The organism is Kitasatospora sp. NPDC056184 (genome assembly GCF_042268405.1).
Classification (GTDB): Bacteria; Actinomycetota; Actinomycetes; order Streptomycetales; family Streptomycetaceae; genus Kitasatospora.
The window spans coordinates 1,290,539-1,347,022 of the sequence record NZ_JBHJUI010000001.1; the positions used below are offsets into that span (position 1 = coordinate 1,290,539).

49 protein-coding genes and 2 pseudogenes (2 of these 51 only partly in view) are annotated in these 56,484 nt (G+C 74.6%); 28 read left to right on the plus strand and 23 right to left on the minus strand.

Features of this window, described 5'->3' with window-relative positions; all coding sequences use genetic code 11:
- Positions 1–1,306 carry the 3' portion of an MFS transporter gene (locus ACFC0B_RS04860; RefSeq protein WP_376082159.1) on the plus strand. Its footprint begins 305 nt before the window's first position, so the window shows 1,306 of its 1,611 coding nt (coding positions 306–1,611); its start codon lies beyond the left edge, outside the window; the stop codon is at positions 1,304–1,306.
- A gap of 53 nt (positions 1,307–1,359) precedes the next feature.
- Here the strand turns inward: ACFC0B_RS04860 and ACFC0B_RS04865 are convergent, their stop codons facing one another.
- Positions 1,360–2,583, minus strand: a complete 1,224-nt coding sequence (locus ACFC0B_RS04865) for a benzoate/H(+) symporter BenE family transporter (RefSeq protein WP_376082161.1) — start codon at positions 2,581–2,583, stop codon at positions 1,360–1,362.
- Positions 2,584–2,651: 68 nt separating this feature from the next.
- Entirely contained in the window at positions 2,652–3,470 is an 819-nt protein-coding gene (locus tag ACFC0B_RS04870) for a methyltransferase domain-containing protein (RefSeq protein WP_376082164.1), read from the minus strand.
- 265 nt (positions 3,471–3,735) lie between these two features.
- Between ACFC0B_RS04870 and ACFC0B_RS04875 the strand changes: the two genes are divergently transcribed.
- Together ACFC0B_RS04875 and ACFC0B_RS04880 are read left to right on the plus strand one after the other, a co-directional pair.
- Complete coding sequence (locus ACFC0B_RS04875; RefSeq protein WP_376082166.1) at positions 3,736–4,722, plus strand: polysaccharide deacetylase family protein; 987 nt, start codon at positions 3,736–3,738, stop codon at positions 4,720–4,722.
- A 132-nt stretch (positions 4,723–4,854) separates the two neighbouring features.
- Entirely contained in the window at positions 4,855–5,271 is a 417-nt protein-coding gene (locus tag ACFC0B_RS04880) for a hypothetical protein (protein ID WP_376082169.1), read from the plus strand.
- 58 nt (positions 5,272–5,329) lie between these two features.
- Here the strand turns inward: ACFC0B_RS04880 and ACFC0B_RS04885 are convergent, their stop codons facing one another.
- Positions 5,330–6,130, minus strand: a complete 801-nt coding sequence (locus tag ACFC0B_RS04885; RefSeq protein WP_376082172.1) for an aminoglycoside adenylyltransferase domain-containing protein — start codon at positions 6,128–6,130, stop codon at positions 5,330–5,332.
- Between the two features lie 171 nt (positions 6,131–6,301).
- Between ACFC0B_RS04885 and ACFC0B_RS04890 the strand changes: the two genes are divergently transcribed.
- Positions 6,302–6,904 (plus strand): hypothetical protein, encoded by a 603-nt coding sequence (locus tag ACFC0B_RS04890; RefSeq protein WP_376082174.1) that lies wholly within the window; start codon positions 6,302–6,304, stop codon positions 6,902–6,904.
- A 121-nt stretch (positions 6,905–7,025) separates the two neighbouring features.
- Positions 7,026–8,351 carry an ALF repeat-containing protein gene (locus tag ACFC0B_RS04895; protein WP_376082177.1) on the plus strand — a complete coding sequence of 442 codons (1,326 nt, stop codon included), beginning with the start codon at positions 7,026–7,028 and terminating at the stop codon, positions 8,349–8,351.
- Positions 8,352–8,519: 168 nt separating this feature from the next.
- Here ACFC0B_RS04895 and ACFC0B_RS04900 read toward each other — a convergent pair whose 3' ends face one another.
- A complete protein-coding gene (locus tag ACFC0B_RS04900; RefSeq protein ID WP_376082178.1) occupies positions 8,520–8,933 on the minus strand; it encodes a MarR family winged helix-turn-helix transcriptional regulator in 414 nt (137 codons plus the stop codon).
- A gap of 53 nt (positions 8,934–8,986) precedes the next feature.
- Here ACFC0B_RS04900 and ACFC0B_RS04905 point away from each other — a divergent pair, with 53 nt between their 5' ends.
- A complete protein-coding gene (locus ACFC0B_RS04905) occupies positions 8,987–9,793 on the plus strand; it encodes an SAM-dependent methyltransferase (protein ID WP_376082180.1) in 807 nt (268 codons plus the stop codon).
- A 19-nt stretch (positions 9,794–9,812) separates the two neighbouring features.
- Here the strand turns inward: ACFC0B_RS04905 and ACFC0B_RS04910 are convergent, their stop codons facing one another.
- The 3 genes from ACFC0B_RS04910 to ACFC0B_RS04920 all read right to left on the minus strand — a co-directional run bounded on the left by ACFC0B_RS04910 (position 9,813) and on the right by ACFC0B_RS04920 (position 12,473).
- Complete coding sequence (locus ACFC0B_RS04910) at positions 9,813–10,874, minus strand: methyltransferase (protein ID WP_376082182.1); 1,062 nt, start codon at positions 10,872–10,874, stop codon at positions 9,813–9,815.
- Positions 10,875–11,077: 203 nt separating this feature from the next.
- Positions 11,078–11,284 (minus strand): hypothetical protein, encoded by a 207-nt coding sequence (locus ACFC0B_RS04915; RefSeq protein WP_376082185.1) that lies wholly within the window; start codon positions 11,282–11,284, stop codon positions 11,078–11,080.
- A 370-nt stretch (positions 11,285–11,654) separates the two neighbouring features.
- Positions 11,655–12,473, minus strand: coding sequence for a hypothetical protein (locus tag ACFC0B_RS04920; protein ID WP_376082187.1), 819 nt, complete (start codon positions 12,471–12,473; stop codon positions 11,655–11,657).
- A gap of 235 nt (positions 12,474–12,708) precedes the next feature.
- Between ACFC0B_RS04920 and ACFC0B_RS04925 the strand changes: the two genes are divergently transcribed.
- Together ACFC0B_RS04925 and ACFC0B_RS04930 are read left to right on the plus strand one after the other, a co-directional pair.
- Positions 12,709–13,452: a DUF4232 domain-containing protein gene (locus ACFC0B_RS04925; RefSeq protein WP_376082190.1), complete on the plus strand. Its 744-nt coding sequence runs from the start codon at positions 12,709–12,711 to the stop codon at positions 13,450–13,452.
- 107 nt (positions 13,453–13,559) lie between these two features.
- Entirely contained in the window at positions 13,560–14,774 is a 1,215-nt protein-coding gene (locus ACFC0B_RS04930; RefSeq protein WP_376082192.1) for a helix-turn-helix domain-containing protein, read from the plus strand.
- 49 nt (positions 14,775–14,823) lie between these two features.
- Here ACFC0B_RS04930 and ACFC0B_RS04935 read toward each other — a convergent pair whose 3' ends face one another.
- Entirely contained in the window at positions 14,824–15,201 is a 378-nt protein-coding gene (locus tag ACFC0B_RS04935) for a hypothetical protein (RefSeq protein WP_376082195.1), read from the minus strand.
- A 189-nt stretch (positions 15,202–15,390) separates the two neighbouring features.
- Here ACFC0B_RS04935 and ACFC0B_RS04940 point away from each other — a divergent pair, with 189 nt between their 5' ends.
- Positions 15,391–16,602: an MFS transporter gene (locus ACFC0B_RS04940; RefSeq protein WP_376082198.1), complete on the plus strand. Its 1,212-nt coding sequence runs from the start codon at positions 15,391–15,393 to the stop codon at positions 16,600–16,602.
- 20 nt (positions 16,603–16,622) lie between these two features.
- On the opposite strand, the gene ACFC0B_RS04945 is transcribed toward ACFC0B_RS04940, so the two are convergent.
- Positions 16,623–17,537 (minus strand): LysR family transcriptional regulator, encoded by a 915-nt coding sequence (locus tag ACFC0B_RS04945; RefSeq protein ID WP_376082200.1) that lies wholly within the window; start codon positions 17,535–17,537, stop codon positions 16,623–16,625.
- 66 nt (positions 17,538–17,603) lie between these two features.
- A complete protein-coding gene (locus tag ACFC0B_RS04950) occupies positions 17,604–18,236 on the minus strand; it encodes an HD domain-containing protein (RefSeq protein WP_376082204.1) in 633 nt (210 codons plus the stop codon).
- Between the two features lie 71 nt (positions 18,237–18,307).
- Here ACFC0B_RS04950 and ACFC0B_RS04955 point away from each other — a divergent pair, with 71 nt between their 5' ends.
- Both ACFC0B_RS04955 and ACFC0B_RS04960 read left to right on the plus strand, forming a co-directional pair.
- Positions 18,308–19,249, plus strand: a complete 942-nt coding sequence (locus ACFC0B_RS04955) for a GlxA family transcriptional regulator (protein ID WP_376082207.1) — start codon at positions 18,308–18,310, stop codon at positions 19,247–19,249.
- 134 nt (positions 19,250–19,383) lie between these two features.
- On the plus strand, positions 19,384–19,992 hold the full coding sequence (locus ACFC0B_RS04960; RefSeq protein ID WP_376082210.1) for an RICIN domain-containing protein: 609 nt from the start codon (positions 19,384–19,386) through the stop codon (positions 19,990–19,992).
- Between the two features lie 90 nt (positions 19,993–20,082).
- On the opposite strand, the pseudogene ACFC0B_RS04965 reads toward ACFC0B_RS04960, so the two are convergent.
- Both ACFC0B_RS04965 and ACFC0B_RS04970 read right to left on the minus strand, forming a co-directional pair.
- Positions 20,083–20,208, minus strand: a pseudogene (locus ACFC0B_RS04965) (carbohydrate-binding protein); the annotation flags it as partial.
- Between the two features lie 12 nt (positions 20,209–20,220).
- A pseudogene (locus ACFC0B_RS04970) lies at positions 20,221–22,086 on the minus strand (M4 family metallopeptidase); the annotation flags it as partial.
- 403 nt (positions 22,087–22,489) lie between these two features.
- Between ACFC0B_RS04970 and ACFC0B_RS04975 the strand changes: the two are divergent.
- The 3 genes from ACFC0B_RS04975 (at position 22,490) to ACFC0B_RS04985 (ending at position 31,117) form a co-directional block, all read left to right on the plus strand.
- Positions 22,490–28,741 (plus strand): DNRLRE domain-containing protein, encoded by a 6,252-nt coding sequence (locus ACFC0B_RS04975; RefSeq protein WP_376082213.1) that lies wholly within the window; start codon positions 22,490–22,492, stop codon positions 28,739–28,741.
- A complete protein-coding gene (locus tag ACFC0B_RS04980) occupies positions 28,738–28,977 on the plus strand; it encodes a hypothetical protein (RefSeq protein WP_376082215.1) in 240 nt (79 codons plus the stop codon). Before ACFC0B_RS04975 ends, ACFC0B_RS04980 begins: the two co-directional genes overlap by 4 nt.
- A 283-nt stretch (positions 28,978–29,260) precedes the next feature.
- Entirely contained in the window at positions 29,261–31,117 is a 1,857-nt protein-coding gene (locus ACFC0B_RS04985; RefSeq protein WP_376082218.1) for a hypothetical protein, read from the plus strand.
- Positions 31,118–31,351: 234 nt separating this feature from the next.
- Here the strand turns inward: ACFC0B_RS04985 and ACFC0B_RS04990 are convergent, their stop codons facing one another.
- Positions 31,352–34,579, minus strand: a complete 3,228-nt coding sequence (locus ACFC0B_RS04990; RefSeq protein WP_376082221.1) for a discoidin domain-containing protein — start codon at positions 34,577–34,579, stop codon at positions 31,352–31,354.
- Between the two features lie 432 nt (positions 34,580–35,011).
- Between ACFC0B_RS04990 and ACFC0B_RS04995 the strand changes: the two genes are divergently transcribed.
- Together ACFC0B_RS04995 and ACFC0B_RS05000 are read left to right on the plus strand one after the other, a co-directional pair.
- Positions 35,012–36,172, plus strand: coding sequence for a hypothetical protein (locus ACFC0B_RS04995; protein WP_376082224.1), 1,161 nt, complete (start codon positions 35,012–35,014; stop codon positions 36,170–36,172).
- 136 nt (positions 36,173–36,308) lie between these two features.
- Positions 36,309–37,718, plus strand: coding sequence for a PP2C family protein-serine/threonine phosphatase (locus ACFC0B_RS05000; protein ID WP_376082227.1), 1,410 nt, complete (start codon positions 36,309–36,311; stop codon positions 37,716–37,718).
- On the opposite strand, the gene ACFC0B_RS05005 is transcribed toward ACFC0B_RS05000, so the two are convergent.
- Together ACFC0B_RS05005 and ACFC0B_RS05010 are read right to left on the minus strand one after the other, a co-directional pair.
- Entirely contained in the window at positions 37,702–38,271 is a 570-nt protein-coding gene (locus ACFC0B_RS05005; RefSeq protein ID WP_376082230.1) for a hypothetical protein, read from the minus strand. The two genes, ACFC0B_RS05000 and ACFC0B_RS05005, sit on opposite strands and share 17 nt — an antisense overlap.
- A 55-nt stretch (positions 38,272–38,326) precedes the next feature.
- Positions 38,327–38,605, minus strand: a complete 279-nt coding sequence (locus ACFC0B_RS05010) for a response regulator transcription factor (protein ID WP_376082233.1) — start codon at positions 38,603–38,605, stop codon at positions 38,327–38,329.
- Between ACFC0B_RS05010 and ACFC0B_RS05015 the strand changes: the two genes are divergently transcribed.
- The gene (locus tag ACFC0B_RS05015) at positions 38,574–38,885 is read left to right on the plus strand and encodes a hypothetical protein (RefSeq protein WP_376082235.1); all 312 of its coding nucleotides are present in this window, start codon (positions 38,574–38,576) and stop codon (positions 38,883–38,885) included. The genes ACFC0B_RS05010 and ACFC0B_RS05015 overlap by 32 nt on opposite strands.
- 8 nt (positions 38,886–38,893) lie before the next feature.
- On the opposite strand, the gene ACFC0B_RS05020 is transcribed toward ACFC0B_RS05015, so the two are convergent.
- Positions 38,894–39,895 carry a helix-turn-helix domain-containing protein gene (locus tag ACFC0B_RS05020; protein ID WP_376082237.1) on the minus strand — a complete coding sequence of 334 codons (1,002 nt, stop codon included), beginning with the start codon at positions 39,893–39,895 and terminating at the stop codon, positions 38,894–38,896.
- A 123-nt stretch (positions 39,896–40,018) separates the two neighbouring features.
- Between ACFC0B_RS05020 and ACFC0B_RS05025 the strand changes: the two genes are divergently transcribed.
- A complete protein-coding gene (locus ACFC0B_RS05025) occupies positions 40,019–41,227 on the plus strand; it encodes an MFS transporter (protein ID WP_376082240.1) in 1,209 nt (402 codons plus the stop codon).
- A gap of 286 nt (positions 41,228–41,513) precedes the next feature.
- Positions 41,514–41,828, plus strand: coding sequence for a hypothetical protein (locus tag ACFC0B_RS05030; RefSeq protein ID WP_376082243.1), 315 nt, complete (start codon positions 41,514–41,516; stop codon positions 41,826–41,828).
- Positions 41,829–41,926: 98 nt separating this feature from the next.
- On the opposite strand, the gene ACFC0B_RS05035 is transcribed toward ACFC0B_RS05030, so the two are convergent.
- Together ACFC0B_RS05035 and ACFC0B_RS05040 are read right to left on the minus strand one after the other, a co-directional pair.
- On the minus strand, positions 41,927–42,865 hold the full coding sequence (locus ACFC0B_RS05035; protein ID WP_376082245.1) for a nitrilase family protein: 939 nt from the start codon (positions 42,863–42,865) through the stop codon (positions 41,927–41,929).
- Positions 42,866–42,924: 59 nt separating this feature from the next.
- Positions 42,925–44,472, minus strand: coding sequence for a TolB family protein (locus tag ACFC0B_RS05040; RefSeq protein WP_376082248.1), 1,548 nt, complete (start codon positions 44,470–44,472; stop codon positions 42,925–42,927).
- A 472-nt stretch (positions 44,473–44,944) separates the two neighbouring features.
- On the opposite strand from ACFC0B_RS05040, the gene ACFC0B_RS05045 reads away from it, so the two are divergent.
- Positions 44,945–45,181, plus strand: a complete 237-nt coding sequence (locus ACFC0B_RS05045) for a WhiB family transcriptional regulator (protein WP_376082251.1) — start codon at positions 44,945–44,947, stop codon at positions 45,179–45,181.
- Between the two features lie 124 nt (positions 45,182–45,305).
- Entirely contained in the window at positions 45,306–45,881 is a 576-nt protein-coding gene (locus ACFC0B_RS05050; RefSeq protein ID WP_376082253.1) for a hypothetical protein, read from the plus strand.
- Positions 45,882–46,069: 188 nt separating this feature from the next.
- Here ACFC0B_RS05050 and ACFC0B_RS05055 read toward each other — a convergent pair whose 3' ends face one another.
- The 3 genes from ACFC0B_RS05055 to ACFC0B_RS05065 form a co-directional block, all read right to left on the minus strand.
- Positions 46,070–46,459 carry a hypothetical protein gene (locus tag ACFC0B_RS05055; RefSeq protein WP_376082256.1) on the minus strand — a complete coding sequence of 130 codons (390 nt, stop codon included), beginning with the start codon at positions 46,457–46,459 and terminating at the stop codon, positions 46,070–46,072.
- Positions 46,460–46,521: 62 nt separating this feature from the next.
- Positions 46,522–47,205, minus strand: a complete 684-nt coding sequence (locus ACFC0B_RS05060; RefSeq protein ID WP_376082259.1) for a hypothetical protein — start codon at positions 47,203–47,205, stop codon at positions 46,522–46,524.
- Positions 47,206–47,507: 302 nt separating this feature from the next.
- Positions 47,508–49,343, minus strand: a complete 1,836-nt coding sequence (locus ACFC0B_RS05065; protein ID WP_376082261.1) for an LGFP repeat-containing protein — start codon at positions 49,341–49,343, stop codon at positions 47,508–47,510.
- 380 nt (positions 49,344–49,723) lie between these two features.
- Between ACFC0B_RS05065 and ACFC0B_RS05070 the strand changes: the two genes are divergently transcribed.
- A complete protein-coding gene (locus tag ACFC0B_RS05070) occupies positions 49,724–50,206 on the plus strand; it encodes a nitroreductase family deazaflavin-dependent oxidoreductase (protein ID WP_376082263.1) in 483 nt (160 codons plus the stop codon).
- A 147-nt stretch (positions 50,207–50,353) separates the two neighbouring features.
- On the opposite strand, the gene ACFC0B_RS05075 is transcribed toward ACFC0B_RS05070, so the two are convergent.
- Positions 50,354–51,838, minus strand: a complete 1,485-nt coding sequence (locus ACFC0B_RS05075) for a purine-cytosine permease family protein (protein WP_376082266.1) — start codon at positions 51,836–51,838, stop codon at positions 50,354–50,356.
- 544 nt (positions 51,839–52,382) lie between these two features.
- On the opposite strand from ACFC0B_RS05075, the gene ACFC0B_RS05080 reads away from it, so the two are divergent.
- From ACFC0B_RS05080 to thpR, 5 genes are all read left to right on the plus strand, one after another.
- Positions 52,383–53,024: a sigma factor-like helix-turn-helix DNA-binding protein gene (locus ACFC0B_RS05080; RefSeq protein ID WP_376082269.1), complete on the plus strand. Its 642-nt coding sequence runs from the start codon at positions 52,383–52,385 to the stop codon at positions 53,022–53,024.
- A 5-nt stretch (positions 53,025–53,029) separates the two neighbouring features.
- Positions 53,030–53,785, plus strand: coding sequence for a hypothetical protein (locus tag ACFC0B_RS05085; RefSeq protein ID WP_376082271.1), 756 nt, complete (start codon positions 53,030–53,032; stop codon positions 53,783–53,785).
- 247 nt (positions 53,786–54,032) lie between these two features.
- Entirely contained in the window at positions 54,033–54,572 is a 540-nt protein-coding gene (locus tag ACFC0B_RS05090; protein ID WP_376082274.1) for a SigE family RNA polymerase sigma factor, read from the plus strand.
- Positions 54,572–55,282: a hypothetical protein gene (locus ACFC0B_RS05095; protein ID WP_376082277.1), complete on the plus strand. Its 711-nt coding sequence runs from the start codon at positions 54,572–54,574 to the stop codon at positions 55,280–55,282. Before ACFC0B_RS05090 ends, ACFC0B_RS05095 begins: the two co-directional genes overlap by 1 nt.
- Before the next feature lie 118 nt (positions 55,283–55,400).
- Positions 55,401–56,027: an RNA 2',3'-cyclic phosphodiesterase gene (gene thpR, locus ACFC0B_RS05100; protein ID WP_376082279.1), complete on the plus strand. Its 627-nt coding sequence runs from the start codon at positions 55,401–55,403 to the stop codon at positions 56,025–56,027.
- On the opposite strand, the gene ACFC0B_RS05105 is transcribed toward thpR, so the two are convergent.
- Positions 56,012–56,326 (minus strand): cupin domain-containing protein, encoded by a 315-nt coding sequence (locus ACFC0B_RS05105; protein WP_376082412.1) that lies wholly within the window; start codon positions 56,324–56,326, stop codon positions 56,012–56,014. The two genes, thpR and ACFC0B_RS05105, sit on opposite strands and share 16 nt — an antisense overlap.
- Positions 56,327–56,478: 152 nt before the next feature.
- Between ACFC0B_RS05105 and ACFC0B_RS05110 the strand changes: the two genes are divergently transcribed.
- Positions 56,479–56,484, plus strand: partial view of a GlxA family transcriptional regulator gene (locus ACFC0B_RS05110; protein WP_376082282.1) — the 5' portion only. 945 nt of this gene lie beyond the right edge of the window; only the first 6 of its 951 coding nucleotides appear in the window; the start codon lies at positions 56,479–56,481; its stop codon lies beyond the right edge, outside the window.

The following is a 56,484-nucleotide window of genomic DNA, read 5'->3' on the forward strand; positions in this document are numbered from 1 at the left end:
CATCGAGGGACTGGGCGCCGCCCTGGTCCTGCCCGCGCTGGCGGCCCTGGTGGCCGGCACCTACCAGGGCCGGGACCGCGCCGTGGCCTACGGCGTCGTCGGCGGCCTGGCGGGCGCGGGCATCGCGGTGGGCCCGCTGCTCGGCGGCTGGGTCACCACCTACCTCACCTGGCGGCTGGTGTTCGCCGGCGAGGTGGTGCTGGTCGTCGTGATCCTCCTCCTGATGCGCTGGGTGCCGCCGCAGCCGCCGCCGGAGCGGCGGCCCCGGCTGGACGTGGCGGGCGCCGTGCTGTCGGCCGCGGGCCTCGCCGTGGTGGTGCTGGCGGTGCTGCAGAGCGGCAGCTGGGGCTGGGTCCAGCCGCGCAACCCGCCGTTCACCGTCCTCGGCTTCGCCCCGACGCTGTTCGCCGTGGCGCTCGGGGGCGCGCTGATCTACGCGTTCTGCCTGCACGAGCGCCGCCGGGAGGAGAAGGGCCTGGACCCCCTGGTCTCGCTCGCCCTGTTCGACAACCGGACGCTGCGCGCGGGCCTGGAGACCCTCTTCAACCAGAACACCGTCCTGCTGGGCCTCTTCTTCGTCATCCCGCTCTACCTCCAGGTCGTGCAGGGCCTGGACGCCTTCGAGACCGGCCTGCGGCTGCTGCCGGTGTCCGTCACCATGCTCGCGGCCTCGATGTCCGGCTCGCTGCTGCTGCGCCTCGCCTCGCCCCGCACCATCGTCCGGGCCGGGCTGCTGGTCCTGGTCGCCGCCACCCTGTGGCTGATCGCCGTCATCGGGCCCGAGCTGCGCGGCGGCTCGTTCGCCGGGGCGATGGCGCTGCTCGGCGTCGGTATGGGGATGCTCGCCTCCCAGCTGGGCAACACGGTGCAGTCCAGCGTGCGGCAGGAGGAGCGCAGCGAGGCGGGCGGGCTGCAGTACACGGCGCAGAACCTCGGCTCCTCGCTCGGGACGGCGCTGATCGGCGCGATCCTGATCGGGGCCCTCGCGACGTCCGTGACCAGCCAGATCGAGAGCGACCCGCGGGTCTCGGCGGCCGTCGCCGAGCAGGCCGGGGTCCGGGTGGAGGCCGGGCTGTCCTTCGTGCCCGCCGACCAGGTGGCCGCGGCGCTGGCGGAGCAGCCCGGGGTGCCGCCGGAGGAGGCCGCGGCCGTGGTGGAGAGCTACCAGGACGCGCAGATCAACGGGCTCAAGGCCGCGGTCCTCGCGTGCACGGGCATCACGGCGGCCGCCGTCCTGTTCACCCGCCGGCTCCCCTCCCGGCACCCGGCCGCCGAGGCGGACGCCGGATCCCGGGCGGGGGAGTAGCCGGGCTTTCGCCCGTGCTGGCCCGCCCCGGGCCCGTTCGACTCCGGGCCCGTTCAGCTCCGGCGCGCGTCCAGCACCAGATGGGTGGCGAGCCCGAACACCAGGCCCCAGAAGGCCGAGCCGATGCCGAACAGGGTCATCCCCGAGGCGCTCGCCAGGAAGGTCACCACGGCCGCGTCCCGTCCGCGCTCCGCCGCGACCGCCGCCGCCAGGCTGCCCTGCAGCGAGGCGAGCAGGGCGACCCCGGCGATCACCGCGACCAGTTCCTCCGGCAGCCCGGTGAACAGGCTCACCAGCACCCCGCCGAAGCTGCCGACCAGGACGTAGAGCAGGCCCGAGGACATCCCCGCCACGTACCGGCGGCGCGGGTCCGGGTGGGCCTCCGGGCCCGAGCAGATGGCCGCCGTGATCGCCGCCAGGTTCACCCCGGGTGAGCCGAACGGCGCCACCAGCACCGACACCGCGCCGGTCGTGCCGATCAGCAGCCGGTCGTCCGCCGGATAGCCGAAGGCCCGCAGCACCCCGAGGCCGGGCGCGTTCTGCGAGGCCAGGGTGACGATCGCGAGCGGCAGCGCCAGCCCCACCAGGGCGGACCAGGAGAACGCCGGCACCGTCAGCACCGGCGCGGTCGGCCCGCCCGTGCCGAGGCGCAGCGGCAGCCCGACGGAGAGCGCGGCCAGCACGGCGCCCGCCAGCAGCGCCACCGGGACGGCGTACCGGGCGGCGAACCGCTTGGCCAGCAGGAAGGCCGCGAAGCTGCCCACCACCAGCAGCGGCGCGCTGTGCACGGCGCCGAAGATCCCGGCGCCGAAGGAGAACAGGATGCCCGCGAGCATCGCGTTCACGATGCCGACGGGCACGGCGGCGATCAGCCGGCCGAACCAGCCGGTCACCCCGAACAGCGTGACCGCCGCCGCGCTCACCAGGAACGCCCCGACCGCCTCCCGGTAGGGGTAGTCGCCGAGGCTGGTCACCAGCAGGGCGGCCCCCGGGGTCGACCAGGCGGTGACCACCGGCGTCCGCGTCCACCAGCTCAGGGCGAACCCGCTGACCCCGCTGCCGATCGCTACCGCCCAGATCCAGGACGCCGTGTGCGCCGGGTCGAGCCGTCCCGCGGCGGCCGCCGCGAGCACCACCACCAGCGGTCCCGAGAACGACACCGCGACGCAGACCAGCCCCGCCAGCAGGGCCGGCGCCGACACATCGCGCCGCAGGGTCCGGCGCTCCCCGCCCCCGGCCGGAGCCGTCCGCGGTCCGACCGTCAGTTCATCCGTCATCCGGGCAGTATCCCGGAGCCGCCCGCGGTCGGTCCGGGGCCCGTCCGGGGCCCGGTGGTGGAGCGCCGTCAGCGCGGCCGGTGGGCGGCGGCGGCGAACATCGTCACCGACAGGTGGAAGGTGCCCCGCTCGGCGGCGGCCGTCAGCTCGCCGTAGAGGTCGTCGCACTGCGCCTCGGTGAGCAGGCCCCGTGCGACGGCCTCCACGCCGATCCCGCGCACCAGGGGCCAGGTGACGGAGCGGGGGTCGTGCAGCAGGACCTCGGAGGCGACGCCGTCGACGGTCAGCCCGGCGTCGGCCAGCCAGCCGGCGAGGCTGCGCCCGGCGTCCGGGGTGGCGGCGGCGTCCTGGACGACCGTCGCCAGCGCGGAGCGGACCGCGGGGGAGGCCGGGTGGATGAGGAAGGTGGCCCAGTCGGTGTCCAGCAGGACGGCCCGGCCGCCGGGCCGCAGGACCCGGGCCATCTCCGTGACGGCCAGCGCGGGGTCCGTCAGGTGCTGCAGGACGCGCTCGCAGCGGACGGCGTCCAGGTCCGCGTCCGGCAGCGGCAGCGCGAGGGCGTCGCCGTCCAGGAAGCGGGCCCGGCTGCCGGCCTCGGCGGCGCGCTGCCCGGCGACGGCGCGCAGACCGGGGTGGGGTTCGAGGCCGATCGCGGTGCCGCCCGGCCCGACCGCCGCGGCGAGCACCTGGGTCTCCGAACCGGTGCCGCTGCCGACGTCCAGCGTCCGCTCGCCGGCGGCCACCGCCAGCCGCTCGTGCGCCCATGCGCGCAGCCGCCGCACCCCCGGGCTGGCGGCCAGCTGGTCGAGCACGCCGACGAGCCGGCCGGTGACCGCCGGGTCGGCATTGGCGGGGTCGAAGGCCGAGGTCGGGCGCGGATCGGTCATGGCGCCCACTATAGGGACGCCGCCCGGCTCCGCCCGGCCGCGCCGCCTCCGCGCGCGCCGCGCCCCGTCGCCCGCGTCCGGCGGTACGTCAATACCGTTCGCCCGCAACGTTCTTGTCATCCCGATCATTCCGTTCCGACCTATCGTCCTGGCAGTCGGGCGTCCGTATGATCTGGGCAGCCCGGCGTCGGGGACGCCTGCGGGGGCGGGGCCGTGGGGATCGTTCCAAGGGAGGGGCAGCACGGTGCGGTTCGCGGGTGTGGGTGTGACACGTGAGGGATACCGGATCGCCGGGCCGGGCGGGGTCGAGGTGCTCGAACGCTGCGGGGTGGAACGGACGGTGGCCCGGCTGGTCGAACTGGCGGCCCGGACGCCCGAGGGCCTCACCGTGGTCGTCGACAGCGCCAACGGCCTCCTGGACGCGCCCCTGGCGGCCGCCGGGATCCCGGTGCTCCGCGCCGACCCGCCGGTCCCGGCGGACGGCGGCGCCACCGCCGAGGTGCTGGCCGGCCTCGGCCGCTCCCGCCCCGAGGTCCTGACCGCGCTGCCCGCCGGGGGATGGACGATGAGCGGGCGCGAGGAGGAGATCGCGGCGGCGGAGCGGGCCGGCGCCCCGGTCGAACGCCAACTCGCGTCCGACGGAAGGTTGGTGGCGGGCGGCCTCGGCGCCGAGCCGTTGGTGGCGCTGACCTTCGACGACGGCCCGCACCCGGAGTTCACCCCGCGGGTGCTGGACGTGCTGCACCGCCACGAGGCCCCGGCGGCGTTCTTCTGCATCGGCCTGCACGCGCTGGCCCACCCCGGAGTGGTGCGCCGGATCGCCGAGGCGGGCCAGACCCTCGGCAACCACTCCTGGTCCCACGCCTACCTGCCCGACCTGGGCCCGATCGGACTCGCCCGCCAGCTCGGCCACACCCGCGACGCGCTCGCCGAGGCCTGCGGCGACGACCGCCCGATCCGCTGGCTGCGCCCCCCGTACGGCGGGCGCAGCCCCGAACTCCTGCGCGCGGTAGCCGAGTCGGGCCTCGTCACGGTGCTCTGGGACGTCGATGCCAAGGACTGGTCGCGCCCCGGCCCCGAGGCCGTCGCCGAGCGCGTCCTGAGCCAGGTGCGCCCCGGCTCGGTGATCCTGCTGCACGACGGCGGCGGCGACCGGTCGCAGACCGTGGCCGCCCTTCCCGCCGTCATCACCGGCCTGCGCGCCCGCGGCTACCGGATCGTCACCCTGGACGCCCTCCTCGCCGCCGCCTGACCGGCGCGGATCCTCCGACTCTTCCCCATGGACACGTCATAGTGTGTTCACCGTCGGCGGCGAGGATGCCGTGGCGGAACCTTCTGTTCGCCCCGCGCTCGTTCGAGGCTCGTTCGAGGGAGAGGAAGAGTCATGCGCAAGCCCCTGATGGTGATGGCGGCCGCCGCGGTTACGGCCATCGGCTTCGCCGCACCGGCGCAGGCCACCGTCACCGATGTGAACATGCCCTTCGGCATGGCGTACGGCAACAGCACGACCTCGGGAACGATCCACTTCACCGACGGCTACACCGCCACCGTGTCCGGCACCGTCCACGCGGCCAGCGGCGCCCGCAGGGTCTGCGCCCTGGGGGTGAACGGCAGTACCGAGACGGGCGTCACCTGCAGCCCGTGGGCGAACGCGGGCGAGGCGAACCAGACCCTGAGCGCCTCGCTGCGGATCGCACTGCCGGGCGGCGTCCAGCGGGTCTACATCTTCATGGGCGACGAGAACAACAACAAGGTGGCCCAGGAGTTCTGCACCCGCAGCGGCTGTACCCGGGAGTTCTGAGCCGGCGGACGCCGGGTGGCCGCCCGTGCCCCGCGGGCGGCCACCCGTGCGCCCGGCCTCACCCGCCCGCCGCCGCGGCCGCCTCCTCGACCCGTGCGCCCGCCCAGGCCAGGAACGTCCGCACCTCGGCGGCGGGCAGGGCGGCGGCCTCCGGGCGCGGCCGCTCGTAACTGCGCACCGCGGCCTCCAGCAGCGGGCCGAACCGGGGCTCGGCGGCCGCGATCTCACCCGCCGCCGCCCGCTTGGCCCGCCACCGGCCGGTGCGGCAGAAGACCACCGCCCGGCAGCCGTTGAGCACCCGGTTGTCCGCGAGGTGGCCCGTCCCGTCGGCGTGCTCGCGCACGGCGGCGCGCAGCGCGGAGAACAGTTCGGCAGGCGCGGGCTCCGCGACCACCCGGCGCGCCGGCGCGCCCCACAGCGTGATCCCGGCCCGGTGGGCGATCGAGCGGTCGACGACGAACCAGAAAGCCGCTGCCCCGGTGTCGTCCAGATCCGCCCGCTCCGTGAGCAGCGGGCCGGTGTTGAGGTTCAGCAGGTAGCCCGCGCCGCCCGAGGGCCGCCCGGCGGCGTCCGCGCCGTACACCACCAGCTCCAGCCCGGCCGCCGGACACGGCAGCCGGCGATGGGCGAGCCGTTCGGCCAGTTCCGGCAGCGCCGCCCCGGGCAGGCCCGGCTCGACGACCACCACCACGTCCACGTCGCTGCGGCCGTGCCGGTAGTCCCCGAGCGCCACCGATCCGACCGCCGCCACGCTCACCGCCCGCTCCCCGCACACCGCCCGCACCCGGCGGACGACCTCGGCCAGGTACCCGCGCAGCTCGGCGGGCACGACCGGCCGCCGCTCCTCGTCGTCGTTCACCGGCCCAGTCTGCCCGTCGCCCGGGGCGGCGGGGCCGCGACGGGTCCGGCGTAGGCGCCGACTGGACGAGCGGTGGACGGGGCGGACCGGTGCCGTCGGAGCGGCCCGCGCGGTCCGCGACGCGGCTGGTAGAAGAACGACCGTGCACCGCCGACCTGGAGGAGTCCCGCGATGACCGCTTCCCGCTTCGCCCGCCGTGTCCGTTCCGCCCGCGCCGTCGCCGGTGCCGCGCTGGCGGCCGCCTCGGCCCTGCTGCCGGTGCTCGCGGGCGCCCCGGAGGCCGCCGCCTCCGTCACCGGACTGGACAACACCTGGTCCTGTTCCGTGCCGTCCGGCTACGTCTACGACGAGATCACCGCGAGCTCGGCGTGCGGCACCAAGCCGCTGTACCACCTGCGCACCCCGGTCGACGGGCTGGTCTCCTGCGTCACCAGGAGCGGCTTCGTCTACGACACCACCGCCATGTCCGGCAACTGCAGCATGGCGCCGGGCAGTTCGGCGGCCTCCTACCGGCTGCGGGTCCCGGGGGACCTGGTCACCTCCTGCGTGACGGCGAGCGGCTTCGTCCACGACCTCGTCACCTACCTCCCCCAGTGCAGCCTCGCCCCGGGGACCACCAGGCCCGCCTACCGCCTGCGGAGGCCGGCCGACGGGCTGTGGGCCTGCTCGGTGCCGGCGGGCTGGAGCTCCTACGCCACCGCCCAGAGCCACGACTGCAGCGCCGGCACCAGGCCGAGCGACATGGCCACGATGTACCGCCTCAAGGCGGCCTGACGGACAGACAGTCCCAATTCAGGGGTTTTCGGGCGGTGAAGAATTGATGGTGCGACGGTAGGGAAAGAGGCCCTATGCTTCGTGCGTTCACAGACTCTTCGTACAAAGCAGGTCTCGCCGGATGAAGCTTCCCCGGGTGTCCGCCGTCGTCGCGGCCGCTGTCCTCACTCCCGCCGTTCTCTTCCCGTCCTCGGCCCTGGCCGCCGACGCTCCCCAGCCCGCCGGTGTCTCCGGGCCCGACACCGCCTCCGAGGGCAACCCGACCCAGGAGGAGCTCGACCGCGCCGAGGTCGAGAAGATCCTCGCGGACCCGGAGAGCGGCATCTCGGTGCGGGAGCGGGCGGAGGAGGCCCTCGCCGGAACGGCCGCCGACCTGCGGCAGTTCCTGGAGACCGGTCTCCAGGCGGCCAGGGTGACCGACGACCGCGTCAGGGCCAGCCAGATCCTCGCCGTCGGCGGTCCGGCCGTGAAGAAGGCCGCCGAGGCCGCCCTGCGCGGTACCTACGCGGACCTCGTCGCGTTCCTCAAGACGGGCCGGTACGAGGCCCAGGCGGCGGACGACCGGCTGGAGCTCACCCGGCTGCTCGACCTGCCGTCGACCGGCCGGGGCGTGCGGGAGGCCGGCGAGAAGGCCCTGCGGGTCAACACGCCCGCCGCGCTGCGGCACTTCTTCGAGGTCGAGCTCCCCAAGCAGCGGGCCGACGACGACCGCGTCGAGGTCACCCGGATGCTCGGCACGGGCGGTCCGGCCCTGCAGAAGGCCGCGTCCGCCGCGCTCGACGGCACCTACGCGGACATCGTGAAGTTCCTGAAGGAGGGCCAGTACGCGGCCCGCGCCGAGGACGACCGCGCCGAGATCTCGGCGATCGTCGCGGACCCGCAGACCGGCCGGCACACCCGCGAGGCCGCGCAGAAGGCGCTGGAGGGTGACGCGGCCGGCCTGCGCCGCTTCCTGGAGACCGAGCTGGCCTCGGTGCGGATGAGCGACAAGCGGGTGAAGGTGTCGCAGATCGCCGAGACCGGCGGCCCGGCCGTCCGGAAGGCCGCGCTCGCCGCCCTGGAGGGCACCGACCAGGCCGTCCTGGCCTTCCTCGACAAGGGCTGGGCCGCGGCCCGTGCCGAGGACGAGGCCGCCGTGAAGCCCACCACCCCGCCCACCGGTGAGCCCACCGTCCGGCCCAGTGACCGCCCGACCGGGCAGCCCTCGGCCACCCCGGCGCCGTCGTCGGCCCCCGCGACCGCCCCGGTCGTCCAGGCCGCGGCCCGCACCGCGACCGGTACCGGCGCGGCCGCCCCGGCCGCCGCCGGTAGCGCCGCCCGCTCCGGCCAGCTCGCCGCCACCGGCGCCGAGGGCCTGGGCTGGGAGGCGGGCGCCGCCGCCGCGGCCGTCGCCGCCGGCGCGGGCCTCGTGGTGGTCTCCCGCCGCCGTCGCCCCACCGAGGGCTGACACACCCGCACACCCGCGCACGCCCGTCACCCGGCCGCCTCCCGGCAGCCGGGTGACACGCGTGCGCGGACCCCGCCGTACGACGGCTCTCCCGGCCGGGACGGCGGAGGATGTCGAGGCCTGGAGGATGTCCGGCAGGAGGTCGCCGCCCGGGGCCCGGCGTCCGGGTCAGGGCAGCAGGAGCCCGGCGAGTTCGTCGAGGAGCTCGGTGACGCGGCGGGCCCGCTCCGGGTCCGGGACGGCCTTCGCGATGACCGGCCCGGCAGGCCGGGCGACGTGCTCGCGGATGGCGCGCCGGGCGACCTCGGAGGCGCTCAGCAGGGTGCGCCGCCCGTCCCGCGGGTCGGGGGCGGCGTCGAGCAGGCCGCGTTCGCGCAACCGGGCGACGGAGACCGAGACATGGCTCTGCGCGAAGCCGGTGCGGACCTGGATCTCCCGCGCGGAGGTCGCCGGATGGCGGTACACGTCGGCGATCACGGCGATCTCGCCGGGGGTGAGGTGGGCGGAGGCCGGGTCGATGATCATGTCGCGGCCGAGTTCGGTCAACCGCTTGCCGAGCCTGAGGAGTTGCACGCCGTCCATGCCGGAATAATACATCTTCACAGATGCATCGGTAGCGATGTAGATTCCCGGCCATGACGACCGCCGAACCGCTCAGCCCGGTGTCCCGCACCGCCCTGTCCGTCGCCCTGGTGCGGGCCTACGAGAGCTCCCGCCCCGACCCGCTCTTCACCGACCCCTACGCCGCCGCGTTCGCCGCCGCCGGCGGCGTGCTTCCCGAGGCCGGCCCGGACAGCGGCCTGGCCAGGGCCCTGGTCGCCCAGGGCGTGCTGCGCACCCGCTTCTACGACGACCGCCTGCTCGCCGCCGGCGCCGAGCAGGTCGTGCTGCTCGCGGCGGGCCTCGACACCCGGGCCCACCGGCTCGACTGGCCGGCCGGCACCCGGGTGTTCGAACTGGACCTGGCCCCGGTGCTGGCCTTCAAGGAGCGGGTCCTGGACAGTCTGGGCGCCCGGCCGAGGAGCCTGCGCACCGTCCTGCCCGCCGACCTGCTGGAGCCGCACTGGCCCGACCTCCTGGTCGGGGCCGGGTTCGACCCGGTGCGCCCCTCGGCCTGGCTGGCCGAGGGACTGCTGGTCTACCTCGGGCCCGAGGAGGCCGCCGCCCTGCTCACCGCGGTCGCCGCGCTGGCCGCGCCGGGCAGCCGGCTGCTGCTGGAGCAGGGCCGGGACGTGAGCGCCACGCCGCACGACCCGGCGCTCGCCCACCTCACCGGACTGTGGCGCGGCGGCCTCGGCCCCGGCACCGGGGACTGGCTCGACCGGCACGGCTGGACCACCGACGGCGTCTCCCTGGACGCGCTCGCGCGGCGCTACCGCCGTCCGCTGCCGGGCCCCTCCACCGCGGGATTCCTTGAGGCGCTCCGACGCCCGGAGGGCTGAGCGGTCGTCACCGGCCCGCTCAGGCCGCGACCGCCTCGACCACCGACAGCACGGCCGGCGTGGGGATCACCCGGGACAGCCGCAGGCCGGCCCGTACGAAGAGCTCCGCGAAGTCGGCCTCGGTGCGCTCACGGCCGGTCAGCGACGCCATCATCATCAGATCCAGGTCCTTGGACTGGTGGGGTGTGTTGCCCGGCGGGACCACGGCGTCCAGCACCAGCACCCGGCCGCCCGGGCGCAGCGCCCGGGCACAGTGGCCGAGCAGGGTCACGCACGCCTCGTCGTCCCAGTCGTGGGTGATCCGCTTGAGCATCAGGACGTCGCCGGCGGGCACGGCGGCGAAGAAGTCGCCCTCCTGCGCCGTCCAGCGGCCCGCGATCTCGGGGTGCGCGCCCAGCCGGTTCCCGGCGAGGACGTGGGAGCGGTCGGACAGGACGCCCTCCAGGCCCGGGTTGCGGCGCAGCACCTCCAGCAGCAGGCCGCCGTGGCCGCCGCCGACGTCCACCACCGTGCCGTCAGGCGGGAAGTCGTAGGCGGCCGCGATGGGCGCGTTCTCCTGGTCGGACATCGCCGCCATGCCCACGTGGAAGACGGCGGCGGTTCGCTCGTCCTTGGCGAAGTGGTCGAAGAACGGCATTCCGAAGATGTTCTCGAAGGCCGTGGTGCCCTCGGTCAGACAGTGCGTCAGCTCCCCGGCCGGCCGCCACATGGTGCGGTCGGTGAGCATCTGGACGGCCGTCCGCACCGAGTACGGCACGTCGCCGCGCAGCGCCTGCCCGGCCTCGGTGAGCGTGAACCGCCCCTGCTCGTCCTCGGCCACCACGCCCCGGGTGGCGAGCAGCCGCAGCACCCGGTACAGGTTGCGGGCATCGGTGCCGGTCGCGGCGGCGAGTTCGGCGGCGGTGGCCGGGCCGTTCGCCAGCCGGTCCGCCACACCGACGTCGGCGGCGGCCCGCAGGGCGGCGGGGAAGAGGAAGCCGAGGGCCTCGTCGACGAGGAAGGCGGCCGAGCGCCGCAGCGCCTCCTCCCCGGTTCCCGCGCCCGCCTGCCCGTCGATGGCCCGGTCCTCGTGCTCGCTCATCCCGTCCTCCTCCTCGCGGCCGTACGTCCGCCCGGGACCCTGCCCAGCGGTACCCGCCCCGAAGCCCGCCGCCCCGCGATCCCGCCCCATCGTGTGCCGGACGCCCGGCCTCCGGTTCCGCCGCCGAGGAGCGGTGAACTCCGCCGGCTCGGTCGCGGTGACCGCCCGGTCGCCGCGACCGTGCACCCCGGCCCAGGACCTGCCTACGGGCCGGACTCCCCGGCCGGATCGCCGGGTTCGAGCAGCCCGAGGGCGTCCAGCAGCAGCCGGCAGTCCTCGGCGTCGCGGGCGCGGGACGCCACCGCGCGCCGTGCCCGGGCCCGGACCTCGGGCGGTCCCGGGGCGCCCGGCGGGGCGAACAGCTCGCCCATCGTCTGCAGTTCACGGTTGGGTCGAGTCGTCGCCGCCACGGTCGCCTCCCCGTTCGGATCGTGCCGATCGTCCAGCGTACTGCGCCCGCCGGACATCCGGGAAAGCCGCCGCTCACCGCACCCCGCCGCTCACCGCACCCCGGCGTGCAGCTGCTCCGCCCGCGGCGTCCGGACTCCCGCAGCGGTGGGTCCGGCGGCGGCCGGCGAGCCCTGCCCGGGCGGCCGCGCGGTCGACCGCGTGATCGTTGAGGAACCGTCCCCGGGACGGCCGCTGACGCCCGGTCGACGCCCGGTGGCGGGCACCCGGTGGCGGACCGCGCCGCTGCGGTGCCCCCGTGATCGACCCCCCGGACCCGGCCCACCGCCCCGGACGTCCCGGAGGCCGCCGTTCCGACGGGACCGGCAGGAGTCAGTCCCACCGTCCCCGTTCGGCGGCCGCCCGGACCTCCGCGAGCGCCCGCTCGGGGTCGACCGGCGGCGGTCGGAAGCGGCCGGCGGCCACCCGGACGTGCTCCTCCCAACGGTCCTGCCAGAACTCGACGGTCCACCCGGGCCAGCGCTTCGGCATGTCGTACGCCTCCGGCGACGCCCCGAGCGTCCACCACCCCACCCGGCGCCGCAGCGGATCGACATGGACCCCGGCCTCGGCCGCCACCCGGCACACCCCGTGCTCCGGGGCGCCCGCCAGCCGGTCGAGGAGGGCGGGGCCCTCCTGGACCGGGTGGTCGCCGGTGTTCGCCACCACGTGGCAGCCGTCCGACCCGACCGTCACCACCGAGACCAGCGGTTCCGGGTGCGCGAGGTCCTCGTCCTCCGGCGCCAGCGCCTCCCCGGCCAGGGTCCCGACTTCGCGGTCCCGGACCGGTTCCGGGTCCAGCCCGAGGTAGGTCCGCAGGTCCGCGTTGCCGTCGTACGCCCACCGCACCTCCCACCCCGCCCAGGCCCGCCGCAACAGCTCCAGGGTCGCCGCGCGGTGCCGCAGCCCGGTGCTCGGCCCCTCCCGGGCGAACAGCAGCAGGACCCTCCGGCCGAGGTCGATGAGGGCCGCCCCCTGGCAGAGGACGTCGTCCAGCCACCAGTCGTCCACGCCCAGCCGCCGGACCATCGCCAGTGTCGCGGTCGGCCCGGCGAGCAGGTCGAGGTCGATCCCCACGGCACCGAACCGGGAGAGGGAGAGCTCGTACGCGCCGCTCTCGCGGACCACGACGAAGTTCGCACGATCGGCCATCGGCCCAGCCTGCCAGGCTCCGGAACCGGGCCGCCACCGGATTCCTTCCCCCGGAACGTTCCGCCGCGCCGTTCCAGGCCCGCGCGTATCCGCAGGTCGGACGGGGCGGAACCGTTCCAGCGTGCCGGATCGGCGGGCGGGGCTGGCGGCCGGGACGGACGGCGCGCCAGAGTGCTGCCCGGCGGAGCGCCGACCGCCCGCTGCCATCAGACCTTCAGTTCTTCGGGGATCCTCCATGTCCATTCGCCGTGCCCTCGTCGTTCCGGCCGTGCTCGCCGGTGCCGCCCTCGCCCTGACCGCCTGCGGGCCCGACAATCCGGGCGACGCGCCGCAGCCGGCGAAGCAGACCACGGCCGCCGACCCGAAGCCCGCCGCCTCGGACACGACGGCCCCGAAGAGCGCGGCCCCGACCTCGGCGGCCCCGAAGCCCGCCGACCCCGCGCCCGGTACGGCCGCACCGGCGCCGTCCGGAAAGCCGACGGCGGGCGGCACGGCCGGGGGAGCGGGCGACGAGGCCTACGCCTACGCCCACCCGTGCGAGGGCAAGGACCTGACGGTGAAGGTGACCGTCCGTCCCGAGGCGCCGACCCAGCGGGTGATCGAGGTGCGCAACCAGGGCTCGCACGCCTGTGGCCTGTCCTACTACCCACTCGTCAGCCTGGGCGACTCGCACGCCGCCGACCACGGCAAGGACGTCAGGCCGCTGGTGCCCGGCGGCCTCGGTGGCGCCCCCGCCTACCCGGTGGGCGCGGGAAAGAGCGCGTACGCGGTGATCGACCTCAACCCCGGTGGCGCGGCCGCCGGCACCGCGCCCGTCGACCAGCTCAACGTGCTGCCCGACGACCGCCTGCCCACCGCGGAGACCCGCAACTTCCCGCTCGGCGCCGGCGCGAAGGTCCTGGGACCGAAGCTGGGCCTGTACCGGGCCACCGTCGCGGACGCGGCCGCCGTCGCGGCCACCGCGGACCAGCGGCCCTGAGATTGCCCGAAAGTGCATCGGATGGGGGACCGCGGAGCGGCTCCCGGTAGCGTGAGCTGCGGTTTCGGCGAGATGCCGGGCCGGGGACGCGGTGCGGGGAGTTCAGAGTGGGCGTGGAGACCGACGAGTTCGCCGGGAAGCTGCGGGCGTTGAAGGAACGCTCCGGGCACAGCTACGGCGTGCTCGCGACCCGGTTGCACGTCAGCACCTCCACATTGCACCGCTACTGCAACGGCGCCGCGGTCCCCGCCGAGTACGCGCCGGTGGAGCGGTTCGCCCGGGCCTGCGGGGCGGACGGCGACGAACTCGTCGACCTGCACCGCCGCTGGATCGTGGCGGACGCGGCACGGCGCCGGGAGGCGGGCGCGGCGGCACCGAAACCCCGGCCGCAGGCGGAGCCGGACCCGGCCCCGGTGCCGACGGCGGCGCCGTCGCCCGTCCGCCCGGCCGCGGGCGGCCGACGGCGCCTCAGGACGCTGGTGTGCGCCGTGGTCGTGCTCGGCCTGGTCGCCGCCGTCTCGGCGTTCGTCCTGCGCGGCAACGCCCGGCCCGCCGCCGCCTCCTCCGACACGAGCGCGCTCCCCGGCTCCCCACCCCCGAGCGCCGTCCTGCCCCCGCCGAGCCCCACCCCGCCGAGCCCCACCCCGTCGGACCCCGCACCGCCGAGCGCCACGACCGCGGCGCCGGCCGACGACACCGCCGCCCCCTTCCACGTCAACGTCCTGACCGACAACTGGGGCAGCCCCTGCGACCAGTGGTTCCTGTCCCCGCGAGCCCCGGGCCGGGTGACCGCGCCGCCGGACACCGCCGCGGACGTCGCCAGCTGGGCGGCCGCCCAACAGGGCGTCCCCGGCGGGCACCTGCGCCTCCAGCTGACCGCCCAGGGCGCCGGCGCCACGCCGGTCGTCCTGCACGCCGTGTACGTGCAGGTCGTCAGCACCCGCCCGGCGCCCCAGGGGAACGCCTACACCCCGGGCTCCGGCTGCGGCGGCGGCCTCACCCCGGCGTCCTTCGCGGTGGACCTCGACGCCCCGGCGCCCCGGGCCACCCCCGCGCCGGGCCAGGAGGGCACCGGCGCGTCCACCCTCTCGAACTTCCCCTACCGCGTCTCCGCGACCGATCCGCAGGTCATCAACATCGACGCCGGCACGGCCGCGCAGGACGTCTCCTGGTACCTCGACCTGGTCTGGAGCAGCGGCGACCGCCAGGGCCGGCTCCGCGTCGACGACCACGGCCGCCCCTTCCGCACCGCGGGCGTCCGCGGCGCGGCGGCCTACTTCCACAACGGGAGGAGCTGGGAGCCGGCCGAGCCCGACCTCTGATCCTCCGCGTCGCGCCCCCCGCGTCCCGTCCGAGGGCCGGCCCCCCGGGTCAGAGCAGGGTGAGGACGTCCTGGTGCAGCTCGTCGAGGACGAAGCCGTTGTCCCACCGGACCCGGACGGTCACCCGCCGCCCCTGCCCCTGGTACGCGGCCCACCGCGGCTCCAGTTCGGCGATCTCCGCCGCCAGCCGCTCGCGACTCGCCTCCGGCATGGTGTGCCCGTAGTCCTCGAACAGCGCCTTGAGCCGCTGGTACTCGCGGACCTCCTGGCTCTGCGGGAGTTCCCCGTGCACCCGCTCGACGGTGCCCTCCATCCCGGCTCCGAGCGTGAGGAACCCGACGACCGCCCCGGGCTCCCCGGCGAGCGCCTCACCGATCCCGAGGTCCTCGGCCAGCCTGACGCGGCGGCCCTCCTCCAGGGTGGTCATCCGTACTCCGCCTCTCCGTCGATCGGTGCCGCTGCTCCAGCCGGCCTCGGGGGTCACGCTACCCGGCTCCCGGCGACGGGCGAGACGCGACCGGCGCGGCGGCGCACCCCGTGATCGATGAGCCCGGCTCATCGATCGATGAGCTCATCGATCTTGTTCGGCCCTTCCGCCGGCTGATGGGCTGAGCGCATGACACACGCGGAAACCCTCGTACCACCGGCCGCTCCACCCGCCACCCCGCAGCGCTGGACGCCGGTCCTCGCCGTCGCGCTCGCCACCTTCACCGTGGTGTCCTCGGAGATGATGCCGGTCGGCCTGCTCACCGAGATGTCGCACAGCCTCGGGGTCAGCGACGGGGTCACCGGACTCTCCCTCACCATCACCGGCCTGATCGCCGCCGCCCTCGCCCCGTTCACCCCGCGGCTGGTCGCCGGGCGCGAGCGCAGGGCCGTCCTGGTGACCTCCATGGTGCTGCTCGCCCTGGCGAACGCGCTCTCCGCCCTGGCGCCGAACTTCGCCGTCCTCGCCGTCGGCCGGATCCTGCTCGGCGCGGCGATGGGCGTCGTCTGGGGCCTGGCCGCGAGCCTCGGCCCGCGCCTCGCCGACGGCCCGCGCACCGCCCTCGCCATGACGCTGATCTTCTCCGGCGTCTCCATCGCCTCCGTGCTCGGCGTCCCGCTGGGGACCTACCTGGCCGCGCTGCTCGACTGGCGCTTCGCGTTCTGGACGCTCGCCGCCCTCGGCGCCGTCTGCGCCGCCGTCCTCGCCGCCGTGCTGCCCGCCCTTCCCGCGCCGACGGCACGCGGGGGCGAACGGCCGGGCGGGCCGGCCGCCGCCCTGCGCCACCGCGGCGTGGCCGTGGGAACCGCCGTCACCGCCTTCGTCGTGCTCGGCCACTTCGCCGGCTACACCTACGTCCGCCCCGTCCTCGAAGCGGACGCGGGCCTGAGCAGCGGCGTGATCGCCGGCTGCCTGCTGGTCTACGGAGTGGCGGGCGTCGCCGGGAACTTCACCCTCGGCCCGCTGTCCGGACGCCACCCGAAGGCGGCCGTCACCGCCGCCCTCGGCGGTGTCACCCTGGCCGCCGTGCTGCTCCCGCACGCCACCGGCGGCGTCGTCACGGTGCTGCTCGTCCTCGGCCTCTGGGGCGTCGCGTACGGCGGGGTGTCGGTCTCCACCCAGGCCTGGGTGCGCACCGCCGCCCCGGCCGCGATCGAGGCCTCGGCGGCCGTCTGGGCGGGCGTGTTCAACGCGAGCATCGCGCTCGGCTCCTTCGCCGGCGGCCTGGTGGTGGACCACGCGGGCAACCGCGCCGTGCTGCTCACCGCGGCGGGGCTGGCCGCCGCCGGGCTGCTGCTCACCGTGCTGTCGCGGCCGGTCGACCGGCGGCCGGACCGGTAGCCCCCGGCGCCGGCCCCGGCTCAGTCGAGCCGCCCGGCCAGCAGACCGGTGAACCCGGCCGCCAGCGGGTGCGGCCGCCCCACCTTCTGGACCACCTCCAAGGAGGTCGGCTCCAGCTCGGGAACCGGCAGGTAGCGGATGTCCGGCCGCTGGACGTAACCCGTGCTGCGCTCGCACAGCAGCAGCCCCTGGCGGGTGCTGGCCACCATCGACAGACCCTCCTGGAGGGTGGCCGCTCCCGCCGGGTAGGACAGCGCCCGCCCGCTCGGCGTCCGCCGGGGCGCGTTCACCTGCCGCCAGTACTCCGGCGCCGGGCCGCGCGGCTCGATCAGCGGCAGCCCGGCCAGCTCGTCGGCCCCCACCGCGCCCGGGGCGTCCGCGCCGCCGGCGAGGCGCTGCGCGGCGTTGACCGCGACGTACACCGGCTGCCGCGAGAACGTCATCAGCACCTCCAGCCCCGGTTCCCGGCACGGGGCGAGCACGATGGCCAGGTCCACCTCGCCCCGGGCGAGCTGCGAGAACGGATCCGCCCACGGGAGTTCGACCAGCCGGGTGGTGCCCTCCGGCAGGCCCGCGATCACCCGGGCGACCGGCTCGTACACCGCGCACTGGAAGCCCAGCCGCAGCGGCCGGTCCGTCGCGGCCCGGGCGCGGGCGGCGTCGTAGCCCTCCCTGAGCCGCTCGAAGGCGGGCACCACCTGCTCGGCCAGGACCCGCCCCAGCTCGGTCAGCTCCACGCGGCGGCTGGTCCGCCGGAACACCGGGGCGCCGACCCGGTGTTCCAGACGCTTGATCAGCTGGGAGACCCGCCCCTGGGAGACGCCGAGGCGCTGCGCCGTCCGGCCGAAGTGCAGCTGGTGGACGAGCACGGAGAAGCACTCCAGCTCCTGCAGCGGCAGTTCGGGCAGCAGCGGGGACGGCGTCGGTGGTTCCACCTCGACAGCCTACGCCCGGACGGGCCTTTGACCGCCGCCGCGGGACCGCCCCGGGCCCGCCCCGGGTCACTCCCCCCAGGGGCAGGAGGCCGCGGCGCGCTCCAGCTCGGTCACGCCGTCGGCCCGGCGCTCCCGCAGGAGTTCGCCGCCGATGGAGTAGCGGGGCGACGCGGCGTCCGACCGGGCGGCTCGCTCCACGATCGCGTCGACGAGGGAGCGGACCATCGACAGGCGCGGATGGGCGGCGTGGATCCGCTTCTCCCACGGGGAGACGACCGAGGCGTTGCGCCCGAAGTCGCTGCCCACGCCCTCGCGGGTGAGGTAGCACAGCAGGCCGCGGCGCTCGGCGATGCCGGGCGAGGTGTGCAGGGCGATCGCCTCCCAGACCCGGTCGACGTCCGCCTCGGGAACGTCGTGCCGACGCAGCAGCTCCGCCGCCAGGTCCGCGCCCTCCACCTCGAAGCGGGCCGCGCCCGGCGCCAGGTCACCGGCGCCCAGATCGTGCAGCACGGTCGCGGCGAACAGCAGGTCGCGGTCGTACGCGGCGTCCTCCCGGCAGCCCTCGTGGGCGGCGATGATCTCGGCGAAGAGGAAGCTGCGCACGCTGTGGTTGGCCACCGAGGGAGTCTCGGAGGCCCGCGCGGCGGCGAGGACGGCTTCGGCCAGGGGGCCGGTGGGCAGGTCGAGTGAGAAGTCCATGGGCGCAGGCTACGGAGCCTCCGCCGACCCCGGACAGTGGCACGGGGGGCAGGCAGCGCTAGGATCGTGCCATGTCGGCTGTGGAGGAGCACCGGGTCGCGGTGCTGGCGTTTCCGGGGGTGCTCCCGCTCGACCTGGGCATACCGGTGCAGGCCTTCGGCACGGACCCGCACTACCGGGTCACCGTCTGCGCCGACCCGGCGGCCGGGCCGGTCCGCAGCGGCGGGTTCACCGTCACCGCACCCGCCGGGCTGGAAGCGCTGCGGGACGCGGACACCGTCGTCGTCCCCGGGTACGAGGAGCCGCAGACCGCGCCGCCCGCCGCCGCGCTGTCGGCGATCCGCTCCGCGCACGCCCGCGGGGCCCGGCTGGTGTCGATCTGCACCGGGGCGTTCGCACTGGCCGCGGCCGGGCTGCTGGACGGGCGGCCCGCGACGACCCACTGGCGGGACGCCGCCGACCTGCAGCGCCGGTACCCCCGGGTCGACGTGCGCCCGAACCGGCTCTTCGTCGACGACGGCGACATCCTCACCTCGGCGGGGGTCACCGCCGGCATCGATCTGTGCCTGCACATCATCCGGCGCGACCACGGCGCCGCGGCCGCCAACAACCGCGCCCGGGCGCTCGTCGCCCCGCCCCAACGGCCGGGCGACCAGGCGCAGTTCGTCGAGCGCTTCCGGCCCGCGGACCGCGGGGAGGAGCTCGCGCCGGTCCGCGCCTGGATGCTCGACAACCTCGCGGAGCGCCACAGCGTGGACGAACTGGCCCGCCGCGCGCACATGTCCCGCCGGACCTTCATCCGGCGCTTCCAGCAGGAGACGGACACCTCGCCGATGGCGTGGCTGACCGCCGCCCGCATCGACTGGGCCCGCGAACTCCTGGAGACGACCGCGGCGCCCGTCGAGCAGATCGCCCGGCTCAGCGGCCTGGGCAGCCCCGCCGCCTTCCGCGCGGCCTTCCACCGCCACGTCGGCACCGCCCCGACGGACTACCGGACCACCTTCCGCCGCTGACGCCGCCGCTCAGGCATCGTCCGTCCGTACCGGAACTCCGCCATGATCGGAACGGCTGGTACTCGACTGTGTGCGGCCGTCCCCGGGGCCCTAGCCTCACTGGTCTGAACCAGTCGGACGAAGGGGATCCCATGATGAACCGCCTCAGACACGTCGGATCGATCATCGGTGCCGCCGCGGCGGCGCTGACCCTGTGTGCGGGACCCGCGGCCGCGGTCGGGCAGCCCGCGGCGCCGACGGAGTCCGGACCGGTGGCCGGCAGCACCCTCACGGCGAGCGCGGCGGCGAGCGCGGCGGGCGCCACGTTCGTCCGGAGCTTCACGCTCACCAGCCTCAGCCCCGCGGCCGACGGCAAGTGCCTGGACGTCTGGGACTGGGGCAACGGGCCGTGGATCCAGATGTGGGGCTGTCACGGCGGCAGCAACCAGTCGTGGAACGTCTCGTACAACAGCGTCAGCCACGGCTACCAGATCCAGAGCAACTCCAGCGGCAAGTGCATCGACGGCTTCCGCGGGCGCGGGCAGCAGGTCGTCCAGCTCCCGTGCGACAACAGCGCCTCACAGGCCTGGACCGTGCCCGCGAGCGCCGGCCGCTGGCGCTTCATCAACCTCCGGTTCCCCGGCTCCTACCCCCTCCCCGGCCAGACCGGTCAGTGCCTGGACATCTACGACTGGGGCCGAGGCGACGTGGTCCAGCTGTGGGACTGCGGCGCCCAGGCCAACCAGGAGTGGTGGTACGACTGATCCACCCCGGCCCCGAACAGAGCTGCGCCGCGGTCCGTCCCCTCGACGGACCGCGGCGCGGCGGTTTCAGCGGGCGTCAGAGCCTGCCGGTCACACGGCCTGCCAGAGCGCCGGGACGTTCGGCGGCTCCCAGCCGGCGTAGGCGGTGTGGCCCTGGATGCAGCGGTAGCTGACCCCGTTGTAGGTCACGACGTCGCCGGCCTTGTAGGTGGTGCCGGCCGCCCAGGTGCCACCGGGGTTGGGCGTGCCGTTGCCGACCGTCAGGCTGAACTGGCTGGTGTGGACGGTGGCGCCGGCGGTGCCGGTGACGGTGATCTGGTAGGTGCCGGTCGCCGCGGCCGAGGAGGCCGCCAGGGTCAGCGTGGCGGAGGCGCCGGCCTGGACGGACGACGGGCTGAACGTCGCGGTGACGCCGGACGGCAGGCCCGAGGCGGTCAGGGCGACGGTCTGCGCGCTGCCCGAGACGACGGCGGTGTTGACGGTCGCCGTGGTCGAGGCGCCGGGCTTGACCGAGCCGGAGCCCGGGTTCAGCGACAGCGAGAAGTCGTCGCCGCCGTTGTTGGTGCAGGTCGGGTCGCCGGTCTGGGCGGGGATGCTGACGGCGTCCCAGGCGGCCTTGGTGCGGTTGAAGAGGTTGCAGCTGGGGTCGAGGTTCTTGGCGGCGGTCAGGGTGGTGGTGCGGTACTTCTTGTGGGTCATGCCGCTGGTCTTGAGCAGCATGCCGCCGTAGAAGATCCGGCCGGCGTCCTTGATGCCGACGCCGGTGACCGTGGAGTTGTTGCAGGTGGGGCTGGTGGGCTTGCCGCCGCCGGGGTTGGAGCCCTCGGAGAGCAGGTAGAACCAGTGGTTCAGCGGGCCGGCGGCCGCGTGCACCTCGGTGCTCGGGATGGAGGCCGAGTAGCAGTTGGGGTTGTTGCTGACCAGCGAGGGGTTGTACATGTTGCGGATCGGGCCGTTGCCGACGAGGTTGATCATCTCGCCGACGAGGTAGTCCGGCGCGTCGTAGGGGGAGGTCTGGTTGGCGTAGGCCTCGGTGAGCGCGCCGAAGATGTCGCCGGTGGCCTCGCCCAGGCCGTTCTCGTTGTTGGCGCCGCCGGGGGTGAACTGGTCGATGCCGTGGCCGAATTCGTGGCCGACGACGTCGATGGAGGAGATCCACTCGTTGGCCTGGCTGTGGCCGATCGAGATGGAGGAGCCGTCCCAGTAGGCGTTGACGTCGTTGAGGCCGACCTTGACGGGCCAGCTGCCGCCGTTGCCGTTGTGCCCGTTGCGACCGAGCCAGTCGCGGAGCATGTCCCATTCCTTCTGGGCCGCGAACATGGCGTCGCCGCAGCCGGTCTCCTTGCTGGTGGCGCTGCCGTTGCCCCAGGAGTCGGAGGACTTGCTGAAGACCTGGCCGGTGGCGTTGTCGGCACAGCTCAGGCCGGGGCGGCTGGGGTCGCGCAGCGAGAAGGAGCTGCCGGAGCCGGTGGTGCTGATGGTCGGCGAGGGGCCGTTCCACTTGCTGTTGAGCGTGCCCGCCCGCGCGTCGTCGTAGCTGTCGACGACCTCGCCGGTGGTGGCGTCGACGAAGACGTGCAGACGGCTGGGGGTGTTGCCGTTGCGGCCGGTGAGCACGGTCTCCCAGGCGAGGCGGCCGCTGTCGCCGTCCTTGACGCGCACGACCAGGCGGCGGGAGTCGACGGAGTCGACGGCGGAGAGCTTGGTGCGGGCGGTCTTCTCGGCCTTCTGGGCGCTGATCCGGGCGGTGGTGGCACCGCTGATGCGGCCGCTGGTGGCGGCCTGGAGGCCGCGGACCTTGCCCTGGGAGTCGGCGAGGACGACGGCGTCGCCGCCGACCACCGGCAGGCCCTTGTAGCTGCGCTCGTAGGCGACCGAGTAGAGACCGTCCACCCAGGGGGTGACCGACTGGCGCTCGTAGGTCTCGTCCGAGCCCTTGGCCAGGGCGTCCACGCCGGCCGCGACCGCCCGGTCGGCGGCGTTGACGGCGGCGGCCAGGCCGCTGGGCGGCGCGGGGACGGGCGCGGCGGTGGCCGGGCCCGCGGTGGCGGCGATGGTGCCGGCCAGCACGGTCAGGGTGGTGGCCGCGGTCAGCAACCGGCCCGCGGTAGCACTGCGTTTCATCGAGGCTCCTAGCACGTGGGGGTCCTCGACCGCGGAAGGCGTGGCTGGTGGCGCATCGCAGGGCCGTGTTCGGGGACGGCCGTGCGGGCCGTCCGCGTTCGGGTGCTGGAACCCTCACATGGCGTCATGCTCCGGTCAATGCCTGGTGCGCGTGATGCGCGGGGTTGGCAAGTTCCGTCAAGAACCGCACCCGGTCCGGTGGCGGGCAAGGGCCCGGCGCGACCCCGGAGCCGTCGTGGTCACGACCAAGTGAATCCTGGTCGAACAAAGGCGTGGGGTGACAATCATTTGACGCTGTATGGTCAATTTGATGCTCTCGTCCCCTCCTAGGCTCCGAGCATGCCGTCGAGTGACGGTCAGTCAAGGAGTGGACATGAAGAGGGAGATATCCGCACGCCGCGGGCGCGGGGCGCCCGTGGGCATGCGGGCGTTGAGCGGGACACTGGCGCTCGCCGTGGCGGTGTCGCTGCTGGCGGGATCCGAGGCGGCGCTCGCCGCGCCGCCCGGTGGCGCTCCGGCGGAGCAGGGGACGGGCCGGTGGGCCACGTCCGCCGCCGACGTCCCGGCGGCGCGGATCGCCGCCCGGCTGTCCGGGCAGCGGGTGGAGGCGCTCTCCGAGCGCACCGAGACATCGACGACCTGGGTGAACAAGGACGGCTCGCTCACCACCGAGCTGTTCGCGGGCCCGGTCCGCTTCCAGCGCGACGGCCAGTGGGTGGACGTCGACCTCGGCCTGCAGGCGGCCGCCGACGGCTCGGTGGCGCCCAAGGCGCACCCGAACGCGCTGCGGTTCGCCGGTCCCGGCGGCACCCGCGCGAAGTCCCTGTTCCAGGCGCCGGGGCAGGCGCGGGCGCAGGGCCAGGAGGACCCGTCCGAGGCCGCCCGCACCCTGGTGACGCTCGGCCAGGGCGACCAGCGGGTCGAGCTCCAGTGGAAGGGCGGCCTGCCCGAGCCCGTTCTGGACGGCACCAGGGCCACCTACCGGGACGCGATCGCCGACGGCGCGGCCGACCTGGTCGTCGAGGCCACCCGCACAGGCTTCGAGCAGTACACGGTGCTCAAGCACCGTCCGACCGCCGCCGGGTTCTCGTACACGATGCCCCTGCGCGCCGACGGGCTGAAGGCCGAGGCCCAGCCGGACGGCAGCGTGCTGTTCACCGACAAGGTGTCCGGTGAGCAGAAGGCGGTGCTGCCGGCCCCGGTGATGTGGGACGCGACCACCGTCCCGGGGTCCAGCGAGCACCCGCGCCAGGCGAAGGTCGGCCTGGAGGTCGTCGAGCACGGCGACGGCATCGACCTCGTCTTCACCCCGGACGCCGCCTTCCTCGCGGACCCGGAGACCCGGTACCCGGTCACGGTCGACCCGGCCACCACGGCCCTCGGCAACGTCTTCGACACCCGGGTCCAGCAGGGTGAGACGGTCGACTGGTCGGCCGACACCGAGATCTACTGGGGCAACTCCGGCACCAAGAACGCGGACGGCTCCTCCCGCCAGGCCCGGTCGTTCATCAACTGGAACACCGCGCCGATCGCCGACGCGCTGATCACCAACGCGACCCTGTCGCTGTACAACTTCCACTCCGGCAACAGCGACTGCCTGCCCTACGCCTGGGACATCTGGGACACCGGCCTCGCCTCGACCGCCTCGCGGTGGACGGCCCAGCCCTCCTGGAACGCCAAGAAGGCCACCGGCACCGAGACCAAGGGCCGGGACGCCTGCGGCGGCGACGGCTGGATCACCGCCGACGTCACCAACCTGGTGCAGACCTGGACGTCGGCGAAGAACACCACCTCGGGCATGGGCCTGCGCGCCCCCGACGAGACCAGCACCAAGTACTGGAAGGAGGTGAACTCCGCCAACGCCGCGAGCAATGTGCCGAAGCTGACGGTGACGTACAACTACCGCCCGCGCACCGGCACCGACCAGCAGGCCGGCTCCCCGTTCTACAAGGACACCGCCGGCACGTGGTGGGTCAACTCGACCACCCCGACCCTGCGCGACACCTTCGTCGACCCGAACAACGACAAGGTCGACGGCACCTTCCAGATCTTCGACACCGCCACCGACACCCAGGTGGGCAGCGTCCTGGTCTCCCCGTACGTGCCGAGCGGCGCCCCGGCCTCCGTCAAGGTCCCGGCCGGCGTGCTGGCCAACGGCCGGACGTACAGGTTCCGCACCTCCCCGTACGACGGGCTGCACTACAACAACAACTGGTCGGCGTGGGCCACCTTCACGGTCGACACCTCCGCCCCCTCGGCGCCCGCCGCGCTCTCCTCGGCGGACTACCCGTCGGGCCAGTGGGTCAAGGGCCCCGGCCAGGCGGGAACCTTCACGGCGACCCCGCCCGCGGGTGACCAGAACGCCCTGGAGTGGACGCTCGACGGCGCGACCTGGACCAAGGTCGCGACCAACGGCTCCACCGCGCCGGTGTCCTTCACCGCGACCCCGGCCAAGGGCGGCACCAACACCCTGCAGGTACGGGCGGTGGACCGGGCCGAGAACAAGTCCGAGGCCCTGTCCTACACCTTCCAGGTCGGCGCCGGCGGCGTCACCTCGCCGAACGACGGCACCCGCACGGCGGCCCGCCTCCCGCTCGCCGCCGAGGCCGACGCCGCCCGCTACGACAAGGTGTCCTTCTCCTGGCGGCGCTCGGACGCCGACGCCTGGACGCAGGTCCCGGCCGGCGACGTCACCGCCAACGGCACCGCGCTGACCGGCTGGCCGGTGGCCCTGACGGCGGGCAGGAGCCCGGCGCTCACCTGGAACGCCACCTCCACGGTGACCCCGGACGGCGCCGTCCAGCTCCGCGCGGACTTCACCGGGCCGGGCGCCGCGGCCGTCTCCTCGGAGCCGGTCCGGGTCGTCGTCGACCGCAAGGCCGACGACGCGGCGACGGAGAACGTCGCACCGGGCGCGCTCAACCTGCTCACCGGCGACCTCCGGGTCCCGGCCACCGACGTGTCGGTGTTCGGCATGGCGGTCGGCCGCACCCACTCCTCGCGCGACCCGCGGGCCGCCGCCGGCCAGGAGGGCCAGGCGGCGATCTTCGGCCCCAACTGGGTGTCCAGCGTGTCGTCGAGCCTCTCCTCCTCGGAGTACACCGAGGTCCGCAAGACCTCCAACACCTCGCTCAGCGTGATGGCGGCCGACGGCTCGGCCGTCTCCTTCACGTCGAACGCGGCCGGCACCGGCTGGTCGCCCGAGCCGGGCAGCGAGGACCTGACCCTGAGCGGATCCTTCGGCGCGGGCTTCACGCTCTCCGGCGCCGAGGGCACCGTCACCGTGTTCGCCAAGGCCGACCCGGCCGCCGCCACCTGGACGGTGACCTCGACCCTGCTGGACGGGCGCGCCAACACCACCACCACCACCGTCGTGCCGGAGGCGACCGTCGTCGGCGGGAAGACGCTGACCCGCCCGAAGCTGGTCATCGCGCCGACCTCCGCGGCCACCCCGGCGGTCTGCGCGGCGAACCCGGCCGCCAAGGGCTGCCGCGTCCTGCAGTTCGTCTACGCCGGCGCGACCACCGCCACCGGCGTCACCACCGCGGGCGAGTTCGGCGACGTCGCCGGGCAGGTCAGCGCGATCAAGCTGTGGAGCACGGAGCCCGGAGCGGCCGCCGCCACCGCCGTGGACGTCGCCGCCTACCGCTACGACTCGGCCGGCCGGCTGCGCCAGAGCTGGGACCCGCGGATCGGCCAGAGCAGCCAGGACCAGTACACCTACTACACCCAGGGCGCCGACGACGGCCTGCTCGCCTCCGTCCAACTCGGCGGCACCCGCGCCACTTCGCTGGCCTACGGCACCGTCGCCGGCACCCCGGCCGCGGGGCCGGGCATGCTGACGAAGACCTGGCACGACACCCTCGCCCCCGGCACCGCGGCCACCGTCAACGGCACCGCCACGACCACCGTCGTCTACGGCGTCCCGCTCTCCGGCGCGAAGGCGCCCGAGGACCTCGGGCCGGGCGCCGCCGCCTCGTGGGGCCAGACGGACCTGCCGACCGACGCCACCGCGGTGTTCCCGCCGGACCAGGTCCCCGCCTCGAACAACGGCACCGACCTGGGCGCCGGTGACTACACCCGGGCGACCGTGGGCTACCTGAACGCCTCCGGCCGCCAGGTCAACCAGCTCACCCCGGGCCGGCACGTCACCACCACCGAGCACGACCGGCAGGGCCACCAGGTCCGCAGCCTGACCGCGGCCAACCGCGAGCTCGCCCTCGGCACCAGCACGGCGGCCAAGGCCCAGCTGGCCGACCTCGGCATCGACACCCTGCCGTCCGCCGAGCGCGCCCAGCTGCTCTCCAGCACCAGCGCCTACGGCGCGGACGGCCAGCAGGAGACGGACGTCCAGAACCCGCTGCACCGCGTCACCCTCGCCGCCGACGCGGTGGCCGGCAGCACCGTCCTGGCCAAGGCCGGCACCCAGCTGCCCGCCCGTCAGCACACCGTGAAGACCTACGACGAGGGCCGCCCGACCGACGGCACCGCCAAGATCAAGAACCAGGTCACCCTGACCACCACCGGCGCCCGCCTGCGCGCCTGGCCCGACCAACTGGTCGAGACCCGCCAGGACCGCACCGGGTACGACTGGGCGCTCGGCGTGCCCACCACGCAGACCAAGGACAGCGGCGGCCTCGCCCTGACCACCACCACCGGCTACGACGCCCAGGGCCGGATGACCTCCACCCGCCAGCCGGCCTCCACCGGCTCCGACGCGGGCACCGCCCGGACGAGCTACTACACCGCCGACGGCACCGGCGTCTGCGGCAACCGGCCGGAGTGGGCCGACCTGGTCTGCCAGACCGGGCCCGCCGCGGCCGTCACCGGCGGCGGCGCGAACCCCGCGCAGCTGCCCACCCGGACCACCGAGTACGGCCGGTTCGGGCAGGTCACCCGGACCACCGAGACGGCCAACGGCGTCACCCGCACCACCGTGACCGGCACCGACGCCGCCGGGCGCCCCACCAGCGTCACCGTCACCGACGGCCTCGGCACCCCGGCCCCGGCCACCACCACCGCGTACCACCCGGGCACCGGCGCGGTCACCCAGCAGACGTCCGCCGCCGGCGGGACGATCACCAAGGCCTACGACGAACTGGGCCGCGTGATCTCCTACACCGACGCCGACGGCGCCGTCACCACCACGGAGTACGACGCCCTCAACCGTCCCACCAAGGTCACCGACACCGCTCCGTCCACCACCACCTACACCTACGACACCGCCGTCGACCCGCGCGGCCTGGCGACCTCGGTGACGGACTCCGTCGCCGGCGCCTTCGCCGCCCGCTACGACGCGGACGGCTCGCTGCTCACCCAGGGCGTGCCCGGCGGCTACACCCAGACCGACACCAAGGACCCGGCCGGCACCACCGTCAGCCGCGTCCACACCCGCGACAGCGACGGCGCCGTACTGGTCTCCGACGGCATCACCGCGACCGTCCACGGCCAGCGGGCCACCCACACCGGCACCCCCGGCGTCACCGCGGCCCAGACCTACACCTACGACCGGGCCGGCCGGCTCGTCCAGGTTCAGGACACCTCGACCGACGCCGTCTGCACCACCCGCACCTACACCTTCGACCGCAACACCAACCGCACCGGCCTCGCCACCGCCGACGCCGCCCGCGGCCTGGCCTGCACCACCGCCGGAGGCGGCAGCCAGACCAGCGCCTACGACACCGCCGACCGCCTGGTGAACCCCGGTTACGCCTACGACGCGTTCGGCCGCACCACCGCGCTGCCCGGCAGCACCGTCGCGTACTACAACACCGACCTGGTGCAGCAGCAGACCACCGGCTCCAACCGGCAGAACTGGACCCTCGACCCGGCCCAGCGCTTCCGCGCCTGGACCACCGAGACCAACACCGCCGGCACCTGGACCCAGACCGGCGCCAGGACCAACCACTACGGCTCCGACACCGACACCCCCCGCTGGATCACCGAGGACGCCGCGGGCACCCTGACGCGCAACGTCACCGGACCCGCCGGGACCCTCGCCGCCACCACCACCAGGACCGGCGGCGCCGTCCTCCAACTCGCCAACCTGCACGGCGACATCACCCTGCGCCTGCCGCTGGACACCGCCGTCGCGCCCACCGTCCTCGACTACGACGAGTACGGCCAGCCGCGGGCCGGTCAGCCCGGCGCCCGCTACGCCTGGCTCGGCGACAAGCAGCGCTCCGACGAGACCCCGGGCGCGCTCACCCTGATGGGCGTGCGCCTCTACAACCCGGCCACCGGCCGCTTCCTGTCCCCGGACCCGGTCCAGGGCGCCAGCGCCAACGCCTACGACTACTGCAACGCCGACCCGGTCAACTGCACCGACCTCAACGGCCGGATGCCCGGCTGGCTGAAGGCGATGCTGAAGGCCGCCGTCGCCCGCGCCGTCCAGCTGGCCGTCACCGCGGCCGTGACCGCCTGGGTGCCCTTCCTGGCACCATGGGCCCTGCACATCGGCAACTGCGCCGGCGGCGCCTGCGCCGGTGTGCTGTTCGGCAGCGGCAACTGGAAGCAGCGCATCGTCTGGGCCGTCGCCGGCTGCCTCGCCGGCTTCGTCTTCGACCGCGGCATCTCGCAGCGGATCGTCAACAAGGTCATCGGCGTGGTGAGGAGGTTCGTGTGACACCGGAGCAGGAACCTCCGGCGCGCGGCGGGAGCCCGCTGCGCCTGGCCGCGGCGGGCGGGGCCTGGCTCGCCCCGTCCTTCCTCGCCGCGTACCTGCTCGCCGACCTGCTGACCGCCGGCGGCACCGCCCGCACCTGGTGCACCCTGCTCCTCGCACCGGTGATCGGCCTGGCCCTGCGGGCCGTGACCACCCTCGCGGCCCGCCACCGGCACCGGCGGACGGACCGCCAGTAGCCCGACCCGCCCAGCGCGCAGGCCGGCCCACCGCACCACGGTGGGCCGGCCCGCGCCGTTCAGGGCGGCTGAAGGGTGATCACCGTCGTCGTGCCGAGCAGCACGCCCGGCGCCGCCACGGCCCCATGGACGAGGCCTGACCGACCCCAGCCCGCGGACCGCATCCGGGAGCCCGCCGCCCCACCCCTCCCGTACGGTTGCCGGACCGGCGGGGCGGGAAGGGACGGGACAAACCCGGAGACCCGGGGGAGTGGGCGGCGGCGGGGCGCGGAGCGGGGGGCGTGTGACGAGTCGGGTGGGGCACGCGGTGCGGAGCGGTGCGGTGGGGCTGGCCGTCTGGTGGCTCTGGATGCCGCTGCTCGCCTTCGTCGTCGGGCTGGTGAAGCACTTCGCGTTCGGCGGCTTCGGGCAGCAGGACCAGAGCTACCGGCTGCTGATCGAGCGGGAGTTCTTCCCGAACGGCGGTCCGCTGGACGCGGCGCCGCTGTTCTGGTTCTGGATCGCCGTGGGACTGTGCGGCACGGTGTGGGCGGTCCTCCACATCGCGGACGAGGCCGGGGCGGGGCTCGGCGGATGGCGGGTGCGCCTGGTCGTGGCCGTGGTGGTGCTCGGGGTGGTCGGCTCACTGGTGCGCGCCGGCACCGGGCTGTGGGACGACGACAAGGACGCGGGCCGCTACTACGCGGCGGCGACCGTGCTCGACGTCCCGGCCGGCGGCGCGGGCACACCGCGTTCGGTGCTGCCGGTGACCGAGCACACCCGCCCCGGCGACGGCGGCCGCTGCGACCTGGTGGGCACCGCGGACGTGCCGGCCTGCGTGAAGACCGCCCCGATGCCGGACTTCGACTTCGAGGCGCGCACCGCCTCCTACGCCGCCGCGACCAAGGCGCTCACCGACAGCGCCGGCCTGACCTCCGGGGTCCACCTGCTGGGGCACAGCCTGCACTACCTGCCCGACGACTCGGCGGGCGGCGGGGTGTGGACGGCCGTCCTGGACGGCTCCGGCGAACAGCCGATGGAGGGCGTCACCGTCTGGGACGGCCGCTCGAACTCCGTGGTCACCTGCGCCTTCCGCGGCGAGCACGCCTTCCGCCGGGCCTTCGGCGGGACGGGGGCCGTCAGCCTGCGCAACCTGCTCGCCGAGCGCTTCCCGGGCCTGGTCTACAGCGACCAGGACATCTGGGGCTACTGCGACGGCGCCGACCCGCGTACCGCCCAACCGGTGGTGGTCGTCTCGGTGGCGCGGCAGACCGGCTACCGGCAGCGCACGGTGCTGGAGCCGGCCGGTGTGCTGGTGCTGCGCGGCTCGCCGGACGGCCGCCCGGACGTGTCCTACCGGGCGAACGTGGCCCCGGGCGAACTCCCGGGGGCGGTGTACCCGGCTTCGGTGGTCCGCTCGCAGATCCACGAGGTGCAGTGGCTCGGCGGGCGCGGCGCGAAGGACGGCCGCGGCTTCGGCTACGCCCACACCTCGGCGGCGACCAACGCCACCAACCCGGGGGAGTTCCTGCTGCGGTCCAAGGCGGACGGCCACCTCTACTACGTGACGCCGCTGGTGCCGAGGGACAGCTCCTCGCAACTGGTGGTGGCGTTCGCCGTCGTCCGGGCCGACCGGGCCGGCGGCGGCCTCAACGACCTGCACGTGTACGTGCGCGGCGACGACGAACCGCCGGTGAACCTGGACGTGCTGGCCAGCCGGATGGTGTCGTACATGGCGCAGCAGACCTCGATCACCATCAGCACCGGGAAGGGCGGGGCGCTGCAGGAGATCATCCCGTTCGGCCGGGACCGGTGGCGCGGCTTCGTGGACTTCAACGGGCAGACCCAGGACTACATCGACCTGTCCGGCGACGCCCGGGTGACGCCCAACCTGGTGTCGCTGAACGGCAGCATCACCGCCCCCGGCGGCCAGCCGTCCGCGTCCCCGACCCCGACCGCATCACCGACCGCGGCACCGACGCCCGCGCCCGGCACACCGGCGCCGACCGGGCAGCCGTCCACCGCGCCCCCGGTTCCACCGGCGGGCGGCTGCGGCGAGGACCCGGGCCGGTTGACGACCGCACAGCTCGCGGCCTGCGTGGCGGAGCTGTCCAAGGCGCTCCAGGGCCGCGTCCAGGACCAGGCCGCGCCCCGGCCCTGACCCGGCGCACCGCCGACCGCTTGTTCCCGGCCGGGTTCCCGCGAACGGCGGCCGCCGAGCGCCTCGGCCGACAACCGGACGAGATGCCCGGCGACCGCGGCCCGGCGCCCGGCCGCCCGAAGGAGGCGGCCGAGCGTCGGGAGGCCTACCGCACCGGCGCTCCGAGCGCGGCGGCGCGGGCCGGGCATCACGGCGTCACGACGCCCGGCATCACGGCGTCAGGGCATCACGGCGTCAGGAGACGGCGATCTCGCCGAGCTGCAGGTAGTGGTCCCCGAACTGGTCGGCACTCAGCCGGGTGCCGGTGACCTTCACGTAGCGGGCCGTGGCCGGCGCGAACGGGAGGGTCAGGGTGCCGCCCGGGCGCGGCTGGTCGTGGCGGTCCGCGACCGTCGTCCAGGTGGTGCCGTCGGCCGACACCTGGACGGTGAAGTCGACCGGGAAGCCCAGGCCGGTGTTGGCGCCGTCGGTGCGCGGGGTCAGCCGGACCTGCTCGATCCGGCTCGCGCCCTGGAGGTCCACGACGATCGACTCGTTGCCCGCCGCCGTCGGCGACCTGAGGCTGCTCCACCCCATCGAGTAGCCCGCGGCGGAGTTCAGCACGCCGTCCGTGGCCGCGGCGCGGCGCCAGCCGGAGCCCTCGATCGAACTCGACGTGGTCACCGGCCGGTTGGCGGCCAGGTTGTCCCCGGCGGCCTCGATCTCGGCGAGCTGCAGGTGGTAGTTGCCGCGCGGGTCGGTCCGCAGCCTCGTCCCGGTGACCTTGACGTAGCGCACCTCGGCGGGCGCGAACGCGACGGTCTGGGCCGAGGCGTCGGGCCGCGGCTGGTCGTGCCGGTCGGCGACGGTGGTCCAGGTGCTCCTGTCGGTCGAGACCTGGACGGTGTAGTCGACCGGGAAGCCCAGGCCGGTGTTGGCGCCGTCGGCGCGGGCGAAGAGGTCCAGGCGGCTGATCCGGCGGTTCGAGCCGAGGTCGACGGTGACCGACTCGGTGTGGTCGGTGGACAGGTTGTCGATGCTGCTCCAGCCGAGGGTGCCGGTCGGCAGCGACCGGCGGCCGTCGGTGAGGGCGGCGCTGCTCCAGCCGTCGGCCTCGTAGCTGCTGGTGGCGGAGACCGTGGCGGCCTCGGCGGGGTCGGTGCCGGGGTTGAGCCGCACGTTGTCGAAGCGGGCGGCCGCGCCGCCGGTGGCGAGGCCGATGTTGCCGACCGGGTAGGCCGGGTCGGTGACGGACGTCAGCTTCGTCGCGCCCGCGTACACGTCGAGCGAGGAACCGCGGGTGACGACCCGCAGGGTCACCGTCTGACCGGGGGAGAAGCCGGGCACGGTGGCGGTTCCCAGGGTGGTGTTGCCGCGCTGGACGAAGACCTCGCCGTTGTTGCGCAGCGCCACCAGGTAGCCGGTCTGCCGGTCGGCCGGGTTCTGGCTGTGGACTGTCAGGCCGGCCCAGTTGGTGTCGCCGCCACTGGCGTTGGTCCCGGTGATCCGGACGTCGACGGAGGCGGCGACGTCCGCGTAGGCGCGTCCGGCCACGGCGGTGACGTTGTTCCACTCGTCACCGGTGCTGGTCTGCGCGTAGGCCTGGTCGCCGGTGACGGTCCAGGAGCCGCGGGTGTGGCGCCACTGGGTGTCGGCGCCGGTGGAGAAGTCGTCGGTGAACGGGTAGGAGGCGTCGGGCCCGGGGGTGGTGAGGGCGTCGAGGATCTGCTTGTGGCGGTGGTCGATCTCGGTGCCCGAGGTGGTGAACTCGGTGCTGCTGGTGATCAGCGAGGAGGTCAGGGCGTGGGCCAGGACCGGCTTGGTGGCGGCGAGCTGCTTGAGCAGCTCGTAGTCCTGGACACCGGCGAGCAGGGCCTCGCTGCGCACGCTGTTGTAGACGTCCAGCGCACCGGGGGTCAGGTTCGGGCGGACCAGGAACGGGTCGCCGCTGGTCGGACCGTTCAGGGTGTCGACGGCCTTGAACGTGCGCGAGGTGGCGTCCCACTCCGACCAGATGTTCCAGCCCCAGTGGAGGAACCCGTTGCCGCCGATCGCCGACACCATCCACGGCGTCAGCCGGGAGTCGGAGAGCGGGTAGCTGATGAGGCGGTTGGGGTGGCCGTCCTCGGGGCTGCCGCTGAAGTAGAGCCAGAGGTCCTTGCCGGCCAGGCGCTTGTCCTGGTAGTAGACGGCGTTGTAGTCGAAGTCGTCGTCGACGTGCGCGGTGAGGGTGGAGAGCGTGGTGTCGACGTCGGGCACGGGCGTCAGGTGAGCCTCGTTGGTCATGCCCTGCGGGAAGTAGTCGTGGTAGCGCCGGTAGAGCCAGTCGGCGTTGGCCGTCCAGGCGGCGTCGGCGGGCTGGGGCTCGTCGGAGGCGGAGAGGTAGAAGACGTCGCTCCACCGGCGGCCCGGTCCGCAGACCGGTCCCGCGTCCAGGCACTTGGTGTCGAGGTGGGCCTTCAGCGCGGGCAGGGCGGCGGCGAGGTAGTCCTCGGCCTTCTTGGAGCCGGGTGCCAACCGGTCCATCCGGACCCCGCCGCTGCCGTTCTCGACGAGCACCTCCACGGTCGACCCGTTGTCCTCCAGGAGGTGGGGGGTGTAGATGTACTGGAGCGCGCCGGCGTCCTGGAAGAGCTGGACGAAGCGGTCGAAGGTCGTCCAGTCGAAGGTGTAGGTGCCGTTCACCAGCGTGGTGCCGGGGATGGCGAGCGCCTGGAAGTCCGCGAAGACGGTGTTGTTGCGGTGCTTGGCGTGGTTCTTGGCGATGTTCCCCATCAGGGTCCACCAGTCCTTGGAGTACGCCTCCACCCCGAACTGGCCGGGTATCGAACCGGCCGTCTGGGTGTAGTCCCAGCCGACCGAGGTGAACCAGTTGTTCAGCCGGAAGGTGGAGCGGTTCGTCGGCGGGAGGTCGGCCGCGTACACCGTCACCGAGACCGGTACGTCCACCGGGCCCGCCGAACTGTTCACGGTGGCCTTGCCGGTGTAGGTGCCGGGTGCCTGGCCGGGGGGCACCGCCACGCTGTAGTAGTACGGCTGGGTGGTGTTGGCCGCCAGGTCGTACGGGTCGTTGCCGACGAGCGCGTCGTAGTAGGCGTTGCCGCCGTTCGGCGGGTCCTGCTGGTGCGGGCTGTTGTTCTTCCGGATGTTCGGGTGGTTGTACTCCCGGTCGACGGTGATCCTGGACGCCGGGATCACCGCCCCGCCCGGCCCGGTGAGGTCGCCCGCCCGCACCGAAAGGGCGCTCAGGGCCCCTCCGGAGCGGACGGCGATCTGGGCGGCCTGGACCTCGTTGCGTGCGGAGAACAGGGCCACCCCGCCGCTCGGCCGCTGGGGCGCCGGCGAGGACGAGAAGACATGGTCGGCGCCGCTGGCGACCCAGACCGAGGGCGCGGCGGCGGCCCCGGCCTGGGCGGGCAGCACGGAGGCCGCGACCAGACCCGCCAGCACCGCTGTCGAGGCCCGTGTGATCAGTTTCCCCACGATGTTCCCTTCATCGTCAAGACTGCTACGTGCACGGTCAATCTGTGACCCTGACAGTCATATCGTATGAAGAGCATTGTCTTTGAGGGTTTGCCAGAAAAAGCGAGGTCCGCCTCGGTGCTGCCGCGGGCGATGTCCCTCCCGGCGCGGCTGTGTGGTCGGGGGCATCCCTGCCCGTCCGCACCCGCCGGGGAACGGGGCCTCCCGCGGTCCCGTCGCGGTGCCCGTCGCCCGGGGTGCCGACGGTGGCCCGCCGGCCCCGCCGAGTTCCCGCACGGCTCCGGCGCGCAGCGCGAGAGCGTCATCCGGTCCGGCCCGCCCGGTCGACCAGCCCGGATCGCGCCCCGGCCTTGAGGTGCCACTGACAACCCGGCGGGTTTCGCCTATCGTGCTTCGCGGCCGTCCGAACCGTTCCGGGAGGTGGTGCACACCGTGCTGAGCGATCGTTTGCGGGCTGGGGCGCTGGAGGTGGCGGAGCGCGGCGCGACGCCGTTCTACCTGTTCGACCTGGAGGCGCTCACGGCGGGCTACCAGGAGATGGAGCGGGTCTGGCGGAAGGAGTTCGCGCACCTGACGGTGGCGTACTCGTACAAGAGCAATCCGCTGGCGGCCGTGACCCGTCGGCTGGCGGAGCTCGGCTCGGCGGCGGAGGTGGTGTCGGGGGCCGAGCTGTCGCTGGCCCTGGAGGACGGCTTCGCACCGGAGCGGATCGTCTACGACGGGCCGGTGAAGAGCCCGGCGGAGCTGGCCCGGGCGGCGGGGCTCGGCGTACCGGTCCAGGTCGACTCGCTGACCGAGCTGGGCGACCTGCTCGCGCTGCCCGACGGGCCGCCGCCGGTGGGACTGCGGCTCGCGACCCGGGGCGGCAGCGGCGAGCGGTCGCGTTTCGGGCTGCTGCCGGCCGAGGTGGTGCGGGCGCGGGAGCTGCTGCGCCGGGCCGGCCGACCGGTGTGGGGGGTGCACGTCGGCGTCTCGACGCTGTCCGGGCCGGAGGCGTACCGCGAGGCGCTGCTGTCCTGGGCCGGGGTGCTGCGGGAGCTGGCGGGGGCGGCCGAGGAGCGGCTGACGGTGGACGTCGGCGGGGGGTTCCCGCCGCTGGGAGTGCCCGGGCGCGGGTGGGAGACGTACGCCTCCGCCGTCGCGGCCGGGTGCCGGCAGACCGGGCTGGACCCGGACGCGGTGGACCTGGTGATCGAGCCGGGGCGCTCCCTGGTGGAGGCGCACGGCGCGCTGGTCTGCCGGGTGGCGGTCCGCAAGTCCCGCGACGGGCGGGAGCTGCTGGTGCTGGACGGGGGGACCAACCTGGCCCGGACGGTGAAGAGCCGGGCGCACCCGATCGAGTTCCCCGCCGCGCCGGGCGACCACCGGGGGCGGTACCGGCTGCTGGGCGCCAACTGCTACGAGGGCGACGTCTTCGCGGACGAGGTCCCGGGGCCGGCCGGGGCGAGGCGGGGGGACGTGGTGGTGATCGGCGGCTGCGGTGGCTACGACCTGCCGTTCGCCCATGTGTGGGTGCGGCCCCGGCCGCCCGTGTACGCGCTGGACGGCGACGGCTGGACGGTGGTGCGGGAGACCGGCGACACCGTCCGGTAGCCCGGGCGCGGGGCACGGCCGGCGGGCCGGACGGCGGTGTCGTGCGTAGCGTGGGGGTGATGAACGAGGCGGTGTCGTGACGTCCGGGGCGGAGCCGGCCGGGTCACCGGGTGCGGCGGAGCTGCCGCGTTCCCCGGTGGCTCCGGTGGCTCCGGACGGGCGGCCGGAGGACGCCGCCGCGCAGCTGCGCGCGCTGGCCCGGGCGAAGGACCGGTTGCAGGCGCTGCTGTCGGCGGTGGTGGCCATCGGCGGCGACCTGGAGCTGCCGGTGGTGCTGCACCGGATCGTCACGACGGCGATGGACCTGGTCGGGGCCCGCTACGGGGCGCTCGGCGTGCTCGGCTCCTCGGGCGACCGGCTGGAGCGGTTCGTCACCGCCGGCCTGAGCGAGGAGGAACGTGCCGCCCTCGCCGGTGTCGACTTCCCGCACGGGCGCGGCGTGCTCGGGCACCTGATCCGCCACCCGGAGCCGCTGCGGGTGGACGACATCCCCTCCCACCCGGCCTCGGTGGGCTTCCCGCCGGGCCATCCGCCGATGCGGACGCTGCTGGGCGTGGCGATCACCGTCCGCGGCGAGATCTACGGCGACCTGTACCTCTCCGAGCGCGCGGACGGTCGGCCGTTCGACGAGGACGACGAGGAGATCGTCCGCGCGCTCGCGGGTGCGGCCGGCGTCGCCATCGAGAACGCCCGGCTGTTCGGCTACCTGCGCGACAGCGCGGAGCGGTTCCAGCGGCTGCTGCTGCCCACGCTGCCGAACCTGGCCCCGTTCTCCGGCGCGGCGGTCTACCGCACCGCCGCCGAGCCGGCCGGTGTCGGCGGTGACTGGTACGACGCCGCCGTCCTGCCCGACCGGGCCTGCGCGGCCGTCATCGGCGATGTCGTCGGCCACGACCTGCAGGCCGCCGCCGCCATGGCCCAGGCCCGCAACATGCTCCGCGCCCTGCTCTTCGACCGCAGGACCCCGCCCAGCTCGGTGCTGACCCAGCTCGACCACACCGTGGGCGCCCTCACTGACCTGCCGGTCGCCACCGTGTGCCTGGCCCGGATCGAACCCTCCGGCGACGGCTGGAGCCTCCACTGGAGCAGCGCCGGCCACCTGCCGCCCCTCGTCGTCACGCCCGACGGGCGCGCCCGGTACCTGGACGCCGAACCCGGCATCCCCCTGGGCATCGACCCCGGCCTCCACCGCCCCGACCACACCCGCCCGCTGCCCGTCGGCGCCACCGTCGTCCTGTTCACCGACGGCCTCGTCGAGGACCCCGCACGCCCCATCGACGAGGGCCTGGACGCCCTCGCGGCGCTCGCCGCCGCCCACGCCACCCTGCCACTGGACGAGCTCGTGCACCTCCTCGTCGACCACCACCCGAGCGACGGCCACGACGACATGGCGCTCCTCGCCATCCGCCTCCCCGCCGAGGACGGCCCGGCCCGCCTTCCCCAGGGCCTGCCCCAGGACTGTGGCGTCGTGGCGGCGGCGGTCCCCGTCGCCAACGACCACGCCGCCGCGGTGTGCCCCGGTGAGCGGCTCAGTCGTGGAGGGTGACGCCGGGCAGCGGGAGGCCGGCGGCGTCGAACAGCGGGGTGCCGCAGTCGCAGCGCTCGTCGGCGAGTGTCTCGGCCGGCGGCAGCTCCCAGACCAGCATCTGCGAGCAGCCCGGGCAGTCCAGGCTGACCAGGGTCCCGTCGGGTGCGGTGCCCCAGGGGCGCACCGGGAGACCCTCGTGCGTCAGCCCGGCCGGCGCACCGTCACCGGTGGGCGCGACCAGCACCTCGTAGGCGTCGGTGCCGCTGTCCCACACCATGAGCGTGCAGCCGAGATCCGCCAGCACACCGGAGAGGTGGTCGAGCTGGCGGACCGGGAGATCACCGCGGCGCAGCGCCGGATCGGCCTCGGCCTCCCGGCGGACGGCCTCGGTGTCGACGCCGGCCGGCTCCGTCCCGAAGGCCCGCACCCGGCCGGCCACGAACGCCGCCAGCTCGCCCGGCTCGTCCTCACCGGTCCAGTCCAGGGTGAACATCACACGGTCGACCCGGACCCCTCGGGCCCGCTCGTCGGGGGTCAGTACCAGTGCTTCCAGCTCTTGCGGTTCCGTCACGCCGAGCACGCTACCAACTGCCGTGCGGGTCATCGCCGGCAGCCTGGACCGTGACTCAACCGGATGCCGACACCAGGCCCGCCGCGTAGGCGGCGATGACGAGGTGGACCCTGTCGCGGGCGTCGAGCTTGGTCAGCAGGCGGGCCACATGGGTCTTGACGGTGGCGGGGCCGATGAAGAGCCGAGCGGCGATCCGGCGTGCTCCCCGCGGGGCGTGGCTCGGAAGTCGGATGACACACGGGAGTTCCGCCAGGAGACTGTCGGTGAGGACACGGACGACCGAAGGCTGAGGGGCAACACCGATGGCACTGCCCGAGAAGGGCTCCCGGCGCATCGTCGTCGACGGCGTCGAGTACCGCTGGCGGGTGAGCAGGCAGCACCTGTGCTGCGACTACGAAGGCCGCACCCTGCGCTACGTGGCGGAGGAAGCGGCCCGCCCGGGGACGGTGCTCGTCGTCGAGACCGGCCGGCGGGTCTTCCTCGATCCGGCCCCGGTGCCGGAGCAGCTCGTCCTGCCGAGGGAGGTCGCCGCAGGCATCCGGGCCGCGCGGTCGAGGGGCTGGACGCCGGGCTCCGGCGGCTCGCCCTTCGAGCTGGACCTGTCCGCCGGCTGAGCGGGGCGTCACCCGGTCCCGGCGGGGGCGCCGCCCGCGGCGCCGGCCAGGGCGTCGCCCAGCGCCGTGCGCTGGTAGAGCACGGAGCGCCCCGAGCGGGCGCGGCTGAGCAGGCCGGCGTCGAGCAGGACCGCGAGGTGGTCGCCCACGGCGCCGGTCGCCAGCCGGAGCTGGCGGGCCAGCTGGCTGGTGCTGGCGGGGGTGTCGAGCGCGGCGAGGACCCGGGCCCGCGAACGCCCGATCAGCGCGCCGAGGGCCTGGGGCGGGCCGGCCGGCGGTGTCTCCAGGAGGGCGGCGGTGCCGCGGGCGGGGTAGATGAGGGTCTTCGGCCAGGGCGGCGCCGTGTGCGCCGCCAGGGTCGGGACGATGAAGACCGAGGGGATCAGCAGCAGCCCCTCCCCGGCCAGCGCCACGGTGCCGCCGCCGGCGACGCCGACCTCGATCGCCCCGTCGCGCCACGACACCCCGTCGTGCAGGCCGGCGATCACCGCCTCCCACCCCTGTTCGCCGATCAGGCCCACCCGGTGCACCACGTCCCGCTCGCAGACCGCGCGCAGCAACGGCCAGTCGGCGGCCAGGAGTTCGTGCCAGGCCAGGTCCAGCGCGACGGCGATCCGCTCGACGGCGTCCGGTGCGTCCAGGATCCGCCGGACCCCGGGGTCCCGGACCGGCTGCACGGCCAGCGTGCGGGCGATCTCGGCGCGGGCCTGCTCCGGCGGCGTCGCCCGGACGGCGGCCAGGTCCTCGGCCCAGGTCTGGGCCAGGCCCCTGGGCGGAACGGCGATGAAGTCGGCGCCACCGCGGGGCGTGTGCAGGGCGAGCGCCGCGTCCAGGTCGCTCGCGGCGCGCAGCCGCTCGAAGGCGGGCCGCAGCCGCGCCGCCCACGCCGGGGGCAGCCGCCCGCGGCCCCGGCCGTCCAGGGACCGCAGCAGGCAGGCCAGCTCGAAGGCGGGGGAGAGGGCGAAGCGGCTGCGCAGCAGGGCCTCGGCGGCGACTTCGAAGCGGATCACGCCCCGACCCTACGGCCCCACGGGCCGCTGCGGCCGTACGCCCCGGGACCTCGGGACCTCTCGACCTTACGTCGAGGGACGAATCATTCGCCCGGCCGGGACCGCCCCGGGAGGCTGCCGCGTATGACCACGCACGTGCCCACACACCGCACCACCTACCGTGAGGTCCTCGCCGAACCCCGGTTCAGGGTGCTCTTCCTCGCCCGGTCGGTGGCGATCACGGCCGATTCGCTGCGCATCTCGGCGTTCTCGGTCCTGGTCTTCGCCACCACCGCCTCACCCCTGCTGAGCGCGGTGGCCTTCGGGGCGGGCTTCCTGCCCCAACTGTTCGGCAGCGTGCTGCTGGGCCCGCTCGCCGACCGGCTGCCGCCGCGGGCGCTGATCGCCGGGGGCTATCTGTTGGAGGCCGCGGCGGCACTGGCCCTGGCGTCGCTGCCGCTGTCCGTCGCGGTGGACCTGGCGCTGGTGGCACTGGTCGCGGTGGTGACGCCGGTGTTCCACGGCGCCTCGGGGCGGCTGGTGGCCCGCTGGCTGACGGGGGACGCCTATGTGCTGGGGCGGTCGCTGAACAGCATGGCCTCCTCGGTGGCCCAACTGGCGGGCCTGGCCGTCGGCGGGGCCGCCGTCGCGGCCCTCGGCACCCGCCCGGCGCTCGCCGTCGGCGCGGCGCTCCACCTCACGGCGGCGGTGGCGGTTCGCCTGGGCCTGCCGCGCGTCGACCCCGACAGCGCGCCGTCCGGCTCGGTGGCGAAGGCCGGACTGCGCGGGGCCGCCGCCCTGATGGGCGCCCGCCGCCCGCGGCGGCTGCTGCTCGCGCAATGGCTGCCGGGCGCCGCCACGGCCGGGGCCGAGGCCCTGATCGTCGCCTACGCCGGGCAGCGGCACTTCGCCCCCGGCGCCTACGCCCTGCTGATGGCCTGTCTGCCGGCCGGCATGCTGGTGGGCGCGGTGGTCGTCGGCCGTCTGGTGCGGCCGCCCGTGCGGGAACGGCTGGTGGCCCCGCTCGCCGCGCTGATGGGACTGCCGCTGCTGGCCTTCGCGGCCGACCCCGGCGCCGGGTTGAGCGCGGTCCTGCTGCTGTGTGCCGGGACCGGCTTCGCCTACGCCCTGGGGCTGCAGCGGGCCTTCCTCGACGCGGTGCCCGACGACCACCAGGGCCAGGCGTTCGGGCTGCTGTCCTCCGGCACCATGACCCTGCAGGGCCTCGGCCCCGCCTGCTTCGGCGTGCTCGCGACCGCGGCGGGCACCGGCGCCGCGATGGCCGCGGCGGGCGCCGCCACCCTGGCGACCGCCTGCTGGATCGCCACCTGGCACACCGCGGACCCGTCGTAGCCGCGGGCCCGTCGCAGCCGAGGCCCCCGTGCTGCCGTCGGCCCGGGTGCCCGCCCACGGGGCCCGGCAGAGTGTCGACTCCATCATGGCCTGTCAGAGGCCCTGTCGGGTAGGACCGGGAGCACAGTCGATCACCCTTGTCCGGCGCCTCCGCGACCCGCAGACTCGACGTCATCCACTCTCCCCGGCTGCCGTGCCGGCGCCCGCTCCCGGGCGTCGGCACGCACGTCGTGCTGCCCTGCGCGGGCGCGGGGGAGGGGTGTGGCGACGGACGAAGGGGGACACGGTGAATCAGGATGCGGTGCTGCGGGCGAGGATGCTGCTGCTCAGCACGGACCGGCGGGTGCTGCGGGGACCGCGGGGGCTGCGGGCCTACCGGCTGCTGACGCAGGTCTCGCCCGAGGTGTACGGATCGAAGCTGGCCCGGGTGCTGGTCGACGCGACCCGCTTCCCGGAGGTGAGCGGGCTGCCGCAGGCCCGCCTGGCGCTGCTGGAGGAGGCGATCGCGACGGCCCGGGCGCTGGACGCCGGCAACCCGTACCGGGAACGGGTGCTCGCGCTCGCGCTGGCGGCGCGCGAGGCGGAACTGCGCGCGGGGTAGGGCGCGGAGCGGACCGGGCGCCGGGTGGGCGCCGGGTAAGGGCGCCGAACTCCGCCGCCGGCACCGAACTCCGCTTCCGGCGGAGCGGCCCGGCCCCGTCAACGGGGGAAGGGCCCGCTCCGCCGGTAGCCGAGCATCGGGTCGTAGAGGTCGGTCCGCCGGTCCCGCACCAGGTCGTCGAGCGGGTTCCAGATCGGCGCGGCGCGGGAGGCGACCACGTCGACGTCGGCGGTCAGGACGCACTCCTCGTCCGGGCCGGCGATCTCCCCGAGCGGCCAGCCGCCGGTGCCGGCGATCAGCGAGCAGCCGAGGAAGCGGGCGTCGCGGTCGGTGCCGATCCGGTTGGCCGCGGCGATGACGACGCTGTTGACGTGGGCGGCGGTCATCGTGAGGTAGGCGGCCATGCACCGGCCGGACGCGTCGAGCACGGGCGGCGGCGTCCAGGTCCAGTTGTTGGCGCTGCAGATGATGTCCGCCCCCTGGAGGGCGAGCAGCCGCGGCACCTCGGGGAACCAGATGTCCCAGCAGATGAGCAGCCCGATCCGGCCCAGCCGGGTCTCGAACACCGGGAAGCCCCGGTCACCCGGGGTGAACCAGAGCTTCTCGGTGTTCCACAGGTGGGTCTTGCGGTAGTGGCCGACGTAGCCGTCCGGGCCGACCAGGACGGCGGAGTCGAACAGACGGACGCCGTCCTGCTCGACGAGGCCCCCCACCAGGTGCACGCCACGGTCGCGGGCGAACGCCTCCCACGCGCGGACGGTGGCGCCCGACGGCACCTCCTCGGCGTGCGCGTACGCCTCGGCCCGGGTCGCGAACGCGTAGCCGGTCGCGCACAGTTCGGGGAGCACGATGAGCGCGGCGCCGTCGTCGGCCGCCCGCGCGGCCAGCTCCAGGCCCCGCCGGAGGTTCCGCTCGCGGTTGGCGGTTCCGACCTGGGCGTCGCACTGCACCACGGCGATCCGGGCCGGGCTGACGCGGCGGTCCGCCCCGGCCGCACCGGCGGTGCGCGGGTCCGCTCCGGGTAGGGGCACGGTCACCTCCCGTCCTGTCGGGCGGCGCCCGTCACCGCAGGGGGACGGGCGCCGCCGTGGTCCGGTCAGTCGTCCTGGTTCTCGCCCTGGTCGTCGCCGCCGCCCCGGTGGCGCCCGAGGAAGGAGACGAAGGCCTGGGAGCCCTCGGCCGCCGGGGCGTCGGTGCCGGCCACCAGATTGCCGCTGGTCGACGCGAACGCCACCGCACGGCCCGAGGCGGCCACGAACGGCTCCCGCGAGTCGCCGTTGCCGAACGAGCCGTCCGGGGCGGTGGAGACCCGCTCGGTGCGGCCGGTGCGCAGGTCCTGGCGGTAGACGTCCCAGCCCGGGCGCTGCGGGCCGGCCACCAGGTTGTCGGCGGCGGACTCGAAGTACAGCCAGCGGTTGTCGGCGGTGATCGAGCCGTGGTCCGAGGACCCCACCGAACTGGTGCCCGGCAGGCCGCCGCTGACCTTCGTCACCTTCCCCGTCCTGAGGTCCCGGACGTGCAGCACCGTGTGGTAGCGGTGACCGCTGGTCGAGCCGCCGGGCTCGGCCAGGGTGTAGATCGCGCGCCGCCCGTCGGGGCTGATCGTCGCGTCGAAGCTGGAGTTGCCCACCGTGCCGTCGAGGCCCGCGCTCACCGCCGTCAGCTTCCCGGTGGGCACGTCGTAGACGTAGTAGACGGCGGAGGTCGGGTGGGAGGCGATCGCCTCGCCCGGGCCCTGCGGGGTGCTGCGGCGCGCGGCCTCGGCGGCGCTCGGGGTCAGCTCCACGTCGGCGGGGGCGACGGCCTGGGCGGGGGGCTCCTCCTCCGGCAGCAGCGCGGAGAGCGAGGAGAAGCCGATGGTGCGGCCGTCCGCGCTGATCGTCGGGTGCACCGAGAGGCTCTCGCCCGGCTTGCCGTTCGCGTCCCGGGAGATCAGCCGGGTGGTGTGGGTCCGGCGGTCGGTCAGGTAGACGTTGTACTTCCAGGTGTACGGCCGGTTCAGCGAGGGGTCGGTGTCCGCCGCCGGCGTGTCCACCACCGTCGGGTCCAGGTCGGTCCGGGAGGACAGGAAGGCCACGTACCGGCCGTCCGCGCTGATCGAGGGCGCGTACGAGGCGTGGTACTGGTCGGTGTCGGTCCCGGCGGCGCTGCCGCTGATCAGCTCGGTGCGCCCCGTCCAGCGGTCGCGCACGTACACCTCGTCGCGCCCCTGCACCCGCGGGCCGGGCACCACGCCCTCGGCGTCGCTGTCGAAGGCGACGTAGCGGCCGTTGGCGTTGATCGCGACGTAGTCGGTGAAGCCGGCCAGCGGCTCGTCCGCGTCGGAGAGGTTGACCCGCTCGGTGCGCCCGGTGCGCAGGTCCCTCACATAGGCGTCGCGCCAGCCCTTCCCGGGCTGCTCCACCACGTTGGTGGCCCAGGAGGTGAACAGGGCGTAGCGGCCGTCGGCGCTGAGGCCCTTGCTGAACGACTGGTCGTCGGGCGTGGCGCCGTCCACCCCGGTGCTGATCCGGACGGTGCCGCGCGCCACCGGACCGGCCTGGGCCTGGGCGGGAACGGCGGTGGCGGCGAGCACAACGGCCGCGGCCAGCACACCGCCGCCCGCGAGCCACCGGTTGCGGGTCGTCCGGCTGGTACGTGTCATCAGGTCTTCCCCTCAAATCGCCCGGCCGGGCTCCCTCCCGGTGGCGGGCTTTCCGGGCAAGCCAAGCCCCGGGCGGGCCGATGGTCAACGCCCGTCGGCGATCCGAGGCGAAAGATACGTCAACGAGCTTATATAGCGCGGGAGTCGTTCCAGGAGCCATCGCGATCGCCGTCACGGGCCCAGCAGCAGATCGCGGACCTCCGCGGGGCGGGACAGGAACGGGTGGTGCCCGCGCCCGGACCTCGGGGTCGCAGTCCTGCAGGAAGGTGTCCGCGAGCCGCGCGCACGCCCCGTGCACGAACACGACCCGCATCGCCACCTCCGCGTCCTCGCCCGCTCCCCGGAGGAACGGGCCCCGTGCTCCCAGGGCCCACCCGTCCCGGTCCCCTCGCGGACGGCTCGGCACCCGATGTCACAATGACCGCCCTCGCGTCGTCAGAGAGGAGAAGACCGGGAGAGCGGAGGGAACCTCATGAACTGGCGTGAGTCGGCCCGTTGCCGGGGCGCGGACCCCGAACTCTTCTTCCCCATCGGCAGCAGCACCAGCTTCCCGACACTCGCGCAGAGTGACGAGGCCAAGGCGGTGTGCGGCCGCTGCCCCGTGTCACGGCAGTGCCTGGAGTGGGCGCTCGACGCCGCGCCCGTGGAGGGCGTCTGGGGAGGGACGACGGAAGCGGAACGCCGCGCACTGCGCCGACACAGGGCCTGAGCCACCGCAGCGGCCCGGGCCCGCCACTGTGGACGGCAGCGGCATCGCCACCAAGTACCTTGGAGGCAAGCGAATGTGACGGTCCGTCGTGAACTCGGTGCACCCGGCCCGGTCGCAGGGCATCATGGACCGCACGAGAGCGACGGGGGCGATGGCCGTGCCGGTGCACCACGATCCGTACGAGATCCGCGGGGACGGAAACGGATCCGCCGCGTTCGGCGGCGTCGTCGCCATCGCGCTGGGGGCGGTGGTGTTCAACATGCTCCTTTCCTGGGATGACACACCCCTTGTGGTGCTGCTGTTCTTCTGGGCGTTCTGTCTGCTGTGCGTGGTGGGCGGCCTGGTGGTCCTGGCCGTCGTCCTGCGGAGCATGCTGGTACCCGACTTCCGGCTGGACGCGGACGGCTTCCACGCGACGGGTGCCCGCTTCCACGCGCCCTGGTCGGAGATCGGGCTGATCGAGGTCGGGACCGTCGAGGTCTACCGGCAGGACTACCAGCAGCCCCGGAACTCCGGCTACCAGCAGCGTCGCGTCTTCTGGGTGACCCGGGGCGAGCTGCGGTACGAGTTCCAGATCATCCGCGACCGCCCGCTGTCGCTCGGCGAGCTCGAACGGGCCCTCGTCCGGTTCGCCGGGGAGGTGCCCGTCCGGGTGCTGGAGTCGGTCGAACGCCGTACCCAGTGGACCGGGAAGCCGTAGCCTCCCGGGTCGGCCGGTTCCGCGGTGGTCCTCCCGCGCCGCCGCCCGGCCGCCGTCCACCACGCCCACCTACTCACCCGCGTCGGCCCCCTCGCCGGCTCCCCGCCGACCGCGACCTTCCGTGCCCGGGATTCGCCCACTCCGCTGCCGTCAGGGTGAGCGTCCTCGTCGGACCTGTCGCTCGGGGCTCAGGGACGGTGGTGCGGGGTGTGGCCGGGCAGGGGGCCGTAGGCTGCGCAGGTCTCGCAGTCGCAGGTGGTCAGGGAGTTGGCCTGGCAGTGTGGCGTGGGCCAGGCCGGGGAGTCGCACGGGCCGGGATCGACCGGGGTGTCGTCGGGCAGGCTGCGCCGGCACCAGTCGCATCGGACGGCGGCGGGTACGCCGGCCTGGCGCAGCCGACGGGCCGCGCCGGCGGCGAGGTCGAACGGAAGGTCCTCCAGCGCGGTGACGGGTGCGCTGCCCAGCAGTTGCCTGCTGTGCCAGAGGCTCAGCCCGGTGACCGTGCGGATCGCCTTGAAGGCTGCCGCTCCACCGGGGGAGACGGCTGTCAGCAGGACCGTGAACTGTGGATCCTCCACGGGCTCCTCCTCGGACGGCGGTATGGCGCCCATGTCCTCTGACAGGCGATCTTGACTGCCGGTCAGGTGTCTGCGGGCCGTTGCTCCGGCCGGTGGTACGGGGGGAGTGTACAGGCGGCTGCGGCGGTGAGGGATCCGGCGCAGAGCAGGTAGAGGGCGGCCGTTCGTACGGTCCAGGGTGGTGCGCCCGGGACGGGGCCGAGGGCGGGGCGGACCTCGTGGCGGGGATCGTAGGTGAACAGCACCGGGCGGCCGACCGCGAGGTGCTCGTCTCGGGGATCGGCCTCCAGGGTCCAGCGAGTCCCGTCGGGGGCACGGGCGCTGAGGTAGGAGCTGGAGCCCGGGAGGGGGCCACCGCTGTCGGTGCCTCGGCTCCACCGCCTCTCCACGATGCCGGTGACCGCCACCCCGCGCTCGTGCCGCACCTGCAGGTCGGTCCAGAACGGGGTGACGACACCGTAGACGGACGCTCCCAGCAGGACGGCGGTCGAGGCGGCCGCCGTGACGCCTCGCGGGACCGACTCCCGAGCGGCGACCTCGAAGAGGACCACTCCGTGGAGCACCAACGCGGCCAGCCCGATGACCAGCATGGCCAGGTAGAACAGCATGTCGTCGGTAAGCCGGTACACGGCGGCCGTCACCCACGAGCCGGCCACCACAACGGCGACCGGCACCACGGCCACGATCACGAACCGCCCCGGGGCCTGCAGGGTGGGAGGCCAACTGCGCCCGAACGTATCCCCCATGGTGCACAGCGTGACCCTCCAAACCCCCGCCCACAAGCCCCCAGCCCGGATCGACACCGTCATGGCTCACCGCGCTGACACGCCGCCCCGCCGATCAGTCAGGATCGCCTGTCCGAGGACAGCCCGGTCGATCGCCAGGCGGCCCCGAAGCCCGGCGAATTTCCGCCTCCTGCCCGCTGGGCAGCACTTCGACGCACCAACGGGCCCAGCATCCCGGACAATCGGGCTCACCGGGCCAGGGCCGAGGGCGGCCGGCCGGTGCGGTGCCGGACGCCTGCACGTCCGGCACCGCACCGTGTGTTTCAGGGGTGCCGCAGAGCGATGAGGTCGGTCCCGTACGGGTTGGTGAGGTCGATGGCGTCCGGTTCGGGGACGATCCGCGCCTCCCGGCCGTAGCGCAGGCACGTGGACTCGATGGCGGCGGGCGCCCCCTCGTTCCGGAGCCCGACCTGCACGCCGGTCCTGTTGTTGTACTCGTCCATCAGCTGGGCGTTGCGGGTCCAGTCCGGGTTCGCCTGTCCGTCGCGTTCGTGGGCCGCCGCCATCCGTTCCGCGAAGCCGCGGTTGGCGCCCTCGGTCATCAGCCCGTTCCAGATGCAGTGCCGCGCGGCGTCGATCCGGTTGTCGTCGGTCTCCGTCGCCTCGGGGAACGCCGCCTTCGACAGGTTGAACGCCGGTCCGCGGGCGTTGCGGACCCGGTAGCAGTCGTAGGGCTCGCCCTCGCACACGCTGCGCTGCTGGACGCCGGTCGACCACCACTGGTCCAGGGCGTCCCCGCGTGCCGCGACGGCGGGGAACGCGATGGGGTACGCGGCGGCGTCGCCGAGGTGCAGGCGCAGCCTGTTGCCGTCGAGGCTCGCCCGCACGGGCACCGCCGCCCCGGTCGAGTCGAAGCCCAGCGGCAGTCCGACACCGGCGACGACCGCCCCCGCCGGGTCGACGAGTTCCACCCGGTGCGCGGTGGCGCGCAGCGTGTAGTCGGCGGGCGCGCCGAGCAGGACGTCCACCGAGGTCGGGGCGCTGGGGTCCAGGCGGACCAGCGACACCTCGAACGAGCCGTCCTCGGCCAGGCGTTGGAACCGGGCGTCGAAGCCGGGGCCGCTCAGGACGACGCCGTCGGACACCACCGCGGGCCGGAGCGGGCCGGCCGACGGCACGCCCAGCGACAACGAGACCCCCGGGGCCACGGGTACCGTCACGCCGGAGCTGTAGAGGCGGTCGTGCTGGAACTGCTGCTCCAGGACGCCGCCGGGGTGCGTGACCGGGTCTTCCGTCGGGTAGCCGTACGCGCTCGCCTCGTAGCCCGCGCGGGACCACTGGTCCAGGACGGCGCCGGTGACCGGATGCGCTCCCGTGTCGGGTGACCAGTGGACGACACCGTGTTCGAACCTGCTCATGCGGCCCCGGCCGTCCGGCAGCAGGATCTCGTCACCCGCGGGGTAGCCGAGCGGGCCGCCCTCCCAGCCGGTCTCGCCCCACTTGTCGCGGATCGCGCCGGTGACGTAGTAGGCCTCGTTCAGGTGCCAGTAGATCGTGCCGCCCTGGAAGTACTGGCGGCGCCCGACGGCGTCGGGGTTGACGATCTCGTCCGAGGTCGGATATCCGAGCGGGCCGGCCTCCCAGCCGTTGCGCTGCCAGGCGGCGAAGAAGTGGTTGACCACCGGGTGCGCGCCGCCGGCCGGCGACCAGTAGATGGGCCCGTTCTGGAACACCGAGCGCTTGCCCTGCCCGTCGGGGTTGGTCAGCTCGTCCGACGTCGGATACAGCAGGAAGCCGTTGGGCCCGCCGAGTTCGTCGTACTTCTCCCGGATCGCGCCGCAGACCTCGTACGGTGCGGGCCAGTAGACCCGGCAGTCGGCCGCGGCCGACGCCCGCGGCCTCCCGTCCGCCGACCCGGCTGCCAGCGCGGCCTCCATCACCTCGGCGCGGTCGGCCTGTTCCTTCGTGAAGCCCGACGGGATCGTCCCGCAGTCGGAGCGCATCCGCCCCGGCACGACGGACGGCTGCGGGTTCCCGGTCGGCGCCCACCGGGCCGGTGCCGCCGGTCGGCCGGGCCCGGCCGCGGCGCACGGCGCGTCCGGTCGGGCGTCCACCGTGGTGATCGGTCCCGCCAGCAGGGACACCAGGACCGCTGCCACGGTGACTCCACGCCTCACCGCCCGTCCGAAGCGCGGACGAACGGGCAGGTGATGATCCGGTTTCTGGCGTAGGCGCATCGGTCTCTCTCTGCTGAATCGCCCGGGACCGGCCCGGGGACGTCCTGTCGCACGGCCCGGCCGGTCGGAGCGCGCCTCCTCGGAGACTCCACCCCCGCCCCATCCTGCGCGGTGTTCGTACGCCGAGGGAGGGAGCGCCGGGCAGCGCTGGAAGCACACCGACGCTCGCGGCCAGGGCGTGCGCGCCTGCCTCGTTCGACCTGCCGCCGAGGCCCTGACCTGTGCAGACACGGAGCGGGGTGCGCCACCGGAACCTTGCCGTCACACTTGGAACGATCGGCCGAGGCGATGGGGTGAAGGCGATGCCTCTTGAGGGCGAGTACGAGCCGAGCCCGGCGCAGTGGATCCGCGAACAGGTCGAGCTGTACGAGAGTTCGGGTGGTACACGGGGCACGACGCTCTGGGACACGGGCCTGCCGGTCGTCATCGTCACGATGCGCGGCGCGAAGAGCGGCAGGATCCACAAGATCCCACTGATGCGGGTGGAGCACGAGGGGTGCTACGCGGCGGTGGCCTCGAAGGGCGGCTTCCCGCGCCACCCGGACTGGTACGTCAACCTCAAGGCCAACCCGCGGGTGGATCTCCAGGACGGCCCCGAACGCCGGGGCATGACGGCCCGTGAGGTCACCGGGGACGAGCGGACCCGGTGGTGGCGGCGCGCGGTCGCCGCGTATCCGACGTACGCCGAGTACCAGGAGATGACCGACCGCGTGATCCCGGTCTTCGTCCTCGAACCCGAGCGCCCGGCCGGCCCGGCGAACGGCCCGGCACCGACGAGGAGCTGAGCCCCGCACCCCACCGCGTCCCGCACCCCACCGCGCTCCCCGAGGGCCGCGCCCGGGTGCCGGGTGATGTGCGCGAGGCCGCGACCGGTGAGCCGGTCGCGGCCTCGTCCCCCGGGGGGGTGCGCGGAGTTCGATCGCGTCGCGCGGTCAGACGGTGACCCGTTCGGCGTTCGCGGCCGGAAGGTCGGCGCTCCGGTCGGTGTCGACGGCGGCGGGGGTGTTCTCCCGGGGCGCGGGGAGCGCGGCCATGATCGCGGCGGAGACCACGATGGTGGCCGCCCAGGCGAGGCCGTACCGGCCGACGGGGGTGTCGGAGAGCGGGCCGGCGAACCAGTCGCACTTGGTGAAGGCGAGCCCGGTCAGCAGGGCGGTCACCCAGGCCGCCATCGCCTGCCAGCAGAAGCCGCCCTTGTACCAGTAGCGGCTGGTCCGGCCGGTGTCCATCAGCGCGGCGGCGTCGTAGCGCACCGCGCGCGAGCGGCGCCGGAACATGTCCACCGCGTAGACGCCGATCCAGGCCGAGAAGGAGACGGCGAGCAGGACCAGGAAGGTGATGAAGGAGCCCAGGAAGCTCTTGGCGACCAGCATCAGCAGCAGGCCGGCGACCAGCGAGATCACGGCGTTGATGCTGACGGCCAGGGCGCGCGGCAGCCGCACGCCCATGGTCTGCGCGGTGAAGCCGGCCGAGTACATGGAGAGGCTGTTGATCAGCAGCATCCCGACGATCGCGGTCAGCAGGTAGGGCACGGCCAGCCAGGTCGGCAGCAGGTCGCCGAGGAAGGAGACGGGGTCGGCGGCCTGGGCCAGGCCGGGGGAGGCCACGGCCATCACGGCGCCCATCAGCACCATCGGCACCATCACCAGGCCGGCGCCCGAGACCGTCACACCGACGATCTTGCGGCCGGAGGCGGCGTGCGGCAGGTAGCGGGTGAAGTCCGGGCCGGTGGGGACCCAGCTGATGCCGCCGGCGGCGATGGTCCCGATACCGGCGATCATCATCGCGGTGGTGCCCGCCGGCTTGGAGAACACCTCGCTCCAGTGCGTGGTCGCGATCAGGTAGCCCAGCACCAGGACGCTGAAGACGCCGAAGAGGTACGTCGACCAGGTGTTGCAGACGTTCAGCGCCTTGCGGCCGAGGCCCGAGACCAGGAATGTGCAGGCGACGAAGCCGACGAGCGTGACGACGATCAGCACGGTGTTGCTCTTGACGCCGAAGAGCAGGTCGAGGACGGTCAGCACGGCGTACGCGCCGGTCACCGCGTTGATCGTCTCCCAGCCGAACCGGGCGACCCACAGGATCGCGCCGGGGAAGAGGTTGCCGCGCACACCGAAGGTGGCCCGGGAGAGCGTGGCCCCCGGGGCTCCGCCCCACTTCCCGGAGACCGACAGCACGCCGACCATGCCGAAGGAGACGAGCGCGGCGCACGCGGCGACGACCAGGACCTGCCAGAAGTTCAACTGGTTGAAGACCACCAGGGCCGCCCCCATGGTGAGGAGCAGGACGCTGATGTTCGCCGCGACCCAGGTCGGGAAGAGCTCGCGGACGGTGCCCCGGCGTTCGTGGTCGGGGACGGGGTCGATGCCGCGGGTCTCGATCGCGCCGCCGACGTCGGCGGTGGACGGGTTGTCCATGAGGGTGGCTCCGTGCGGGGGAGGCGGGAGGTAAAATCCGGCAAATGGGATATTGATGGAACTCTTCGCGCGTAGCGCGTGAGCTGTTCATCCTACTTTGTCGACTTTGCTTCCGGCCCCGGCCCGGTGCTCCGCCCGTCGGCCGCCCGCCGGCCGCGCGCCGGGCACCACGCGGAGGTCTCCGGGGTCGCGTCGGTCGCTGTCCGTCGCGGCCCCGCTTCGTACGGCCACGGCCACGGCCGCCGTGCCGCCCGCTGCGAGCTGCCGCCCGAGCCCGCAGGGGCCTCCCGGCGGCCCGGGGTGCGGCCGTGTCGGTGCCGCCCCCGATGCGGCTCGGCGGCGATCGGAATCGGGCGCCCTCTGCCCGGACGGCCGCGCCAACCGGTGGGCAGCTGGTCAGAAGATGTGATGTTCCGCCAAAACTGCTCAACTCCCGCCCGGTCGGCAGGAACAAGGTGCCCAGCCGATTTCCTGATCCCCAACAGGCCCCCGCGGCCCGGGCCGGCCGTCGGTCCGGAACCCGGGGCGGGAGGAGGGACATCACATGGTCGGCATCGACGGCGGCGGTCGCGCTGAGGCGCACGACGACGCCCGGAGCCCCCGGACCCGCCAGGACCTTCCCGAGCAGCCGCTCGGCACCGAGGCCGGAGACCTCGCGGCGGACAGTATGCTGCCCACCGAGCTGATCGCCCTGCTGGTGATGCACGGCGAGACGTACTGGGAGTACGCGTATCTGCACCTCGGCGACGCCGACGCCGCCGACGACCTGGTCGACGGCGTGTTCGCGGACCTCGCCGCCCACTGGGACGTGGTGCTGCGGCAGGAGAACGTCCAGGAGTTCTGCTGGGGCGTGCTGCGGGCGACCGTCGACGACGCGCTGGAGCGGCTCGCCCGGCCGTCGGCCTTCACCGCCGCCGCGTTCGCCGTCGCCATGAACGACGCCAGGGGAACGTTCCAGGCCTTGGAGAGCGGCATCGGCCTCTTCTCGGTGATCGGCGACCTGCCCGGCCGGCAGCACGACGCGGTCGTGCTGACCTATGTGCTCGGCTACCCGATCGTCACCGCCGCACGGGTCATGGGCATCACCCGGAGCGGGGTGTACAGCCTGCGCCGCGAGGCCCGCCGCCGGCTGGCCGCCGCGCTGGGCCTGGACGAGCGGACTGCCGCGGAGGCGGAAGAGCAGTGATCGACATGGGCAGTGCCGCCGACACGCAGACCGGGCCCGGCCGGGACGTCGCAGACCCCGACCGGGGCTGGGCACCGCTCGCGGAGGCCCGCCTGCCGGAACCCGAGGGCAGGGGCCGGGCCTCCGCCTGTCTGGACGACGCGCCGACCAGGATCGCGAGGGGTCTCGCTCGGCGGACCACGGGGCCCCTGCGGCGGTCGGTGGTGGTGCGGCTGGACCGGGACCGGTTCGAGCTGCTGGCGCTGTGCCACCTCATGGCGCAGGACGCCCGGGCCGCGGAGCGGATCGCCGCCCTCGCGGACACCCCCGCGATCGAGCCGCACGGCGCGCTGATGCTCGGCGCGCTGTGCCACCTGGCCGTCCACGAGGGGGACGACGAGGACGGCGCGACGCTGCGCCGGTCGCTGGCGGACGGGCCGCGGACGTGGTGGCAGCTGGCCGCCGGGGCCGGATGCCTCCAGGCCGCCTACGCCCTCGCCCTGCTGTCCGCCGGTCGCGGCGACCAGCGGGAGGCACGGCACTGGCACGACCAGGCCCGCCGGCTCGCCGGACACCGCGACGTCCGCACGGCGGTCCTGGCCGCCTACGACGGGTTCCAGCCCACCCACGGCCTGTGCTCCGGCGTCCGCGAGGCCCTGGCGGCCCTGCCGACCAGCCGTGACCCGGACTTCGGGAGCACCCCCGCGATCGACCCCGGTCCGCTCGCCGCCGCACTCCGCCGGCATCGGACCGGTCCCTGTTGCCGCCCCGCGCTCCCTTGACGTGCGGGGGAGGGGGAGTCCACGGACGGCGGCCCTCGTGAGCCCCGCGCCGCTGCCCGGCGTCCGGTGAATCGGCGCCGGCGTGCAACCCTTGCGGCGGCGCGGCGGTGAGTAGGGCGGAGCGATGGTCCGGCCGGGCCGTCGCGTGGACGCGAAGAGGAACTGGATGACCGCGAGCGTATGGCACATCCCGGTCGAGGACGGGCCCGGGCCCGTCACGGCACGGGCTTCCACAGGCGGCCCTGACGTGGGGGAGCTCGACTTCGAGGGGTTCGCCGCCACCCGCTGGCGGCGGCTGGTGCGCACCGCGTACCTGCTCACCGGCGACTACCACGAGGCCGAGGACGTGGTGCAGGCGACCTTCGCGAAGGTCTTCAGGAACTGGTCCCGGATCAGCCGCCTGGAGGAACCGGACGCCTACGTGCACCGGGCCCTGGTGAACAACAACCTGAGCCGCCACCGGCGGCGCCGGGTCAGGCAGTTGCTGACGCCCGTCCTTCCCGACCGGGCGCACACCGCGGGCGGCGGCCACCGCGACGTCGAGGAGCGCTCGGTGCTGCTGCAGGCGCTGGCGGAGCTGCCGCAGCGCCAGCGGGCCGTGGTCGTCCTGCGCTACTGGGAGGACATGAGCGAGCGCCAGGTCGCCGAGGTGCTCGGCTGCTCGCCGGGCAATGTGAAGAGCCAGGCCAGCAGGGGCCTGTCGAAACTGCGCGGGCACCCGGCGCTGGCCTCGTACGCGGCGGGCACGGGTTCGACGATCGACGGCACGAACGGAGGCGACAGGTGATGGACACCGAGGACATGGTGCGCGGCGCCCTGCGGGACGAGGTCGCCCGGGTCGAGGTGGCGGACTGGTCCGCCGGGCCCGTGCGGGCCCACGTGCGCCGGCAGCGGCGGGGGCGCCGGGCGGCGGTGGGGGCGTCGGCCGCGGCGGCCGTGCTCGCGGCGGTGGCGGGTACGGGCGCGGTGCTGTCCGCGCAGGGCGGGGACCGGGCCGTCGGACCGGTCTCGTCGGCCTCGTCGGCTCCGCTGGTCCCGGCGGAGCCGGCTCCCGAGGCGGTGGTGGTGGAGCCCGGCCAGCAGCTGCCGTTGGGACGCCCGGACTGGTGGATGCAGCTGAAGGACCAGGAGATCTGCCTCCACGACGCTCCCGCGTACGGAAGCGGTCCGGGGTGCGCCGGGTCCTCCTGGGCATCGGACGCGACCGGGATCAGCGCGAAGTACCTCGGGGTGCCCCCGCAGTACGGGGAGGCTCTGTACAACCTCGTCTACCACGGGCCCGGAAAGGTGGCCCGGATGACCATGGAGCTGGACGGCCGGGCCTACTGGGCCACCGTCGTCTCGCTTCCCGGCAGCCCGGGCTACGCCGCCGGCTATGTCTGGGGGCCCGCCTTCAAGGCCTCCGACGACGCGAAGGCGGACCCGTTCCAGGGCATCAGGCTCGTCGCGTACGACGCCGGGGGAACGGTCCTGGCGGTCAAGACGCCCTCGTCCTGACCCCATCCGCTCCCGACGACCGCGCCACGGGCACGGCCGGCCCTCCCGGCCGCGCCCGTGGGCGGCGGGTACCCGGCCGGTCGCCGCCGCCCCGCCCCCGTCGGCTAGCCTCCCCTTCGTGAACGATCACCCCGAGCCCCGGACCCTGCGCGTCTTCGTGGCACTGGCTCCGCCCGACGACGCCAAGGACGAACTGGCCCGGGCCCTGCAGCCCGCCTACGCCGGGTACCCCGGGCTGCGGTGGAACCGGATCGAGGACTGGCACATCACCCTGGCGTTCCTCGGCGAACTGCCCTTCACGGCCGTGCCGCCGCTGCGCGCCGCGCTGGTCGACACGGCCGCCTCGCGCCCCGCCCTGGCCCTGCGCCTGAAGGGCGGCGGCGACTTCGACCGGCGACTGCTGTGGAGCGGGATCGACGGCGACCTGGAAGGACTGCACGCGCTCGCCGCCGACGTCCGGGACCAGGTCAGGTCCTGCGGCATCGAGTTCAGGGAGCGGGTGCTCCGCCCCCACCTGACCCTGGCCCGCTCCCGCCGCGACGATTCCACCAGCGTGCCGGAGGCCGCGTCCGGGCTCACCGACTTCGCGGGTCGGATCTGGCGGACCGATCGCCTCCACCTCGTCGGCAGCAACATCGGCCGCGGTCCGGGGCCGATCCGCTACCGCGACATCGAGGCGTGGCCGTTCGGGGCCGCCGTCCGCAGCCGGCGCGAATCGTCGGACACGCCTCAGCCTTCGGGGTAGAAGACGAAGAGCGTGCAGCCCGTCGTCGTCTGCGGTACGTGCGACGAGCCGGCGGGGGCGTGGATGAACGATCCTGCGGGGTAGTCCCGTTCGCCGTCGTTGAAGACGCCGGAGACCACGAAGACCTCCTCCGGTCCCGGATCGTGGACGTCGACACCCTCCCAGCACGTGCGGGGATCCATCTCCAGCACATGCGCCTTCGCGCCGCCCGGACCGCTCCACAGCGGCCGCAGCCGGATGCCGGGGAAGAGCTCGCGTGCGGGCGCGTCGTGCACGGACGACCAAGCGTAGCCGGGCAGGTGCCCGCCCGTGGGCGCGGCCGCGCCGGCTGCCGGTGCTGTCTGTGCTGTCTGTGCTGTCTGTGCTGGTTCTGTCGTCATGGGGGCAAGCCTCGTCGTCGGCGGGCGCCCGGCCCAGTATCCGGATCGACGTTCTGAGGTACTTTTCTGCCGTGCAC

What these genes read in the sequence shown, in the direction of transcription:
- ACFC0B_RS04865 (WP_376082161.1), bottom strand. Translation starts at nt 2,583, where the DNA reads ATGACGGATGAACTGACGGTCGGACCGCGGACGGCTCCGGCCGGGGGC.
- ACFC0B_RS04870 (WP_376082164.1), bottom strand. Translation starts at nt 3,470, where the DNA reads ATGACCGATCCGCGCCCGACCTCGGCCTTCGACCCCGCCAATGCCGAC.
- ACFC0B_RS04880 (WP_376082169.1), top strand. Translation starts at nt 4,855, where the DNA reads ATGCGCAAGCCCCTGATGGTGATGGCGGCCGCCGCGGTTACGGCCATC.
- ACFC0B_RS04890 (WP_376082174.1), top strand. Translation starts at nt 6,302, where the DNA reads ATGACCGCTTCCCGCTTCGCCCGCCGTGTCCGTTCCGCCCGCGCCGTC.
- ACFC0B_RS04895 (WP_376082177.1), top strand. Translation starts at nt 7,026, where the DNA reads ATGAAGCTTCCCCGGGTGTCCGCCGTCGTCGCGGCCGCTGTCCTCACT.
- ACFC0B_RS04900 (WP_376082178.1), bottom strand. Translation starts at nt 8,933, where the DNA reads ATGGACGGCGTGCAACTCCTCAGGCTCGGCAAGCGGTTGACCGAACTC.
- ACFC0B_RS04905 (WP_376082180.1), top strand. Translation starts at nt 8,987, where the DNA reads ATGACGACCGCCGAACCGCTCAGCCCGGTGTCCCGCACCGCCCTGTCC.
- ACFC0B_RS04910 (WP_376082182.1), bottom strand. Translation starts at nt 10,874, where the DNA reads ATGAGCGAGCACGAGGACCGGGCCATCGACGGGCAGGCGGGCGCGGGA.
- ACFC0B_RS04920 (WP_376082187.1), bottom strand. Translation starts at nt 12,473, where the DNA reads ATGGCCGATCGTGCGAACTTCGTCGTGGTCCGCGAGAGCGGCGCGTAC.
- ACFC0B_RS04925 (WP_376082190.1), top strand. Translation starts at nt 12,709, where the DNA reads ATGTCCATTCGCCGTGCCCTCGTCGTTCCGGCCGTGCTCGCCGGTGCC.
- ACFC0B_RS04935 (WP_376082195.1), bottom strand. Translation starts at nt 15,201, where the DNA reads ATGACCACCCTGGAGGAGGGCCGCCGCGTCAGGCTGGCCGAGGACCTC.
- ACFC0B_RS04940 (WP_376082198.1), top strand. Translation starts at nt 15,391, where the DNA reads ATGACACACGCGGAAACCCTCGTACCACCGGCCGCTCCACCCGCCACC.
- ACFC0B_RS04950 (WP_376082204.1), bottom strand. Translation starts at nt 18,236, where the DNA reads ATGGACTTCTCACTCGACCTGCCCACCGGCCCCCTGGCCGAAGCCGTC.
- ACFC0B_RS04955 (WP_376082207.1), top strand. Translation starts at nt 18,308, where the DNA reads ATGTCGGCTGTGGAGGAGCACCGGGTCGCGGTGCTGGCGTTTCCGGGG.
- ACFC0B_RS04960 (WP_376082210.1), top strand. Translation starts at nt 19,384, where the DNA reads ATGAACCGCCTCAGACACGTCGGATCGATCATCGGTGCCGCCGCGGCG.
- ACFC0B_RS04975 (WP_376082213.1), top strand. Translation starts at nt 22,490, where the DNA reads ATGAAGAGGGAGATATCCGCACGCCGCGGGCGCGGGGCGCCCGTGGGC.
- ACFC0B_RS05015 (WP_376082235.1), top strand. Translation starts at nt 38,574, where the DNA reads ATGGCACTGCCCGAGAAGGGCTCCCGGCGCATCGTCGTCGACGGCGTC.
- ACFC0B_RS05010 (WP_376082233.1), bottom strand. Translation starts at nt 38,605, where the DNA reads ATGCGCCGGGAGCCCTTCTCGGGCAGTGCCATCGGTGTTGCCCCTCAG.
- ACFC0B_RS05025 (WP_376082240.1), top strand. Translation starts at nt 40,019, where the DNA reads ATGACCACGCACGTGCCCACACACCGCACCACCTACCGTGAGGTCCTC.
- ACFC0B_RS05040 (WP_376082248.1), bottom strand. Translation starts at nt 44,472, where the DNA reads ATGACACGTACCAGCCGGACGACCCGCAACCGGTGGCTCGCGGGCGGC.
- ACFC0B_RS05045 (WP_376082251.1), top strand. Translation starts at nt 44,945, where the DNA reads ATGAACTGGCGTGAGTCGGCCCGTTGCCGGGGCGCGGACCCCGAACTC.
- ACFC0B_RS05050 (WP_376082253.1), top strand. Translation starts at nt 45,306, where the DNA reads ATGGACCGCACGAGAGCGACGGGGGCGATGGCCGTGCCGGTGCACCAC.
- ACFC0B_RS05060 (WP_376082259.1), bottom strand. Translation starts at nt 47,205, where the DNA reads ATGGGGGATACGTTCGGGCGCAGTTGGCCTCCCACCCTGCAGGCCCCG.
- ACFC0B_RS05070 (WP_376082263.1), top strand. Translation starts at nt 49,724, where the DNA reads ATGCCTCTTGAGGGCGAGTACGAGCCGAGCCCGGCGCAGTGGATCCGC.
- ACFC0B_RS05075 (WP_376082266.1), bottom strand. Translation starts at nt 51,838, where the DNA reads ATGGACAACCCGTCCACCGCCGACGTCGGCGGCGCGATCGAGACCCGC.
- ACFC0B_RS05080 (WP_376082269.1), top strand. Translation starts at nt 52,383, where the DNA reads ATGGTCGGCATCGACGGCGGCGGTCGCGCTGAGGCGCACGACGACGCC.
- ACFC0B_RS05085 (WP_376082271.1), top strand. Translation starts at nt 53,030, where the DNA reads ATGGGCAGTGCCGCCGACACGCAGACCGGGCCCGGCCGGGACGTCGCA.
- ACFC0B_RS05095 (WP_376082277.1), top strand. Translation starts at nt 54,572, where the DNA reads ATGGACACCGAGGACATGGTGCGCGGCGCCCTGCGGGACGAGGTCGCC.